The organism is Streptomyces sp. NPDC059895 (assembly GCF_042731035.1).
Taxonomy (GTDB): Bacteria; Actinomycetota; Actinomycetes; order Streptomycetales; family Streptomycetaceae; genus Streptomyces.
Map to the genome: position 1 here is coordinate 56,869 of NZ_JBHWKO010000021.1, position 56,605 is coordinate 113,473.

Annotated in this window: 50 protein-coding genes, 1 tRNA gene and 2 pseudogenes (2 of these 53 running past the window's edge); 22 read left to right on the top strand and 31 right to left on the bottom strand. The window is 72.6% G+C overall.

Features of this window, described 5'->3' with window-relative positions:
* Positions 1–351, bottom strand: the 5' portion of a protein-coding gene (locus ACFV9M_RS23570) for an SsgA family sporulation/cell division regulator (protein ID WP_385067623.1). 9 nt of this gene lie to the left of the window's left edge; 351 of the gene's 360 nt are visible here — the first part of the coding sequence; it begins with the start codon at positions 349–351; its stop codon lies beyond the left edge, outside the window.
* Positions 352–546: 195 nt separating this feature from the next.
* Between ACFV9M_RS23570 and ACFV9M_RS23575 the strand changes: the two genes are divergently transcribed.
* From ACFV9M_RS23575 to ACFV9M_RS23600, 6 genes are all read left to right on the top strand, one after another.
* A complete protein-coding gene (locus ACFV9M_RS23575) occupies positions 547–1,605 on the top strand; it encodes an energy-coupling factor ABC transporter permease (protein WP_385067625.1) in 1,059 nt (352 codons plus the stop codon).
* A gap of 1 nt (position 1,606) precedes the next feature.
* Positions 1,607–2,368: a cobalt ECF transporter T component CbiQ gene (gene cbiQ / locus ACFV9M_RS23580; protein WP_385067628.1), complete on the top strand. Its 762-nt coding sequence runs from the start codon at positions 1,607–1,609 to the stop codon at positions 2,366–2,368.
* Positions 2,356–3,132, top strand: a complete 777-nt coding sequence (locus ACFV9M_RS23585; protein ID WP_385067631.1) for an energy-coupling factor ABC transporter ATP-binding protein — start codon at positions 2,356–2,358, stop codon at positions 3,130–3,132. Before cbiQ ends, ACFV9M_RS23585 begins: the two co-directional genes overlap by 13 nt.
* A complete protein-coding gene (locus ACFV9M_RS23590) occupies positions 3,129–3,590 on the top strand; it encodes a MarR family winged helix-turn-helix transcriptional regulator (protein ID WP_385067633.1) in 462 nt (153 codons plus the stop codon). The genes ACFV9M_RS23585 and ACFV9M_RS23590 overlap by 4 nt, the downstream gene beginning before the upstream one ends.
* A 240-nt stretch (positions 3,591–3,830) precedes the next feature.
* Positions 3,831–4,277 carry an organic hydroperoxide resistance protein gene (locus ACFV9M_RS23595; RefSeq protein ID WP_385067635.1) on the top strand — a complete coding sequence of 149 codons (447 nt, stop codon included), beginning with the start codon at positions 3,831–3,833 and terminating at the stop codon, positions 4,275–4,277.
* 83 nt (positions 4,278–4,360) lie between these two features.
* The gene (locus tag ACFV9M_RS23600) at positions 4,361–5,530 is read left to right on the top strand and encodes a serine hydrolase domain-containing protein (RefSeq protein ID WP_385067638.1); all 1,170 of its coding nucleotides are present in this window, start codon (positions 4,361–4,363) and stop codon (positions 5,528–5,530) included.
* 104 nt (positions 5,531–5,634) lie between these two features.
* Here ACFV9M_RS23600 and ACFV9M_RS23605 read toward each other — a convergent pair whose 3' ends face one another.
* The 8 genes from ACFV9M_RS23605 to ACFV9M_RS23640 all read right to left on the bottom strand — a co-directional run bounded on the left by ACFV9M_RS23605 (position 5,635) and on the right by ACFV9M_RS23640 (position 12,475).
* On the bottom strand, positions 5,635–5,910 hold the full coding sequence (locus ACFV9M_RS23605; protein WP_385067641.1) for a DUF1876 domain-containing protein: 276 nt from the start codon (positions 5,908–5,910) through the stop codon (positions 5,635–5,637).
* A gap of 68 nt (positions 5,911–5,978) precedes the next feature.
* Positions 5,979–6,827 carry an arylamine N-acetyltransferase gene (locus ACFV9M_RS23610; RefSeq protein WP_385067642.1) on the bottom strand — a complete coding sequence of 283 codons (849 nt, stop codon included), beginning with the start codon at positions 6,825–6,827 and terminating at the stop codon, positions 5,979–5,981.
* A gap of 90 nt (positions 6,828–6,917) precedes the next feature.
* Positions 6,918–9,509, bottom strand: coding sequence for a DUF6185 family protein (locus ACFV9M_RS23615; protein ID WP_385067644.1), 2,592 nt, complete (start codon positions 9,507–9,509; stop codon positions 6,918–6,920).
* Entirely contained in the window at positions 9,491–9,871 is a 381-nt protein-coding gene (locus ACFV9M_RS23620) for a hypothetical protein (RefSeq protein ID WP_385067646.1), read from the bottom strand. The genes ACFV9M_RS23615 and ACFV9M_RS23620 overlap by 19 nt, the downstream gene beginning before the upstream one ends.
* A 132-nt stretch (positions 9,872–10,003) precedes the next feature.
* Positions 10,004–10,849 (bottom strand): EamA family transporter, encoded by an 846-nt coding sequence (locus tag ACFV9M_RS23625; RefSeq protein ID WP_385067648.1) that lies wholly within the window; start codon positions 10,847–10,849, stop codon positions 10,004–10,006.
* Positions 10,846–11,337: a YbaK/EbsC family protein gene (locus ACFV9M_RS23630; protein WP_385067650.1), complete on the bottom strand. Its 492-nt coding sequence runs from the start codon at positions 11,335–11,337 to the stop codon at positions 10,846–10,848. Before ACFV9M_RS23630 ends, ACFV9M_RS23625 begins: the two co-directional genes overlap by 4 nt.
* 41 nt (positions 11,338–11,378) lie before the next feature.
* On the bottom strand, positions 11,379–11,633 hold the full coding sequence (locus tag ACFV9M_RS23635; protein WP_385067653.1) for a DUF397 domain-containing protein: 255 nt from the start codon (positions 11,631–11,633) through the stop codon (positions 11,379–11,381).
* Positions 11,630–12,475: a Scr1 family TA system antitoxin-like transcriptional regulator gene (locus tag ACFV9M_RS23640; RefSeq protein WP_385067656.1), complete on the bottom strand. Its 846-nt coding sequence runs from the start codon at positions 12,473–12,475 to the stop codon at positions 11,630–11,632. Before ACFV9M_RS23640 ends, ACFV9M_RS23635 begins: the two co-directional genes overlap by 4 nt.
* Before the next feature lie 139 nt (positions 12,476–12,614).
* Here ACFV9M_RS23640 and ACFV9M_RS23645 point away from each other — a divergent pair, with 139 nt between their 5' ends.
* Positions 12,615–13,061 carry an ATP-binding protein gene (locus tag ACFV9M_RS23645; protein ID WP_385067658.1) on the top strand — a complete coding sequence of 149 codons (447 nt, stop codon included), beginning with the start codon at positions 12,615–12,617 and terminating at the stop codon, positions 13,059–13,061.
* A gap of 55 nt (positions 13,062–13,116) precedes the next feature.
* On the opposite strand, the gene ACFV9M_RS23650 is transcribed toward ACFV9M_RS23645, so the two are convergent.
* From ACFV9M_RS23650 to ACFV9M_RS23660, 3 genes are all read right to left on the bottom strand, one after another.
* On the bottom strand, positions 13,117–13,743 hold the full coding sequence (locus ACFV9M_RS23650) for a lamin tail domain-containing protein (protein ID WP_385067661.1): 627 nt from the start codon (positions 13,741–13,743) through the stop codon (positions 13,117–13,119).
* Between the two features lie 321 nt (positions 13,744–14,064).
* Positions 14,065–16,272, bottom strand: a complete 2,208-nt coding sequence (locus tag ACFV9M_RS23655) for an MMPL family transporter (protein WP_385067664.1) — start codon at positions 16,270–16,272, stop codon at positions 14,065–14,067.
* Positions 16,273–16,435: 163 nt separating this feature from the next.
* A complete protein-coding gene (locus ACFV9M_RS23660; protein WP_385067666.1) occupies positions 16,436–17,038 on the bottom strand; it encodes a TetR/AcrR family transcriptional regulator in 603 nt (200 codons plus the stop codon).
* A gap of 155 nt (positions 17,039–17,193) precedes the next feature.
* On the opposite strand from ACFV9M_RS23660, the gene ACFV9M_RS23665 reads away from it, so the two are divergent.
* The gene (locus ACFV9M_RS23665) at positions 17,194–20,454 is read left to right on the top strand and encodes a S41 family peptidase (protein ID WP_385067668.1); all 3,261 of its coding nucleotides are present in this window, start codon (positions 17,194–17,196) and stop codon (positions 20,452–20,454) included.
* A gap of 92 nt (positions 20,455–20,546) precedes the next feature.
* Here the strand turns inward: ACFV9M_RS23665 and ACFV9M_RS23670 are convergent, their stop codons facing one another.
* From ACFV9M_RS23670 to ACFV9M_RS23685, 4 genes are all read right to left on the bottom strand, one after another.
* On the bottom strand, positions 20,547–20,792 hold the full coding sequence (locus ACFV9M_RS23670) for a hypothetical protein (RefSeq protein ID WP_385067670.1): 246 nt from the start codon (positions 20,790–20,792) through the stop codon (positions 20,547–20,549).
* 88 nt (positions 20,793–20,880) lie between these two features.
* Positions 20,881–21,765 carry an SDR family oxidoreductase gene (locus ACFV9M_RS23675; RefSeq protein ID WP_385067673.1) on the bottom strand — a complete coding sequence of 295 codons (885 nt, stop codon included), beginning with the start codon at positions 21,763–21,765 and terminating at the stop codon, positions 20,881–20,883.
* Positions 21,762–22,727 carry an alpha/beta fold hydrolase gene (locus ACFV9M_RS23680; RefSeq protein ID WP_385067676.1) on the bottom strand — a complete coding sequence of 322 codons (966 nt, stop codon included), beginning with the start codon at positions 22,725–22,727 and terminating at the stop codon, positions 21,762–21,764. Before ACFV9M_RS23680 ends, ACFV9M_RS23675 begins: the two co-directional genes overlap by 4 nt.
* Positions 22,724–24,223 carry a flavin-containing monooxygenase gene (locus ACFV9M_RS23685; protein WP_385067679.1) on the bottom strand — a complete coding sequence of 500 codons (1,500 nt, stop codon included), beginning with the start codon at positions 24,221–24,223 and terminating at the stop codon, positions 22,724–22,726. The genes ACFV9M_RS23680 and ACFV9M_RS23685 overlap by 4 nt, the downstream gene beginning before the upstream one ends.
* Positions 24,224–24,400: 177 nt before the next feature.
* Here ACFV9M_RS23685 and ACFV9M_RS23690 point away from each other — a divergent pair, with 177 nt between their 5' ends.
* Entirely contained in the window at positions 24,401–25,081 is a 681-nt protein-coding gene (locus ACFV9M_RS23690) for a MerR family transcriptional regulator (RefSeq protein WP_385067681.1), read from the top strand.
* On the opposite strand, the gene ACFV9M_RS23695 is transcribed toward ACFV9M_RS23690, so the two are convergent.
* Positions 25,069–25,872, bottom strand: a complete 804-nt coding sequence (locus ACFV9M_RS23695; RefSeq protein WP_385067684.1) for an exodeoxyribonuclease III — start codon at positions 25,870–25,872, stop codon at positions 25,069–25,071. The two genes, ACFV9M_RS23690 and ACFV9M_RS23695, sit on opposite strands and share 13 nt — an antisense overlap.
* Positions 25,873–25,953: 81 nt before the next feature.
* Here ACFV9M_RS23695 and ACFV9M_RS23700 point away from each other — a divergent pair, with 81 nt between their 5' ends.
* The gene (locus ACFV9M_RS23700) at positions 25,954–26,454 is read left to right on the top strand and encodes a GNAT family N-acetyltransferase (protein ID WP_385067686.1); all 501 of its coding nucleotides are present in this window, start codon (positions 25,954–25,956) and stop codon (positions 26,452–26,454) included.
* Here ACFV9M_RS23700 and ACFV9M_RS23705 read toward each other — a convergent pair.
* Both ACFV9M_RS23705 and ACFV9M_RS23710 read right to left on the bottom strand, forming a co-directional pair.
* Positions 26,444–27,112: a response regulator gene (locus ACFV9M_RS23705; protein WP_385067688.1), complete on the bottom strand. Its 669-nt coding sequence runs from the start codon at positions 27,110–27,112 to the stop codon at positions 26,444–26,446. The genes ACFV9M_RS23700 and ACFV9M_RS23705 overlap by 11 nt on opposite strands.
* A 224-nt stretch (positions 27,113–27,336) precedes the next feature.
* Positions 27,337–28,629 (bottom strand): annotated as a pseudogene (locus ACFV9M_RS23710) (sensor histidine kinase); the annotation flags it as partial.
* A gap of 167 nt (positions 28,630–28,796) precedes the next feature.
* Here ACFV9M_RS23710 and ACFV9M_RS23715 point away from each other — a divergent pair.
* Together ACFV9M_RS23715 and ACFV9M_RS23720 are read left to right on the top strand one after the other, a co-directional pair.
* Positions 28,797–29,522 (top strand): annotated as a pseudogene (locus tag ACFV9M_RS23715) (ABC transporter ATP-binding protein); the annotation flags it as partial.
* 218 nt (positions 29,523–29,740) lie between these two features.
* On the top strand, positions 29,741–32,143 hold the full coding sequence (locus tag ACFV9M_RS23720) for an FtsX-like permease family protein (protein ID WP_385067691.1): 2,403 nt from the start codon (positions 29,741–29,743) through the stop codon (positions 32,141–32,143).
* A gap of 189 nt (positions 32,144–32,332) precedes the next feature.
* Here ACFV9M_RS23720 and ACFV9M_RS23725 read toward each other — a convergent pair.
* From ACFV9M_RS23725 to galU, 7 genes are all read right to left on the bottom strand, one after another.
* Positions 32,333–32,406: transfer RNA gene (locus ACFV9M_RS23725), tRNA-Ala, on the bottom strand.
* Positions 32,407–32,492: 86 nt separating this feature from the next.
* A complete protein-coding gene (gene glpR, locus ACFV9M_RS23730; RefSeq protein ID WP_385067693.1) occupies positions 32,493–33,905 on the bottom strand; it encodes a gephyrin-like molybdotransferase receptor GlpR in 1,413 nt (470 codons plus the stop codon).
* A gap of 182 nt (positions 33,906–34,087) precedes the next feature.
* A complete protein-coding gene (locus tag ACFV9M_RS23735; protein ID WP_385067739.1) occupies positions 34,088–34,780 on the bottom strand; it encodes a GNAT family N-acetyltransferase in 693 nt (230 codons plus the stop codon).
* A complete protein-coding gene (locus ACFV9M_RS23740; protein ID WP_385067695.1) occupies positions 34,777–35,310 on the bottom strand; it encodes a molybdenum cofactor biosynthesis protein B in 534 nt (177 codons plus the stop codon). The genes ACFV9M_RS23735 and ACFV9M_RS23740 overlap by 4 nt, the downstream gene beginning before the upstream one ends.
* Positions 35,307–35,786, bottom strand: coding sequence for a cyclic pyranopterin monophosphate synthase MoaC (gene moaC, locus ACFV9M_RS23745; protein WP_385067697.1), 480 nt, complete (start codon positions 35,784–35,786; stop codon positions 35,307–35,309). The genes ACFV9M_RS23740 and moaC overlap by 4 nt, the downstream gene beginning before the upstream one ends.
* Before the next feature lie 239 nt (positions 35,787–36,025).
* Positions 36,026–37,351, bottom strand: coding sequence for a gephyrin-like molybdotransferase Glp (gene glp, locus ACFV9M_RS23750; RefSeq protein ID WP_385067700.1), 1,326 nt, complete (start codon positions 37,349–37,351; stop codon positions 36,026–36,028).
* Positions 37,348–38,259 (bottom strand): UTP--glucose-1-phosphate uridylyltransferase GalU, encoded by a 912-nt coding sequence (galU, locus tag ACFV9M_RS23755; protein ID WP_385067703.1) that lies wholly within the window; start codon positions 38,257–38,259, stop codon positions 37,348–37,350. The genes glp and galU overlap by 4 nt, the downstream gene beginning before the upstream one ends.
* A 131-nt stretch (positions 38,260–38,390) precedes the next feature.
* On the opposite strand from galU, the gene ACFV9M_RS23760 reads away from it, so the two are divergent.
* Positions 38,391–38,966: a 5-formyltetrahydrofolate cyclo-ligase gene (locus ACFV9M_RS23760; RefSeq protein ID WP_385067705.1), complete on the top strand. Its 576-nt coding sequence runs from the start codon at positions 38,391–38,393 to the stop codon at positions 38,964–38,966.
* A gap of 160 nt (positions 38,967–39,126) precedes the next feature.
* On the opposite strand, the gene ACFV9M_RS23765 is transcribed toward ACFV9M_RS23760, so the two are convergent.
* Complete coding sequence (locus tag ACFV9M_RS23765) at positions 39,127–41,994, bottom strand: penicillin acylase family protein (protein WP_385067707.1); 2,868 nt, start codon at positions 41,992–41,994, stop codon at positions 39,127–39,129.
* 224 nt (positions 41,995–42,218) lie between these two features.
* Here ACFV9M_RS23765 and ACFV9M_RS23770 point away from each other — a divergent pair, with 224 nt between their 5' ends.
* The 6 genes from ACFV9M_RS23770 to mscL all read left to right on the top strand — a co-directional run bounded on the left by ACFV9M_RS23770 (position 42,219) and on the right by mscL (position 48,459).
* Complete coding sequence (locus tag ACFV9M_RS23770; protein ID WP_385067710.1) at positions 42,219–43,763, top strand: potassium/proton antiporter; 1,545 nt, start codon at positions 42,219–42,221, stop codon at positions 43,761–43,763.
* A 423-nt stretch (positions 43,764–44,186) separates the two neighbouring features.
* Entirely contained in the window at positions 44,187–45,479 is a 1,293-nt protein-coding gene (locus ACFV9M_RS23775; protein WP_385067712.1) for an MFS transporter, read from the top strand.
* Positions 45,480–45,546: 67 nt separating this feature from the next.
* Positions 45,547–45,855 carry an FmdB family zinc ribbon protein gene (locus ACFV9M_RS23780; protein ID WP_385067715.1) on the top strand — a complete coding sequence of 103 codons (309 nt, stop codon included), beginning with the start codon at positions 45,547–45,549 and terminating at the stop codon, positions 45,853–45,855.
* A gap of 105 nt (positions 45,856–45,960) precedes the next feature.
* Positions 45,961–46,794 carry an S-methyl-5'-thioadenosine phosphorylase gene (locus tag ACFV9M_RS23785; protein WP_385102520.1) on the top strand — a complete coding sequence of 278 codons (834 nt, stop codon included), beginning with the start codon at positions 45,961–45,963 and terminating at the stop codon, positions 46,792–46,794.
* Between the two features lie 387 nt (positions 46,795–47,181).
* On the top strand, positions 47,182–47,847 hold the full coding sequence (locus tag ACFV9M_RS23790; RefSeq protein WP_385067721.1) for an RcpC/CpaB family pilus assembly protein: 666 nt from the start codon (positions 47,182–47,184) through the stop codon (positions 47,845–47,847).
* 138 nt (positions 47,848–47,985) lie between these two features.
* Positions 47,986–48,459 (top strand): large conductance mechanosensitive channel protein MscL, encoded by a 474-nt coding sequence (gene mscL, locus ACFV9M_RS23795; protein ID WP_385067723.1) that lies wholly within the window; start codon positions 47,986–47,988, stop codon positions 48,457–48,459.
* A gap of 106 nt (positions 48,460–48,565) precedes the next feature.
* On the opposite strand, the gene ACFV9M_RS23800 is transcribed toward mscL, so the two are convergent.
* Positions 48,566–48,745 (bottom strand): hypothetical protein, encoded by a 180-nt coding sequence (locus tag ACFV9M_RS23800; RefSeq protein WP_385067741.1) that lies wholly within the window; start codon positions 48,743–48,745, stop codon positions 48,566–48,568.
* A 212-nt stretch (positions 48,746–48,957) separates the two neighbouring features.
* Here ACFV9M_RS23800 and ACFV9M_RS23805 point away from each other — a divergent pair, with 212 nt between their 5' ends.
* From ACFV9M_RS23805 to ACFV9M_RS23815, 3 genes are all read left to right on the top strand, one after another.
* Positions 48,958–50,208: a low temperature requirement protein A gene (locus tag ACFV9M_RS23805; protein ID WP_385067726.1), complete on the top strand. Its 1,251-nt coding sequence runs from the start codon at positions 48,958–48,960 to the stop codon at positions 50,206–50,208.
* An 89-nt stretch (positions 50,209–50,297) separates the two neighbouring features.
* The gene (locus tag ACFV9M_RS23810) at positions 50,298–51,332 is read left to right on the top strand and encodes a P1 family peptidase (protein ID WP_385067729.1); all 1,035 of its coding nucleotides are present in this window, start codon (positions 50,298–50,300) and stop codon (positions 51,330–51,332) included.
* 457 nt (positions 51,333–51,789) lie between these two features.
* Entirely contained in the window at positions 51,790–52,536 is a 747-nt protein-coding gene (locus ACFV9M_RS23815) for a DUF6227 family protein (RefSeq protein WP_385067732.1), read from the top strand.
* 106 nt (positions 52,537–52,642) lie between these two features.
* Here ACFV9M_RS23815 and ACFV9M_RS23820 read toward each other — a convergent pair whose 3' ends face one another.
* The 3 genes from ACFV9M_RS23820 to pfkB form a co-directional block, all read right to left on the bottom strand.
* Positions 52,643–52,828 carry a hypothetical protein gene (locus tag ACFV9M_RS23820; RefSeq protein WP_385067735.1) on the bottom strand — a complete coding sequence of 62 codons (186 nt, stop codon included), beginning with the start codon at positions 52,826–52,828 and terminating at the stop codon, positions 52,643–52,645.
* Between the two features lie 450 nt (positions 52,829–53,278).
* The gene (locus ACFV9M_RS23825) at positions 53,279–55,645 is read right to left on the bottom strand and encodes a fructose-specific PTS transporter subunit EIIC (RefSeq protein WP_385077774.1); all 2,367 of its coding nucleotides are present in this window, start codon (positions 55,643–55,645) and stop codon (positions 53,279–53,281) included.
* A gap of 190 nt (positions 55,646–55,835) precedes the next feature.
* On the bottom strand, positions 55,836–56,605 hold the 3' portion of the coding sequence (pfkB, locus tag ACFV9M_RS23830) for a 1-phosphofructokinase (RefSeq protein ID WP_385077772.1). It continues 178 nt past the right edge of the window; the window shows 770 of its 948 coding nt (coding positions 179–948); its start codon lies beyond the right edge, outside the window — the gene reads right to left on this strand; the stop codon is at positions 55,836–55,838.

Sequence of the window (56,605 nt, forward strand, 5' to 3'; positions counted from 1 at the left end):
GCCGACCGGCTGGGCCGTCGCCGTGTACGTGCGGCGCAGGAAGCGCAGCAGGGTCTTGGAGTCGAACTGGACCACCGAGACGCCCTGCGTGGAGTGGAACTCGACCACGGCCTGGACCCGGCCGCACGGCCACACGCGGACCTCTCCGCTGCCCGCGGGGGCGGACAGGCCCTGTTCGAGGAGGGCGCGGGCGACGGTCCACTCGTGCCGGCCCGGCAGGCCGACGCGGACGGAGCGGGGGTCGTCGTCGGGGTCGTAGCGCAGGACCACGGGGACGGCGGACCGCTCCTCCTCGATCAGGTCCGCGTCGGTGACGATGTGGGCTCGCGCGTACTGTTCGACTGCAGACATCTGACGGCCCCTTCACCCTGAGTGACCTGTGCGGAGGCTGTGCGTCCGCCGCCTCTCCAATGTCGCACATTTCCCGGCGCCCGCCCGCCGGCGCCGCAACATCTCACATGTGCGATACACGTACTTGTGCGAGAAGCCGTCGAACAAGTCACTCGCTCTTGCAACCCGTTCGCATCAAGCCACTATCATCGAACGGTGCACGTACCTGACGGATTCATCAACGCCCCCACCTCGGCCGTGACCGGCGTCGTCGCCGCGGGCGCCATCGCCGTGAGCCTGCGCGGCGCGCGCCGTGAGCTCGACGAGCGGACCGCGCCGCTGGCCGGCCTGGTGGCCGCGTTCATCTTCGCCGTGCAGATGCTGAACTTCCCCGTCGCGGCGGGAACCAGCGGCCATCTGCTCGGCGGCGCGCTCGCCGCGATACTCGTGGGCCCCTACACAGGGGTCCTGTGCGTGTCCGTGGTCCTGCTGATGCAGGGCATCCTCTTCGCCGACGGCGGACTGACCGCGCTCGGCGTGAACATCACCGACATGGCGATCGTGACGACGGTGGTGGCGTACGCCGTCTTCCGGGGCCTGGTGAAGGTGCTGCCGCGCGGCCGGGGCGCGATCACCGCCGCGTCCTTCGTCGCCGCGCTGCTCTCCGTGCCGGCCGCCGCCCTCGCCTTCACCCTCCTCTACTGGATCGGCGGCACCACCGACATCGCGATCGGCAAGGTGGCCACCGCGATGGTCGGCGTGCACGTGCTGATCGGCATCGGTGAGGCCGCGATCACCGCGCTGACGGTGGGCGCCGTCGTCGCCGTCCGCCCGGACCTGGTGTACGGGGCGCGCGGGCTGGGGCAGAAGCTCCAGTTGCGGGTGAACGGCGAACTCGTGGACGTGCCCCCCGCCGAGGAGGCGCCCGCGGCGCCCGCCCCGGCGCGCACCTCCCGGCGCACGCTGTGGGTGTCCGGTCTGGTCGCCTCCCTCGTGCTGGCCGGTTTCGTCAGCTTCTACGCGTCCGCGAACCCCGACGGCCTGGAGAAGGTCGCCGCCGACCAGGGCATCGACCAGAAGGTCGAGGAGCACGCCGTCGCCGACTCCCCGCTCGCCGACTACGGCGTCAAGGACGTCGACAACGCCCGTCTGTCCGGCGGTCTCGCGGGCGTGATCGGCGTCGGCGTGACCGTCGTCGCGGGCAGCGCGGTGTTCTGGGCGGTGCGCAGGCGCCGTACCGCGGACGCCGCTCCGGTGAGCACGGAGAGCGTCTGAGATGGGCGCGGGACACGCGCACCGGCTCTACCGGCACGGGCACTCGCCCGTGCACGCCCTGCCGCCGCACACCAAGCTCGCCGCCGCCCTCGCCTTCGTGGTGGTCGTGGTGTCGACGCCGCGGGAGGCGATGTGGGCGTTCGGCCTGTACGCGGTCCTGCTCGCCGTGGTCGCGTTCCGCGCGCGCGTGCCGGCCGGTTTCCTGCTGAGGCGGCTGCTGGTGGAGGTGCCGTTCGTCGCGTTCGCGGTGCTGATGCCGTTCGTGGCGGAGGGCGAGCGGGTGGAGGTCCTGGGCCTGTCGCTCAGTGTCAACGGCCTGTGGGGCGCCTGGAACGTGCTCGCCAAGGGCACCCTGGGCGTCGCCGCGTCGGTGCTGCTGGCCGCCACCACCGAACTGCGCGAACTCCTCCTCGGCCTGCAACGGCTGAAGCTGCCGCCCCTGCTGGTGCAGATCGCGTCCTTCATGATCCGCTACGGCGACGTCATCACCGACGAGATGCGGCGCATGCGGATCGCGCGGGAGTCGCGCGGGTTCGAGGCGCGGGGCGTACGGCACTGGGGGGTGCTCGCGAAGTCGGCGGGCGCCCTGTTCATCCGCTCCTACGAGCGCGGGGAGCGCGTGCACCTGGCGATGGTCAGCCGCGGGTACGCCGGGAGCATGCCGGTGATCGACGAGGTGACCGCCTCGCGCGCGCAGTGGTCGTACGCACTGACCCTGCCGTTCGCCGCCCTCGTCGTGTGCGTGGTGGGATGGGCCCTGTGACTGCTGCTGCGACACCCCCGCCCTCGCTGGAAGTGGCCGGTCTGGCCTTCGCCTATCCCGACGGCCACCAGGCCCTGTTCGGCGTGGACTTCTCCGTCGCGCGCGGCGAGCGGGTGGCGCTGCTCGGACCGAACGGCGCCGGCAAGACGACCCTCGTGCTCCACCTCAACGGCATCCTCACCGGCGGCACCGGCACGGTGACCGTCGCCGGGCTGGCGGTCGGCAAGCGGCACATGGCCGAGATCCGGCGCAAGGTCGGCATCGTCTTCCAGGACCCGGACGACCAGCTGTTCATGCCGACCGTGCGGGAGGACGTGGCGTTCGGTCCGGCGGCGGCCGGGCTCAAGGGCGCCGAGCTGGAGGAACGCGTGGACCGGGCGCTCGCGCGGGTCGGCATGTCCGGCTTCCAGGACCGCCCGCCGCACCACCTGTCCTTCGGCCAGCGCCGCCGGGTCGCCGTGGCGACGGTCCTGGCGATGGAGCCGGAGATCCTCGTCCTGGACGAGCCGTCCTCCAACCTCGACCCCGCCTCCCGCCGGGAGCTCGCCGACATCCTGCGCTCCCTGGACGTCACCGTCCTCATGGTCACGCACGACCTGCCGTACGCCCTCGAACTGTGCCCGCGGTCGCTGATCCTCAGCGAGGGCGTGATCGCGGCGGACGGCCCGACCGGCGGGCTGCTCTCCGACGAGGAGCTGATGCGCGCCCACCGTCTGGAGCTGCCGTTCGGGTTCGACCCGCGGTCCGTGACAATGGGCGCGTGACGAACCAGGAGACCGAGGGCTCGCTGCTTCTCGACGACCAGCTGTGCTTCGCGTTGTACGCGGCGCAGCGCGCGGTGACGTCCGCCTACCGCCCGCTCCTGGAGGAGCTCGGCCTCACGTATCCGCAGTACCTGGTGCTGCTGGTGCTGTGGGAGCGCGGGGAGACCACGGTCAAGGAGCTGGCCGCGGCCCTGCGGCTGGACTACGGCACGGTGTCGCCGCTGCTGAAGCGGCTGGAGGGCGCGGGGCTGGTGCGCCGGGAGCGCGCGGCGCGCGACGAGCGTTCGGTGCTGGTCGCGTGCACCGGGCGCGGGGAGGAGCTCCGGGAGCGCGCGGCCCGCGTGCCGGGCGCCCTGAGCGCGGCGACGGGGCTCGGGGCGGCGGAGGCGGCGCGGTTGCGCGCGGAGGTGTGGGCGCTCGCGGAGCGCGCGGAGGCCGCCGCGCAGCGCTTGCGCTGATCCCTCGATCCCTCGATCCCTCGATCCCTCCGTCACTCCGATCCCTCCGTCACTCCGATCCCGCTGTTCCCGCTGATCCCGCTGATTCCGGGTTACCCAGGGTCGTACCCCCAGGTGACGACTGCCGACTTACCAGCCAGTACCTTGTGCACGATGTATTTGTGCGCACCACGTATCTCCGCGCACCCCGTATCTCCGCGCGCCACACACCGGTGCGCCCTGTCCCGGGGAAGGCCTGCCATGACCGACGGCACCGCAGTCGACACCCGTCCGACGAAGATCGTGTACGTCGCCGAGGCCACCGCGCACGGCGGCCGCGACGGCTTCGTCACCAGCCAGGACGGGCAGATCGGCCTGAAGGTGGCCATGCCGCCGGAGCTGGGCGGCGACGGCAACGGCACCAACCCGGAGCAGCTGTTCGCGGCCGGCTACAGCTCCTGCTTCCACAACGCGCTGATCCTGGTGGGGAACCGGGCGGGATACGACCTCACCGGCTCCACGGTCGCCGCGAAGGTCGGCATCGGCCCGAACACGAGCCACGGCTACGGCCTGGCGGTCGCCCTCAGCGTCTCGCTGCCCGTCCTGGACGCCGACCTCGCCGCCCGGCTGGTGGACGCGGCGCACGAGGTGTGCCCGTACTCGAACGCGACGCGCGGCAACATCGACGTGACGATTCTCCTCGGCTGAGCCGGGCAAACAGTCGCAGGAATCCCAGGCCTGGGGCAAACGTTCCCCCCAGAGTCGAAGGCGAGTCGAGAGGACGTGCGGGCGTGGTCGTGAACGGTGCGGTGGCCGAGGGCTTCGAGCCGGTCAGGGAGGCGTTCGTCCGGAACTTCGAGGCGCTCGGCGACCGGGGCGCGGCGGTGGCCGTCTACCGGGACGGGCGGCGGGTCGTCGACCTGTGGGGCGGCACCCGGGACGTGACCGGCGGGGCGCCCTGGGAGCGGGGCACCGCGCAGGTCGTGCGGTCCGCGACGAAGGGTGTCGCCGCCGCCGTACTCCTGCTGCTCTGGCAGCGGGGCGAGCTGGACCTCGACGCGCCCGTGGGGGCGTACTGGCCCGAATACAAGACGGCGGGCAAGGAGCGGACCCTCGTGCGGGACCTGCTCGCGCACCGGGCGGGCGTCCCCGTCCTGGACCGGCCGCTGACGCCCGCCGAGGCCGCCGATCCGGATGTCGGCGCGGCCGCGGTCGCGGCGCAGGCGCCGGCGTGGGAGCCGGGCGCGGACCACGGGTACCACGCGCAGACGTACAGCTGGCTGACGGGCGAGCTGGTGCGGCGGGTGACCGGGCGGGCGATCGGCGCGTGGATCGCCGACGAGATCGCCGGGCCGGCCGGCGCCGACCTGTGGCTCGGGCTGCCGGCGGAGCGGGCCGCGCGCGTGGGACGCGTCGGGCAGGTCGAGGCGCCCGCGCAGGCCGGGGCGCTGCGGACCCGGCCCAAGCGGGCCGTCGCCGACGCCTACGCCGACCCCGCCTCCCTCACCCGGCGCGCCTTCGCCGCGATCACCCCGATGCCCGACGAGAACGACCCCGCCTACCGGGCCGCCGCACTGCCCGCCTCCAACGGCATCGCCACCGCGGACGGCCTGGCCCGCTTCTACGCCTCGCTGATCGGCGCGCCGGAGGGCGGCACCCGGCTCTTCACGCCGGAGACGGCGGAGGCGGCGCGCACGGAGCGTTCGGCGGGCCCCGACCGCGTCCTGGTCGTCGGCACCCGCTTCGGCCTCGGCTACATGCTGCACGGCGCCGCGTCCCCGCTGCTGTCCCCCGCCTCCTTCGGCCACCCCGGCCGCGGCGGGGCGCTCGGCTTCGCCGACCCCGAGTCGGGCATCGCCTTCGGGTACGTCACCAACGGGTTCCGGTCGAGCGTGACGGCGGACGCGCGGGCGCAGGCGCTGGTGCGAGCGGTGCGGGAAGCGCTGCTTCAGCGCGGCTGACGGCGGTCGCGGCCGCGCATGGCCGCGGATGTGGGCGTGAGGAGTGGGCGTGGTGTGGGCGGCCCGCCCCTACGTCCGGCGGGGCGCGGGCCGCCCGGTGCGGCTCACACGTGGATCGGGTGGGACGTACGGCCCGACGCCTCGTCGATCTCGGTGTGGGCCTTGGTCAAGAGCTGCATGGCCAGCTCGTTCAGGGCGCGGGCGCCCGCGATCTCCTCGCCGACGCGGGGCTGGTTGGCGTCGATGCTGTGACGGCTGGCGTGCCCCTGGGCCTTGACCTCGCTCCCGTCCGGCAGCCGCACCATCGCGACCGCGCGCGTGTGCTGGTCGTCCTCCTGGAACTCCATGTCGACGTGCCAGCCCACCGTGGTCTTCATCATCAGGATCACCTCCGGAACATCTGCTTCCAGGGTGCGCCTCCCGGCGGTCCGCCGCACCCACGCGCGGCTCAGCCCAGCAGCGTCGTGCCCTCCGGTACGGCGATCCGGAACTCCTCCTCCAGCACGCGCCGCACCTCCGCCTCCTCGGTGAGCTCCCGCTCGGTGACGGTGCCGTCGGCGCGGGTCTCGGTGAGGCGGGTGCCGTCGAGGAGGAGGTGGCGGCCGGCGGTGACGCGCTGGGCGTAGGGGCGTCGGCTGAACGGGGAGCGCGGGCTGGTGGCGACGTACCAGTTGGCCACCTCGAAGTCGGGGCGCTCGAAGGGGTCGACGGTGAAGACGTACTGGGGCCGCCAGCCGCCTGTCAGCGACGCTCCCTCCCCGTGCATCTCCAGCACCCACATTTCCAGCGGCCCGCGGTGCGGGGCGTGGACCAGCCGGTGCCGGCGCCCGGCGGCGTCGAAGGCGGTGTCCGGAACCAGGGGGACCGGTTCGAGGAGGGCGCCCGGGGCGCCGAAGCCGACGTCGGCGAGGTACGGCCGAGGGTCGCCGGGGGCCTGAACGAGGAGCGCCATGTGCGTGCGCGGCCGGTCCTCGAACCGTTCCGCGCCGACGACCACCCGCGCCCCGAGCCGGGTCACGGCGAACCCCAGCGCCTCCAGGACGCCTGCGAACAGGGTGTTGTGCTCGTAGCAGTAGCCGCCGCGCCCGCCGCGCACCAGCTTGGCGACCAGATCGGCGGTCGCGAGGGAGGGGGCGGTCCCGCGGACGGGGTCGAGGTTCTCGAACGGTATGGAGTGGGCGTGCGCCAGATGGACACCCCGCAGCGTGCCCACGTCGGCCCGCCGCTCCCCCTCCCAACCGATCCGGTGGAAGTAGGCGTCGAGGTCGTCGGGGGTGAGCTGCGTCGTCCGGGGCATGGCGTCACGGTAGTCAGGGGGGTCGCCCGGGTCCCGGGGCGGGCCGGCGTCGGCCGTGACCGGGACCGCGAGGGCCGTTCCGGTCGGCGGTCACTGGAGGTCGATCGCCTGCCAGATGACCGCCGCTGCCGCCAACTGTGTGAGCAGCCAGGCGAACTGCCCGGAAAGGCCGTGCATCTGGTAGATCGATCTCAGCAGGCTGAAGCGTTTGGTCCAGTAAGGCCGTTCACGACGGAACGTGTCGGTGTCCATCCACATGCTCGTCAGGGTCAGCACCATGAGCATCAGGATGGCGCTCAGGATCTGCACGCCCACTTCTTGGAGACCGTCGGCGTGGGTGAGCGCGGCAAGGACCATGATGGGCAGGAACCAGGCGACGAACAGGTTCAGGGCCCGCATGGGGCCGCGCTCTCCAGGCAGTACACGCCACAGGGCGCCGAGAACAAGTCCCGCACCGGCGAACGAGATCTCTCGCGTAAGGAACATCCCGATCACATCGGGGATACCGGTGAGCTGGTCGAGGGTGAAGGACCTGTGCTTACCTCCCCTCAGGAGCTGGTACCAGGCGGTCACCGCGCTGGGAAGAATGCCGAAGACGGCGGCCCAGCGCGCGGCATTGAGGGCGTTCGCCCACCAACGCGGCTGCGGTCCCCAGCTGAGGGCGACGTCGACAACGGACACGGGGTCCGGTAGGCAGCTGTGGCGACACCCGACCGGCTGCCAGTGGTGCAGCGAGTCGAGTTGTTCCTCCAGGTCACTTCTCTCGGTTCCCTCTGCGCCCGCGTGGTTGAGGAGGTGGAGCCGGAGGAGCAGATCGCGGCAGCGGCGGGAGTCCTCCATCAGCTGATCGTGCTTTGCCGCATCACTCAGTTCCGCTACGACGCAAGGCGCCTCCGCTTTCCGGTCCACCCGGCTCAGTACCGACCAGCGGCGCCCCACTTTCACCACGACGTAGAGCGCGACCATGTTCAGCGGCAGCCAGAGGCCGTACACCGCCGCCACCCTTCCCGGGACGGTGATTCCTCTCATCGCCACGACGATGGCGAAGACGGCGGTCACCAAAAGGAGATCCACTCTCTCCGGCCCCAGGGACGTCTCCGGTCCGGTCCTGTTCTTGCTGTGAAGGAGCGCCACAAGCGCTATTCCGGCCAGCATCCACGTGTAGGCGTATATCCACTGTGGTCCCAAGAACGCGAAACGCGCGAGTTGCTGACTCAGGGCACCTCTGTAACCGATACCGAGGAGAGAACTGGCGTCCCCCATCCAGTCGGCGCGTTCCCATCTCACATGGAAGGAGAGCACACAGCACGCCACCACCACGGCCGATACGACGGCCAGGGTGGCCCCGACCACGACGGCACGGCGAAGGAGATACGCGGCCTGGGTTCCCTCCGAAGACTCGGGGTGCTCGGGTTCGCCTGCGCTCGGGTTTTCTCCTTCACCTGCGAAATCGCCGAACTTTCCTTCTCGTGCGAAACGCCACGCCCAGGCAGCGATCGCGGCCAGCCACAGCCACAGCATGCAGAAGTCGAGGAGGGCCAGTCCGGCAATGCCGGTGACCGGCGGCCGGGCTTTCGGCATCAGATCATCCGGGAGGCCCAGGAGGTGGGGGGCGAGGATCACCAACAGACCGGTCGCCGCCGCTGCCCCCGCGGAAGTGACGACCACCATCTTGCGGTTCCTCAATCCCGTGTCGGGGTCGTCGGAGCCCTGTCTCAACGGGAGCCACGGCCGCGCGGTGAGCACCAGGGTGAAACCCGACACGATGCCGATGAACGCGCGCCAAGGGTTCACGCCGGAAGACGGGCGGAGCAGCAACAGCAACGTCAGGCCGAGGGCCGCACTCACCCCCGCCCACTGCAGAACTGTTTTGGCCAGATCGATCTTCCTGCGGAGAGGCCATGCCGACGCGGCGATCACGGCCGAGGCGCAGAACCACCAGGAGGTGACGCCCAGAGAGCGGATCCAGGAAGCGCTGCCCTCCGCGGCATGAATCCGTGGCGGTGTCAGGTCGACGTAGATCGCCTTTCCGGATTCCGGCTTGTATCCGCTCCACACCCTGCTGTCGTTTTCGGTGATCGACACTTCGGGCGCCTCGGGTGCGTCACTGATCTGCAGGCCGCCCGGACGGATCTCGATCCGCTGCCACGAGGATTTGAGCAGAGCATTCGGTGGGTGAAGGGTCACTTTCCAGCCCGCGGGTCCGGCCTCGACCGTCCAAGGGCCCACTTCGAACATTCCGGCGGAGCGGATGAGATTCCATGATTCATACGTGACGACGACCGCGCCTTTGTGCGTGACCGGTTGGTCGTCGGTCGATCGCCATTCCGGGTGCCACACGTTGAGGTTGATTTTCCGCGATGCGCTCTGCCCGAGCAAAAGGCAGCGCAGGGCACGGCGGTAATCGGGCGCGTCCGGGCTGAGTATCAGGTCGTCCACTTCGCCGCCGCTTCGGTTCGGCACCTCGATGGTGGTGACCTGTGACACCTCGACGAACTCGGGGCGCTTCTGGCTGAAGGAGATCTCGGTGGCGACTTTCGCCTTCTGCGGTTCCCTGATCGTCCGGCATTTGCGCGCGTCGACGGCGTGCGCCTGGACCGGCGACACCGCCCAGCACCCGAGCAGGGCGACGGCGAGCAGAAGCAACCGCCACGCGGCGGACGTCATTTCCGGGGCGGGCATCCGCTGTAGGGGTCGCACAGCAGGACGACCTCGTAGGGTTCACCGGGGGACTCGACGCGTCGCGAGTGATCGACACCCGGGAGGAACCGCCACTGGGTGGGCTTGCCGTGCCTGGTCCGGTTCGCCTTCTCCACGCGGGTGTGGAGGGTACGCGTCGCCGCGTCGGTCGTCTCGGTCAGGATCTCGCCCTCGTCGAGAGGGAAGTGGTCGTGCAGCAGGCACAGGCCGAAGCGGTCGAGGTTGCCGTGCCTTTCCAGGACGGCGACCAGCTCCTGGACGAATGCCGCGTCCTGCGGTCCGAGAGGTCGGGCCTCCTCGAACCGCGGAAGGCTCGGCCTCGGGGTCTCCTCGTGGGTGCTCATCACTACCTCCACCAATCACCGAGTGGATTCACAACGTCACCCTAAGTGCCCACCATCAGCCCTGCCACTCGTCCGTTCGAGACCGGCCCCGAAGCGAGTGCCGAGGAGGCAGGCACGCACCCGGCCCTGCCCTCACCCCGCGTGCAGCATCAGCCCGATCCCGAGGACCAGCAGTCCCGCGGCGGCGATACGCGGCGCGCCGAACCTCTCCTTGAAGAACACGGCACCGATGGCCGAGCCGACGATGATCGACGACTCGCGGAGGGCCGCGATCGGGGCGAGTTCGGCGCGGGTCTGTGCCCACAGGACGAGGGCGTAGGCGGCGACGGACAGGGCGGCGCCGAGCAGGCCGAGGGTGGCGAAGGGCCGCAGGACGGTCCAGGTCTCCCGCCGCCGGCGGGTGACGGCGTACGCCGGGAGGACGGTCCCCTGGACGGCCATCAGCCAGGCGATGTAGCCGAGGGAGGACCCGGAGGCGCGTACACCCAGGCCGTCCACGACCGTGTACGCGGCGATGGAGAGGCCGGTCGCGAGCGCCGCGCCGATCGCCGCCCAGTCGGGCCGCCGCCCGCGCAGCCCCCACAGCGCGACGCCCGTCAGCCCCGCGCAGGACAGCGCGATCCCGGCGGCCGCCCAGCCGTCCGGCACCTCGTGCGCGAAGACGGCGGCGAGGACCGTCACGACGAGCGGCGCGGACCCGCGCGCGATCGGGTACGCCTGCCCGAAGTCCCCCAGCCGGAACGACCGCATCAGCAGCGCGTAGTACGCGATATGGATCGCGGCGGAGCAGAGGAGGTACGGCCACGCTGCCGCCGCGGGGACAACTGTGAACGGCATCAGTGCGAGGCCGATGAGGAGGCCGCCGCCCGAGATGAGGGCGAAGCCGGTGAGCTTGTCGGTGATGCGGTGGGCGATCGCGTTCCACGCGGCGTGCGTGACGGCGGCGAGCAGGACCGCCGCCGTGACCAGCGGGGTCACGCAGTGCGCTCGCGCACGTCCACGAGCGTCGCGCCGGCACGTTCGACCAGCTCGGCGGGGGCCATGGGGAACACCGTGTGCGGGGTGCCCGCGGCGGCCCACACGACGTCGTGCGCGAGGAGCCCGCGATCCGCGAGGACACGCGTGCGCGTACGGTGCCCGAACGGCGGCACGCCCCCGATCGCGTACCCGGTCGTCTCCCGTACGACGCCGGCGTCGGCCCGCGTCACCTTCTCGGCGCCGAGCTCCTTCCGCACGAGGCCGACGTCGACCCGCGAGGCCCCGTCCATCAGCACCAGCACCGGCACCCCGTCCGCCGCGAAGATCAGCGACTTGCAGATCTGACTGAGGTCGCACCCGATCGCGGCGGCGGCCTCGGCGGCCGTACGCGTCGCGTCCGGGAAGCGCCGGATACGGGGGTGCAGGTCACCGAGCCCCAGGGCATCCAGGGCTTCGGCGAAACGGGGGTGAGCTCCAGTCGTCGTCATGCGCGCACGGTAGCGGTGCGTGCACGGGACATGCGACCCGGTTATCCGTGGGCGGTGGCGTGCCGGAGGAAGTCCGTCCAGGCGGCGGGGGCGACGGCGAGTATGCCGTGGGCGGGACTCTTGGAGTCACGGATGTGGATGGTGGCGGGAGCCGTGGCCACTTCGACGCAGTCATGGCCGTTGCTGCTGTCGCTGTAGCTGCTCTTGAACCAGTCCAGGGCGACCTCGACGCAGTCGCCAGGCTCGTTGCTGCTGCTGTAGCTGCTCTTGAACCAGTGGAGTTCCGCGTTGCTCATAGTCTCCCCAGCGCTTGCTCGATGAAGGCCAGTGACTCCCTTGGTGTGAGAGCCTGCGCCCGGATCATCCCATAGCGCAACTCCAGGATCCGAAGGTCTTTTGGGTCTGACACCGGGCGACCGTTGAACGCACCCTCAGAGCGGCCAACAGCCGTCCCATCCGCGAACTTCAGCACCTCGATCAGGCCAGGAATGCCGGCGTGCTCCTCACGGTCAGTCGGCATGACCTGAAGCGACACGTTTCGCAAGTTCCCTACTTGAAGGAGGCTTTCGAGCTGTCGCCGCAGCACCGCCCTACCGCCGAGAGGACGTTCCAACGTCACCTGCTCCTGGATGAAGCTGAGGGCAGGTGCAGGCTGCTTCTCGAAGATCGATTTGCGGGCCGTGCGGGCAGCCACCTCCTGCTCGACAATGCCCCGGAGTAGAGAAGGCTGCCGCATGTCAAACAGTGCGGTCGCATACTCCGGCGTCTGCAACAGTCCATGGATGTTGTGGTTGCTGTAGAGGAGCATTTCGACCGCTCGCGCCTCCAAATCGGCCAGCTCCCGCACCTTTTTGGGGTACCGAGCTCTTCGCATGTCCTCTTTGAATGCCTTCAGCACTCCCCGCGCTCCCAGCGCCTCATCCGCCTTGTCCAGGAACTCAGGCCGAGGGATTCGGTCACCGCGCTCGATCTTGCGGATCATGTCCTCGCCGTACCGGAGCGTGCCCGCCAAATCGACGACCCTTATATCCGCCGCCTCCCGATACAGCTTGACCAGTCGCCCCACGGTCTCCACGACCGGCGCGATCTCGTCCCCGGGCTGTACATCCCACCCAGCCTCGTCCGCAGCTTCGTTCAAGCTCACCCACCTCCAACGCGCAGTCGTACCCGGACGACACCGAGACAGCTGAGACAGCACAGGACAGAGCTGGGACAGTCCCGCTACGCACAGGCATCGCCACTCACTCAAGCAAGTCCGATCCACCACGCTGAGTCACATGAATCACGAGACGCGTGTCCCTGAAATCAATCTCACCTCCCCCTCCCGCCACTTCACCGTCCTCCTGTCCCCCACCCCCCGCGCCGCCCGTCTGGCCCGCCTGCTGACGACGGAGCAGCTCCGGGAGTGGGGGCTGCCGTTGGACACCGCGCCGCAGATCGTGGCCGAGCTGGCGACGAACGCGGCGACGCACGGGCGGGTCCCGGGGCGGGACTTCCGGCTGACCCTGAACGCCGTCGCGGACACCCTCCGCATCGAGGTCACGGACGCCCGGGGCGACCGGCTCCCCCGGCCGGGCCGCCCGGACGGGGACGCGGAGGGCGGCCGGGGGCTGCTCCTCGTGGACGCCCTCGCGGACCGCTGGGGCGTCGTACCGGGACCGTTGCCGCGCAAGACGGTGTGGGCGGAGGTGAGAGTGGGGGGCACCAGGGCGGGACATGCGTGAGCGGCGCGCCCGGCCCGAGGGGTGGGCCGAACGCGCCGCCGGTCACGCAATGCCGTCAGAAACGGTCCCCGCCGTGGTGACGGCCACCGTCGTGCCGGTCCCCGTGCTGACGGCCACCGCCATGGTGACGGCCCTCGTCGTGCCGGTCCCCGTGCTGACGGCCCCCGTCGTGACGGCCCCCGTGGTGGCGGTCGCCGTCCTGGCGGTCCCGGTCCCACGACACCTCGTCCACGACGCGGTCACGCTCGTTGCGCAGCGTCGCGGTGTCGGAGTCGTTGGCCCAGACGTGGCGGCCGCGGTCCTGGTACAGGTCGGTGCGGGTGTCGCGGCCCTCGCCGGTGTGGACGCGGACGGTGGCGCGGGCGGCGAGGCGGTAGCGGTCGAAGGTGTAGGTGTCGCCGTCCTCGTCGGACAGGGTCCAGCCGTCGAGGTTCACCTCACGGCGGGTGGTGTTGGTCAGTTCCACCCACTCCTTGTTGAGGGAGCGGTTGGCGCGGGTGTCGTGGCCCGGCGCGTCGTACTGCACGTCGCTGATCTCCACCTTCGGCCGGTCGGCGCGCGGCTGGCCGGCGGCGGACGCCGGGACCGCCACGGCGCCGATCACTGCGGCGGCCGCGAGCGAGGCGACCGCCAGACGACGGGTCGAAACGGGGGACACGGAGGACACGGGGGAAACGAGCACGGGGTCTCCTCGGGAGGTGCGATGGCGGCCGGGTTCGGCCGCGGCACCGGCATCGGACCACCTGACACTCCCGGAACGCCCGATCCACACCTCCCGTTACAGATCGTTCACATATCAGTGACGGTCACCTGTAATGTCCATCTATGCAGTGAATGACCAAAACCATCTGTTCAACAGCCCCGTCCGACCCCGTCGCGGCCACCCCTTCACCCGAACGTGGGTGACAGCCACGCCGGAAGAAGAAGCCGGACACGAAGAAGCCGGTGAGGGCGCCCCGTCCCCACGGAACCCTCACCGGCGGTCTTCACGTCGCCCGACGCGCTACGCCCGGGCGAACTCCCGGTCGGCGTCGTCGTCGTGGGCGCGCAGGCCCTCGCCCTCGACGTCGACGTTGGGCAGGGCGCGGTCCAGCCACTTCGGCAGCCACCAGGCCTTCTTGCCGAGGAGGGCGAGGACGGCGGGCACGATGGCCATGCGGACGACGAAGGCGTCGAAGAAGACGGCGATCGCGAGGCCGAAGCCGATCATCTTGACCATCGACTCGGAGGAGCCGATGAAGCCGGCGAACACCGCCATCATGATCACCGCGGCGGCGGTGACGACCCGCGCGCCGTGCCGGAAGCCGGTCACCACGGCCTGGCCGGGGGCCTCGCCGTGGACGTACGCCTCGCGCATGCGGGTCACGAGGAAGACCTCGTAGTCCATCGCGAGTCCGAAGACCACGCCGACCATGAAGATCGGCATCATCGACATGACCGGGCCGGTCTCCTCGACGCCCATCAGGCCCGCGAACCAGCCCCACTGGAAGACCGCGACGACGGCGCCGAGGGCCGCCATGACGGAGAGCAGGAAGCCGAGGGCCGCCTTCAGCGGGACGAGGATCGAGCGGAAGACCACGATGAGGAGGAGGAAGGCCAGGCCGACCACCAGCACGAGGTACGGGACGAGGGCGTCGTTGAGCTTCTGGGAGACGTCGATGTTCATCGCCGTCGAGCCGGTGACGAGGATCTCCGCGCCGGTGTCGGCCTTGATGTCCGTGCCCTTGCCGCGGATGGCGTGGACCAGGTCCTCGGTGGTGACGGAGGACGGCTTGGCGTCGGGGATGACCGTGATGGTCGCCGTGTCGCCGGCCTCGTTGGGGGTGGCCGGGGTGACGGTGACGACGTTCCTCAGGCCCTTGATCTCGTCGCCGACGTCGGAGAACACGGCCTGCGGGTCGTCGCTGCCCTTGGCGTCGACGACGACCATCAGCGGGCCGTTGAAGCCGGCGCCGAAGCCCTCGGAGAGGAGGTCGTAGGCCCGGCGCTGGGTGGTGGAGGTGGGCTGGGAGCCGTCGTCGCCCAGGCCCAGTTCCAGCGAGGACACCGGGACGGCCGCCGCACCGAGGCCGATCACGCCCAGGAGGAGGACGGCGACCGGGCGGCGGACGACGAAGCTCGCCCAGCGGGTGCCCATGTTGGGCTTGGCCGCCTTCTCGGCGGACTTGGCGCGGCCGCCGCCGAGGAGCTTGCCCTTCTCGCCGGCCGGGCGGACCTTGCGGCCCGCGTAGCCGAGCAGCGCGGGGATCAGGGTGAGGGCGATCAGGACGGCGATGGCCACCGTGCCCGCCGCCGCGATGCCCATCTTCGTCAGCATCGGGATGTTGACGACGGAGAGGCCGACGAGGGCGATGACGACGGTCAGGCCGGCGAAGACGACCGCGGAGCCGGCGGTGCCGGCGGCGCGGCCGGCCGCCTCCTCGCGGGCGCGGCCCTCGGCCAGTTCGGCGCGGTAGCGGGAGACGATGAACAAGGCGTAGTCGATGCCGACGGCGAGGCCGATCATCATCGCCAGGGTGGAGGTGGTGGAGCCGAGGTCGAGGGTGCTGGCGAGCGCGGTGATCGAGGAGACGCCGATGCCGACGCCGATGAGCGCGGTCAGCAGGGGCATGCCCGCCGAGATCAGCGAGCCGAAGGTGATGACGAGGACGACGGCGGCGACGGCGATGCCGATGATCTCGGTGGCGCCGGTCTCGGGCGTCGTCTGGAGCGCGTCACCGCCGATCTCGACGGTCAGGCCGGCGTCCCGGGCGTTCTCGGCGGCGTCCTCCAGCGCCTCGCGGGAGGAGTCCTCCAGCTCCATGCCGGATACGTCGTACTTCACGGAGGCGTAGGCGATCGTGCCGTCCTCGCTGACGGCCTTGGCCTGGAAGGGGTCGGCGACGGAGGCGACCTCGGAGCCGTCGGACAGCTCCTTGACGGTCTTCTCGACGGTGGCCTTGTGGGCGGCGTCCGTCATCTTCTCGCCGTCGGGGGCCTGGAAGACGACCCGGGCGGTGGCGCCGTCGGCGCTCATCCCGGGGAAGCGCTGTTCCAGCAGGTCGAAAGCTTTCTGCGCTTCGGTGCCGGGGATGGAGAAGGAGGTGCTGCCGGCGGCGGGCGCGGAGGCGGCGCCGACACCGGCGAGCGTCAGCAGCGCCACCCAGATCAGGGCGAAGAAGTGCCGTCGCCGGAAGGCGAGTCGGCCCAGCTTGTAGAGGAACGTGGCCACGGAGGCGTACTCCCGGTCAGGTCGTGGGGTGTGGGGGCCCGGGTTTCGGCATGGGCCCCGAGGGCAGGGGTGACCAACCCGGCGTGGAGGCAGGGGTGATCGGCCCGACGACGTGAGCGGTGGCGTCAGGAAGGGCGGACCGCGGGGACGGTCAGGAGGAGGGTCAGGAGGAGACGGGCACGCCGAGGGCGGGGAGGACCACGGCGTCGACGTACGCGGTGAGGAAGGCCAGGGTCGGCGGCTGGTCGTCGAGCAGGGCCCGGGTGGCGAAGCCGCCGACCATCATGTGCAGCAGGAAGTCCAGCGCGGGGCAGTCGGGGCGGACCTCGCCCCGGTCGACGGCCCGCCGGATCACCCGGTGGAATCCGGACAGCTCCGGTTCGATGAGCTGGGCCCGGAACGCCTGGCGCAGATCGGGGTTGTTGTGCATCGCCATGGCGATGCCCCGCATCAGCGCCGAGTTCCGCTCGATGGTGCAGTCGTCCTCCAGCCGCAGCAGGGCGTGCAGGTCGCCCCGGAGCGAGCCGGTGTCAATCTCGTCACCGTGGTCGGGCTTGCTGTGTCTGATGGCCCTCGCGACCAGCTCGGCCTTGCCGCCCCACTGGCGGTAGAGCGTGGCCTTGCTGGACCGGGTGCGGGCGGCGACGGCGTCCATGGTGAGGGCGTCGTAGCCGACCTCGCGGAGCAGGTCGAGCACGGCCGCGTACAGCTCGGCCTCGCGCTCGGGGGTGATCCGACTGCGACGCGGGGTGGCGACCTCAGTCATGGCAATCCCTCCGGCTCCAGCACTGTCCCGTGATGCGTACACCATGAAGATACCCTGAGGAAAAGCGAAACGAAACGGTTTCGTACGTGTGCTGGCTCACGTCCGTGAAGGACACATAAGTTGCCCGGCCCCTTTGACAGGAAAAGCATGGACAGGTGACCTATCTGCGCCTGCCGCACCTCAGCGGTGACCTGCTGTGCTTCGTGTCCGAGGACGACCTCTGGCTCGCCCCGCTCGACGGACCCGGCCGCGCCTGGCGGCTCACCGTCGACCGCGCCAAGGCCGGCCACCCCCGCTTCTCCCCCGACGGCCGCCACATCGCGTACACGAGCTGGCGGGGCCTCGTCCCCGAGATCCACCTGGTGCCGGTGGACGGCGGACCGGGACGGCGGCTGACGTACTGGGGCAGCCCGGACACCCAGGTGTGCGGCTGGACACCCCCCGACCAGGACGGGAACGCCGACATCCTCGCCGTCGCCTCCCACGGCGAGCCCTTCTCCCACTTCACCTGGGCCCACAAGGTCTCCCCCGACGGCGACCCCGGCCGCCGCCTCCCCTGGGGCCCCGCCTCCGACATCCAGGTCGCCGACCTCGACGGCGAACGGCGGACCCTGCTCCTCACCGGCACCCCGCCGCACGAACCGGCCGCCTGGAAGCGCTACCGCGGCGGCGCCACGGGCCGGCTCTGGCTGCACGGGCAGCGGCTGCTCGCCGACCTCGGCGGCCACCTCCACTCCCCCATGTTCGTCGGCGGCCGCATCGCGTTCCTCTCCGACCACGAGGGCACCGGCAACCTCTACTCCTGCGCCCACGACGGCTCCGACCTGCGCCGGCACACCGACCACGACGCCTTCTACGCCCGGCACGCCTCCAGCGACGGCACGCGGGTGGTGTACCAGTGCGCCGGTGACCTGTGGATCGTCGAGGACCTGTCCGAGGGCGCCGAGCCGCGCCGGCTCGACGTACGGCTGAGCGGGCCGCGCGCCGGGCAGCGGCCGTACCAGATCCCGGCCGCCCTCCACGTCGACGGGATCTCGGTGGACGAGACCGGGCGGGCCAGCGCCGTCGTCGTCCGCGGCAGCCTGTACTGGCTGACGCACCGGGACGGCCCCGCCCGGACCATCACCGACACCCCCGGAGTACGGGTGCGGCTGCCGGAGATGCTCGGCCCGGCCGGCCAGGTCGCCTATGTCACGGACGCCGAGGGCGAGGACGCCGTCGAGATCGCCTCCCTGCCGCGCGCCACCGGCGACCGCGCGCCGCGGCGGCTGGCCTCCGGGGAACTCGGGCGGGTGCTGGAACTGGTGGCCGACCCCGAGGGCGAGCGGCTCGCGATCGCCTCGCACGACGGACGGCTGCTGCTGCTCGACGCGAGCGAGGGGTCCAACGGGGAGGTCACGGAGCTGATCCGCTCGATCAACGGGCCCGTGCGGGACCTGGCGTTCTCCCCCGACGGCAGCTGGCTGACCTGGTCCCATCCCGGGATCGGACGCTCCCTGCGGCAGATCAAGTTGGCCCGGATCTCCGGGCTCGGCACGGGCGACCGGCTGATCGTCGACGTCACCAACGGCCGGTTCGAGGACGAGAACCCCGTCTTCACCCGGGACGGCCGCTACCTCGCCTTCCTCTCCTGGCGCGGCTTCGACCCCGTCTACGACGTGCACACCGGGGACCTGTCGTTCCCGCTGGGCTGCCGCCCCTACCTGGTGCCCCTGTCCTCCGCGACGCCCTCCCCCTTCGCGCTGAACCCCGAGGGGCGGCCCGCGGCCGGGGGACTGGACCCGCTGGAGGACGACGAGGGCGCCGACGGGGCGGTGACCGTCGAGGTCGAGGGGCTGGCGAACCGGGTGACACCGTTCCCGGTGGCCGCCTCCAAGTACTCGGCGCTGTGCCCGGTCGCCGGCGGCGGCCTGGTGTGGCTGCGCTGGCCGATCTCCGGCGCGCTCGGCGAGACCTTCGTCAACCCGGACGACACCAGCGGGCGCCCCACCCTGGAGTTCTTCAACATCAGCAAGGCGAAGAAGTCCGAACTCGTCGGCCACCTCGACTTCTTCGCGGTCAGCGGGGACGGCAGCCGACTGGTCGTCGCCGACGAGGGCGACCTGCGGGCCGTGCCCTCCACCGAGTCCGGCGACCTCGACTCCACCGTCTGGATCGACCTGCGCCGCATCATGCACGAGGTCGACCCGGGCGCCGAGTGGCGGCAGGCGTACGCGGAGGCCGGCCGGCTGATCCGCGCCTACTTCTGGGACCCCGGGATGTGCGGGATCGACTGGGACGCGGTACTGGAGCAGTACCGGCCGCTGGTCGACCGGGTCGCCTCCCCCGACGAGTTCGCGGACCTGCTGCGCGAGGTGCTCGGCGAACTGGGCACCTCGCACGCCTACGTCACCCCCGCCCGCCGCAACGAGGGCCCGCTCCACTACCAGCGCCGGCAGGGCCTGCTCGGCGCCAACTTCGTCCACCGGGACGGCGGCTGGACGGTCAAACGGATCCTGCCCGGCGACTCCTCCGACTCCAAGGCACGTTCGCCGCTGGCCGGCACCGGCATCCGGGAGGGGGCGGTGCTCACCCACGTGGACGGGCGGCCGGTGGACCCGGTGGCCGGGCCCTACCCGCTCCTCGCCCAGGCCGGCGGGACCACGGTCGAGCTCACCTTCACCCCGGCGGAGGGCGAGGCGGGCCGCGCGCGCCGCGTCGCCGTCGTCCCCCTCGTCGACGAACGGCCGCTGCGCTACCAGGACTGGGTCGCCAAACGCCGCGCCGTGGTCCGCGAACTGAGCGGCGGCCACTGCGGCTACCTGCACATCCCCGACATGGGCGGCTCCGGCTGGGCCCAGTTCAACCGCGACCTGCGCATGGAGGTCTCCCGGCCCGCGCTGATCGTGGACGTGCGCGGCAACGCCGGCGGGCACATCAGCGAACTGGTCGTGGAGAAGCTGACGCGCCGGATCCTCGGCTGGGACCTCACCCGCGACGCCCAGCCGGTGTCGTACGCCTCCAACGCGCCCCGGGGACCGGTCGTCGCGCTCGCCGACGAGGCCACCTCCTCCGACGGCGACATGATCACCGCCGCCTTCAAGCTGCTGAGGCTGGGCCCGGTCGTCGGCCAGCGGACCTGGGGCGGAGTCGTCGGCATGACCGGACGGCACCGGCTCGGCGACGGCACCGTCATCACCGTCCCGATGAACGCCGCCTGGTTCGACGCCTACGGCTGGTCCGTGGAGAACCACGGTGTCGCCCCCGACGTGGAGGCGCTGCGCACCCCGCTGGACTGGGCGGAGGGCCGCTACGCCCAACTCGACGACGCGGTACGCCTCGCCCTGGACCTGCTGCGGAACGAGCCCCCGGCCTCCCCGCCGGACCACTCGGACGTCCCGAACCGCTCCCGCCCCGAACTCCCGCCGCGCGCCTGACGAACGGCCGGCCCTTCGCGGAAGAAACCGCGGGGTGCCCTCCCGGCGAGACCGGAAGGGCACCCCACATTCACCGGCCGAGCCGAGCCCGACTACACGTCGTACTCGGCGTCCAGTCGGTCCTCGTCCTCGCGCTCGCGCTCACGACGGATGCGCTCCTGCTCGTGCTCGGGCCGCGTCCGCTCGTGCTCGGGCCGGGTGCGCCCGTGCTCGGGCTGCTCACCGCGCTCCGGACGGCGGCCGCGCTGCTGGGCCTGCTCCTTGGCCTGACCCACCTTCTGCTTGGCCTGGTCCTGCCACTGCTCGGCCTGCTCCTGGAACTTGTCCTTCATACCCATGTGGGTTCACTCCCGTTGAGGGTGAGGGAATCGGCCCTTGATCGGGCCTCGACCAGATTCACACGCAGGGAGGAACCGCGCATTTCGATCAACTACGCTGCGTAGTCCGGGCCTCCTCGTCCGCCGCCCCACCCGCGCCGACGAGCCCCGTGCGCATCCCCTGGAGCCTCGGCGCGAACCGCCTCATCTCCCGTTGCCCCACCGTCCCGATGAGCGCCGGGAGATACCCGCGCACCCCCTGCATCCCGCGCAGCCACCACTGCCCGTACACATGGGCGGCGCGCCGCTCGATCCCGGCGACGAGCCGGTCCACGGCCGGGCCCAGCGGGTACGTCTTGTTGGACGGCCACGGCAGCCGCTGCCTCAACTCCCGCATCACCTCGTCCTGATCGGCGCCGCGCACCATGTCGGTGTCGGTCCACGACAGGTAACCGATGCCGACGCGTACGCCCTTGTAGCCGACCTCGGCGCGCAGACTGTGCGCGTACGCCTCCACACCCGACTTGGACGCGCAGTACGCGGACATCATCGGCGCCGGGGTGATCGCCGCGAGCGAGGCGATCTGGAACAGGTAGCCGCGGCTCTCCGTCAGCAGCGGCAGGAAGGCGCGGGCGGTGACGGCCGAGCCCACCAGGTTGACCTCGATGACCCGGCGCCAGGACTCCGGGTCGGAGTCGGCGAACGGACCGCCGGTGGCGACACCCGCGTTGGCGACCACGACGTCCACCCTGCCGAAACGCTCCTTCACCTCCTGGGCGACCCGGCTCATCGCCTCGTGGTCGGTGACGTCGGCGTACCAGTGGGCGCTGTCGCCGTGCAGCCGCTCCGCGACCTGCTTGAGGGCGTCCGGCTCCAGGCCGACCAGCGCGATCCGCGCGCCGCGCGCGGAGAGCTTGCGGGCGAGGAGTTCGCCGACGCCGCGGGCGGCGCCGGTGACGACGACGACCTGTCCTTCGAGGCTGACCCTGCTCATGCGCCCTCCTTGAGCTGCGGTGCGTGGGTGGTGACGAGGTCCCGGATCGTCGCGGTCACCAGGTCGGGTGCCTCGACCGGGGTCATGTGGCCGATGCCGGGCAGTTCTCTCAGACCGGCGCAGTCCGGGAGCGCGTCGGCGATCCGGCGGGCGTGCACCGGCGGGGTCAGGCGGTCGGCCGTGCCCACGATCACCGCCGTCGGCACCGTCAACTCCCGCACGGCGTGGTCGAGATCGAGCAGGTCGAGGACGTGCGACCAGGAGTGGCGCACGGCGCGCGGGCAGGCGTGCACGATCCGGGCGCACGCGTCGACCAGGTGCGGGGCCGAACCGGCGCCCATCGTGGCGTACTTGAGGATCCGGCGGGCGACGGGGGTGACCGGGCCGAGCGGCGCCCTCGATCCGAGGACGCGTCCGGTCAGCCAGGTCCGCAGCCGGCCGGGGCGCAGGGGCAGCACGGTCGACTCGGCCACCAGCCGCGAACTGCCCGTGCTGCACAGCAGGGCGGCCGCCGCGTGCTCGCGGAAGGCGGGCCGGCCGGACGCCGCCATGATCGTCATCCCGCCCATCGAGTGTCCGGCGACGACCGCCTTCTCGCCCGGGGCGAGGGTGGCGGTGAGGACGGCCTCCAGGTCGTCGGCGAGGGCCTCGGTGCTGCACGCCGGGCTCGCCGGGGTGCGGCCGTGGCCGCGCTGGTCGTAGACGACGACCTTGTGGTCGGCGGCCAGGGACTCGACCTGGGCCGCCCAGAAGGCCGTCGAGCAGGTCCAGCCGTGGGCGAGGACGACGGCGGGCGCGGTGTCGGGGCCGTACACCTCCACGTGCAGCGAGGCACCGTCGGCGGAGACGGCGGTCAGCTCCCTCGGGGCGCGGACGACGCCCGTACGCCGGCCCGCGCGGTGGCCCGTGCCCGCGACCGCGTCACGGCGGGCGCCCATGCCTGCCTCGCGGCGGGCGCTCACGCCGTCGCCTCCGCCTTCTTCACGGCGGGCACGCGCAGGACCTCGTACTCGGCGAGGTCCACCCGCCGCGTCGCCCGGCGGAAGTCGGCCGTCGTGCCCGGCCAGATGGTGGTGTTGCGGCCGTTCGCGTCGAGGTACCAGCTGGTGCAGCCGCCCGTGTTCCAGACGGTGCGCTTCATCCGCTCCTGGACGCGGTGGTTCCAGGCCCGCACGGCGCCGGGGCGGGCGTCGAGGGCGGCGCGGCCGCCGAGGACGGTCAGCTGGCGGAGGTAGTCGGCCAGGTAGTTCAGCTGGGACTCGATCATGAGGATCATCGAGGAGTTCCCGAGGCCGGTGTTGGGCCCGATGATCGACATCCAGTTGGGGAAGCCGGCCGCGGAGGTGCCGCGCAGGGCCTCCATGCCGTCCTTCCAGGACTCCGCGAGGGTCCGCCCGTCGGCGCCGACGACCCGCTCGGCGATCGGCATGTCGGTGACGTGGAAGCCGGTGCCGAAGACGATCGCGTCGACCTCGGCCCGGCTGCCGTCGGCGGCGACGAGGGTGGAGCCGCGGACCTCGCGCAGCCCGCTCGCGACGACGTCCACGTTCGGGCGGGTGAGCGCCGGATAGTACGTGCTCGACAGCAGGATCCGCTTGCAGCCGATGCGGTAGTCCGGGGTGAGTTTGGCGCGCAGGGCCGGGTCCTTGACGGCGCGGGCCATGTTGCGCTTGGCGAGCTGCTCGACGAAGCCGAGTTCGTTCGGGTGCTTGGTGAAGGCCTGCACCTGGAGTTCGCGGATGCCCCACAGCAGGCCGCGGCGGGCCTGCGTGGTGACCGGCAGCCGCTGGTGCACCCAGCGCTCGGCGCGGCTGATGGGCCGGTCCATGCGGGGCATCACCCAGGGCGGGGTGCGCTGGAAGAGGGTGAGGCGGCCGACCTCCGGCTGGATGGCGGGCACGATCTGGATGGCCGAGGCGCCCGTGCCGACCATGGCGACGCGCTTGCCGGCGAGGTCGTAGTCGTGGTCCCAGCGGGCCGAGTGGAAGACCTTGCCGGGGAAGGAGTCCAGGCCCGGGATGTCCGGGATCTTCGGGTCGGACAGCGGCCCGGTCGCGGAGACGACGACGTCGGCGGAGAGCGGTCCGCTCGCCGTCTCGATGTCCCAGCACAGCCGCTCCGTGTTCCAGGTCATGCGCATGACCTCGGAGTCGAAGCGGAGATGGGGGCGCAGGCCGAAGGTGTCGGCGACGTGCTCCAGGTAGGCGCGGATGTGCTCCTGGCCGGAGAAGGTGCGCGGCCAGTCGGGGTTGGGCGCGAAGGAGAAGGAGTACAGGTGCGAGGGCACGTCGCAGGCGCACCCCGGGTAGCTGTTGTCCCGCCAGGTGCCGCCGACACTGCCGGCGCGTTCGAGGACGACGAAGTCGGTGATCCCCTCACGTCGCAGCCGCACCGCGGCCCCCAGTCCGCCGAACCCCGACCCGATCACCGCCACCCGCACATGCTCGTGCTCGGTCATCCCGACGCCTCCCTGCTCCGCGACCCTGCGTATCTGCCGATCCGCCCAACGCTGCTGCCGCCGCTGACGCGACTCTGCCAGTGAACACTGGCGCAATGGGAGCGTAGAGCAGCTCCGTACTGATGGGTAGGGGGCATGCGGAGGAAAGTTACCGTCGGTACGTCATAGGCTTCCGGCGTGGCGGACAAGCGGGAATACCGGACGGAGGAGCTGGCCGAGGCGGCCGGCATCACGGTGCGCACCCTGCGCTTCTACCGCGAACGGGGCCTGCTCGCGCCACCCCGCCGCGAGGGCCGCATCGCCTGGTACGACGACCACCACCTCGCCCGCCTGCGCACGGTCGCCGCCCTGCTGGAGCGCGGCCACACCCTCACCGGCATAGCGGAACTCGCCGAGGCCTTCGACCACGGCCGCGACGTCGCCGACCTGCTCGGCGTCGGCACCCCCACCGAGGAGGAGCCGGTCCGCCTCACCCCCGAGGAACTCGCCGCCCGCTTCGAGGGCCAGGTCACCCCCGACAACCTCGCCGCCGCCCTCGACCTCGGCTACCTGGGCACCGACGGCGACGAGATCGTCCACATCAGCCGCCGCCTGCTGGACGTCTCCACCGCCCTGGTCCGCGAGGGCATCCCGCTCGCCGACGTCCTGGCCGCCGGCGCCCGCGTCCGCGCACACGCCGACGCCCTCGCCGACCTCTTCGCCGACCTGGTCCTCCGCCACGCCGCCGAGGACGACCTGCCCCGCCTGCGCCCGCTGGCCCGCAGCGTGGTGGAGGCGGAACTGTCGCTGGCCCTGGACCGCAGACTCGGGCACGGCCGCGAGGACCTGAAGCCCCTGCCGCGGGATCAGAGGTCGTAGACGACGGTCACCGGCGCGTGGTCCGACCAGCGCTCGGCGTGCGTGGCCGCCCGCTCGACGGAGCCCTTGACGGCCTTGGCCGCGAGGCCGGGCGTGGAGACGTGGTAGTCGATGCGCCACCCTGCGCCGTTGTCAAAGGCCCGCCCCCGATACGACCACCACGTGTACGGGCCCGTCGCGTCCGGGTGCAGGGCGCGGACCACGTCCACGTAGCCGCCCGCCTCCGGGGTGAGCACCTGCGTCAGCCACTCGCGCTCCTCCGGCAGGAAGCCGGAGCTCTTCTGGTTGGCGCGCCAGTTCTTCAGGTCGGCCTGCTGGTGGGCGATGTTCCAGTCGCCGCACACCAGGACCTCGCGGCCGTCGGCGGCGGCGCGTTCGCGCAGTTCCTTGAGGTGGGCGAGGAACTCGGACATGAAGCGGACCTTCTCGTCCTGGCGGTCGGTGCCGACCTCGCCGGAGGGGAGGTAGAGGGAGGCGACCGTGACGCCGGGGAGGTCGGCCTCGACGTAGCGGCCGGAGGTGTCGAACTCCGACGAGCCGAAGCCGACCCGGACCGCGTCCGGCTCACGGCGGCTGTAGAGGGAGACGCCGGCGCGGCCCTTGGCGGCGGCGGGGGCGTGGGTGACGTGCCAGCCCTCGGGGGCGCGGACCTCCTCGGGCAGTTGCTGCGGCTCGGCGCGCACCTCCTGGAGGCACAGCACGTCGGCGGAGGTCCCGGCGAGCCACTCCACGAAGCCCTTCTTCGCGGCGGCGCGCAGCCCATTCACGTTCACGGAGGTCACGGTCAGCACCCGGGCACGATACCTGCACACTGTACGAGGTCCAGTTTTTGTCCACCACCCATTGACCTGCATGGATGTACCGTGAGCCGCATGTCTATACGTCGCGTTTCCTTCGACCACCCCGACGCCGTCAAGCTGAACGACGAGGTCCAGGCCGAGTACCACGAGCGGTACGGCGACGGCGGCGACGCCACGGTCCTGGAGCCGGCCGATTTTCATCCGCCCCGGGGCGTGTACTTCATCGCGTACGACGAGCGGGAGCGGCCCGTCGCCACCGGCGGCTGGCGCAGCCAGGACGCGAACGGCGAGGGCAACCAGGACGGGGACGCCGAGCTCAAGCGGATGTTCGTGATCAGGGAGATGCGCGGCCGGGGGCTGGCCCGGCGGATCCTCACCGCGCTGGAGGAGGACGCGCGGGCCGCGGGGCGCCGGCGGATGGTGCTGGAGACCGGCACCGAGCAGCCGGAGGCCATCGCGCTGTACACGACCAGCGGCTACGAGCCGTGCACCAAGTTCGGCTACTACCGGTTCCACGAGTCGAGCCGCTGCTACGCCAAGCCCCTCGCCCCGGTCGTGACGCCTAACTCCTGAGGTAGGCCAGGACCGCGAGGACCCTGCGGTGGGTGTCCTCCGCAGGGGGGAGGTCCAGCTTGGTGAGGATGCCGCCGATGTGCTTGCCCACGGCCGCCTCCGAGACGACCAGCGCCCGCGCTATCGCGCCGTTGGACTTCCCCTCCGCGACCAGCGCCAGGACCTCCCGTTCGCGCGGGGTGAGCCGGGACAGCGGGTCGCGGCGGCGGCGCAGGAGCCGGCGGACGACCTCCGGGTCGACCACCGTGCCGCCGGACGCCACCTCGGCGAGCGCGTCCACGAACTCCTCGACGTGGCCCACGCGGTCCTTGAGGAGGTAGCCGACGCCGGTGCCGTCCCCGGAGTCGAGGAGTTCGGCGGCGTAGGCGCGCTGCACGTACTGGCTGAGGACGAGGACGGGCAGGCCGGGGTGGTCGGCGCGCAGGCGGACCGCCGCGTGCAGGCCCTCGTCCTGGAAGGCGGGCGGCATGCGGACGTCGGTGACGACGATGTCGGGGGCGTGCCGGCCGACCGCCGCGGGCAGGGCTTCCGCGTCCCCGACCGCCGCGACGACCCGGTGGCCGAAGCGCGCGAGCAGGGCCGTCAGGCCGTCGCGCAGCAGGACACTGTCCTCGGCGAGGACTACGCGCAGGCCGTTTCCCCCGCCGGCCCGGGGCACCGCGGGTCCGTGTCCTTCGGGTCCGTGTCCTTCGGGTCCGTGTCCTTCGGGTCCGTGTCCTTCGGGTCCGTGTCCTTCGGGTCCGTGTTCTTCGGGGCGGGCGCCGTCTTCGGGCCGGTTTCCGTCAGGCCGGTTTCCGTCAGGCCGGTTTCCGTCAGGCCGGTTTCCGTCAGGCCGGTTTCCGTCAGGCCGGTGTTCGTCGGGTCGGTGTCCGTCAGGCCGGTGTCCGTCGGCTCGCAAGGGATCTCCACACGCAGCAGGGTCGGTCCGCCCGGCGGGCTGGTCAGCGACAGTCTTCCATCGAGCACCGACACCCGGTCGGCGAGTCCGGTGAGGCCGGTGCCGCGCGTGGCGTCGGCGCCGCCCCGGCCGTCGTCGGCCAGTTCCAGGACGAGCCGGCCGTCCCGGTGCCCCCCGCGCAGCCGGACGCGGCTCGCCCCGCTGTGCCGGGCCACGTTGGCGAGCGCCTCGCGGACCACGAAGTAGGCGGCGGTCTCGACGGGGTCGGGGAGGCGGCGCGCGAGGTCGAACTCCAGGTCCACGGGGACGGGCGAGCGGTCGGCGGCGTCGGCCACGGCGGCTCCGAGGCCGTAGTCGGCGAGGACCTTCGGATGGATGCCGTGGATCAGCTCGCGCAGTTCGGCCAGGGCGGCGCCGGCCTCCTCGTGGGCCTTGGCGAGCCGGGCGGCGAGGGGACCGCCGGGCGGGGCGTCGAGACGGGCCAGGCCGAGGGTCATGGTCAGGGCGACGAGGCGTTGCTGGGCGCCGTCGTGCAGGTCGCGTTCGATACGGCGGCGCTCCGTCTCGAAGGCGTCGACGAGGCGGGCGCGGGAGCGGGCGAGTTCGACGACCCGGGCGGACGGGTCGCCGTCGCGCGGGGCGAGGAGCAGCCGGGTCAGGGCGGCCCGGGCGGCGGCCGCGACGCCGAGGACGTAGGCGCCGGCGGCCAGCAGCAGCACGCCGAGGGCGGCCGCGAGGAAGGCGGTCGGCCCGTCGGTGACCATCCACACCTTGAGCACCTTCGTCTCACGGCCCTCGCCGACCGTCGCCAGCAGGACCGGTGTCGCGGTCAGCGACAGGGGCAGGGCCGCGGCCACGGTGAGCAGGAGGGCCTCGACCGGCCAGAGCAGGCACGCGGTGAGGAGGGTGTGGCCGAGGGCGCGCCAGGTGGCGCGTTCGCGCAGGCGGGTGGTGAGCCAGCTGCGCAGGCCGGGGGCGGGGGGCTCGGCGTGCGGGCCGGGGGCCTCGTCCCCGTCCACCAGTCGCAGGCGGCGGCGTTCCAGGGCGGCGACGGGCAGTCCGGCGAGGGCGAGGGCCGCGAGGAGGGGCAGTCCGACCAGGGCGACCGCCAGGACCCCTCCCACGGCCGCCCACATCACCAGGCCCACCAGCACCGCCGCCCCGGCCACCGCGCCGCTCAGCAGGTAGGCGGCGGCCCGCCAGGGCCACGGCGACAGCAGGTAGCGCGGGTGGGAGAGGGCCTGCCGGACGGAGACCGGTGCGGTTCGGGGGGCCATGCGGATCACCGTAGAGGCCGGGGGCGGGGGCGGGCCATCCGTTCAGGGGGAGGTCCGGGGGTATGCCTGGCCCTACCCCGGGTCTCGTCCCTGCCCCAGAGACCGGGACCGTCGCCCCGCGGTTTCGTGGTGCCCCTGACACCGAACCCCGGGGAGCAGGGACCGAGATGACCGACCAAGCCGTCCGACTGACCGCCGTCCGCCGCCGCTACGGACCGAAGGCCGCCCGGGTGACCGCGCTCGACGACGTCACCCTCGCGCTGCCCCGCGGCTCCTTCACCGCCGTCATGGGGCCGTCGGGGTCGGGCAAGTCGACGCTGTTGCAGTGTGCCGCGGGACTGGAACGGACCGACTCGGGGTCGGTGCGGATCGGCGGGACCGAGCTGACCGGGCTGAGCGAGCGGCGGCTGACGCTGTTGCGGCGGCAGCGGATCGGGTTCGTGTTCCAGGCGTTCAACCTGCTGCCCGCGCTGACCGCCGAGCAGAACGTGGCCCTGCCCCTGCGGCTGGCCGGCCGGCGCCCGGCGAAGGCGCGGGTGCGGGAGGCGCTGCGGCAGGTCGGGCTCGCGGACCGGGCCCGCCACCGGCCGGCCGAGCTGTCCGGCGGGCAGCAGCAGCGGGTCGCGCTGGCCCGCGCGCTGATCACCCGGCCCGAGGTGCTGTTCGCTGACGAGCCGACCGGCGCGCTCGACCCGGCGGCCGGCCGCCAGGTGCTGACCCTGCTGCGCGGCATGGCCGACACGGAGGGCCGGACGGTGGTGATGGTCACCCACGACCCGGTCGCCGCGTCGTACGCGGACCGGGTGGTGTTCCTGGTCGACGGCCGTGTACACGGCGAACTCACCGGGGTGGTGGACGCGGAGACGATCGCGGCGCGGATGGCGGGGCTGGAAGGCGGACGACCGGAGACCTGCCGCCCGGACGCGCGACACCTGAGCGCACCCCAGCTGAGCGCACCTCAGCTGAGCGCACCTCAGCTGAGCGCAACCCATCTGAGCGCAACCCATCTGAGCACACGTCACCCGAGCACACGTCACACGAGCGCACGTCAGTTGAGTGCACCTCACCTGAGCACTGCTCAGCCGGGGACCGCCGGGACGGAGGGTGCCCCGTGCTGAGTGTCGCGGTGCGTACGCTGCGCGCCCGGTGGGCCGCGTTCGTCGGAAGTGCCGTCGCCCTCGCGGTGGGGGTGGGGCTGCTCGTCGTGATGGGGCAGGCGTTGGCGGCGGCCGCTCAGGCGCCGGTGCGGGCGCCGGAGCGGTTCGCGGTGGCGCCGGTGGTGGTGCGGGGGCAGGACGCGGTGCGCGTGGCGACGCCGATCGGGGTGCGGACGTCCCGGTTGGCGCACCCGCGGGCGGTGCCCGCCCCGGTCGTCGCCGCGTTGCGGGCGCTCGGGCCGGTCACCGAGGACCGGTCCTTCCCGGTGCGGGTGACGGGCGGCCCCGGCACACTGGTCGGTCATCCCTGGTCGACGGCGCGTTTCGCCCCGTACGAGCTGAGCGCGGGGCGGGCGCCCCGGGCGGACGACGAGGTCGTGATCACCGGTGACTGGGCCGGTGTGGGCGACCGGCTGAGCGACGGGACCCTGGTCGTGGGGACGGTGCGGGGGCTCGGGTTCGAGAACGCCGTGTTCTGCACGGACGCCCGGGCCGCTCGCCTGGCGCCGCGGTCGCGGCAGTTGGTGGTGCGGGCGGACCCCGCCGCCGTACGGGCCGTCGTCGACGGCTCCGGGGCGCGGGTGCTCACCGGGGACGACAGGCGGCTCGCCGACGCCCGTCCCGAGCGGGACGAGGAGGCCCTCACCGCGCTGAACGCCCTGTTCGGGACGGCGGGCGGGGTGACCGCGTTCGTGTCGGTGTTCGTCGTGGCCTCCGCCTTCGCCTTCGCGGTCGAGCGGCGGCGCCGGGAGTTCGGGCTGCTGCGCACGGCGGGCGCCACCCCGGGCCAGGTGCGCCGGACGGTGCTCGCGGAGGCGTCGCTGGTCGGCGTGGTCGCCTCGGCGGCGGGCTGTGTGCTCGGCGGGTACGCGGCGCCGCTGCTGGGCGGGGTCGTCGTCGACGGCGGGCTCGCGCCGGACTGGTACGCGATCGGCGGCCGTACCTGGCCGTACCCCGTCGCCTTCCTCACCGGTGTGGTGGTGGCCCTGTCCGGCGCGGCCGTGGCGGCCTGGCGGGCCGGACGGACGGCGCCGGCGCAGGTGTTGCGGGAGGCGTCCGCGGACGGGCGGGCGCTGCCGTGGGGGCGGCGGGTGTGCGGGGCGGCGCTGCTGGTGACGGCCCTCGCGAGTCTGGCGTACGCGCTGGCCGCCGACCCGGCGGACCTGCTGCACCGCAAGACGTACATCAGCCGGCCCATGCTGCTCATCACGGCGGTCGCGGTGCTCGCGCCGGTGCTGGTACGGCCGTTGGTGCCGCGGCTGCCGGGCACGACCGGGCTGCTGGTGCGGGCGAACGCCGTCGCCGGGGTCCGGCGCACCGCCGCCGTCGCGGCGCCCGTACTGGTGACCGTGGCCCTCGCGGGCTCGCTGCTGGGCACCACGGCCACGCTGGACGAGGCCCGGGCGGTGGAGGCCGGGGAGCGGACGCGGGCGGACTTCGTGGTCACCCCGGCCGACGGAACCTCGCTGGACGGCACGGCACTTGACCGGCTGCGGCGGGTGCCCGGCACCGTCGTGTCGGCGTCCTCCGCGACCGCCGTCCACACCCTGGAGGACGGGGTCGCGCTGGTGCGGTCCGAGGCGCGGGCCGTGGATCCGGCGCTGCTCACCGGGACCGTGGGGCTGCCGGTGACGGCCGGGCGGGTCGCGGACCTCGACGACGGGTCGATCGTGGTGAACGAGGAGTGGGCCGAGCACCGGGTGGGGCGGCGGGTGCGGGTGTGGCTGGGCGACGGAACGGCGAGGACGCTGCGGATCGTCGCCGTCCTGGCCATCGGGACGGGGGACAACGGGGTGTACGTCAGCGCGGCGAACGCGGGCGGGGCCGGCGTGGACCGGGTCGACGTGCGGGTGCGGGCGGGCGGCGACGCGGCGCGGGTCGCGGCCGGGCTGCGGGCGGTGGACGGGGTGCGGGTGGCGAGCCGGGCGGAGTGGGTGGCGGCCGCCCGCCCGGAGACCGACCGGACGGCCCGGCTCGGGATGCTGCTGGTGCTGGGCATCGCCCTCCTCTACGCCGGCCTCTCCCTCGCCAACACCCTGGTCATGGCCCGCGCCGAGCGCGCCCGGGAGGTGGCGGTGCTGCGGCTGGCCGGGGCGACCGGCGGGCAGGTGCTGTGGTGTGCGGCGGCCGAGGCGCTGACCGTCGTCGCGGTGGGCGCGGTGCTGGGGCTGCTGGTGACGCTCGTCGGCCTGGCCGGGACGGTCGGGGCGCTGGCGCTGCTGTCGGCGCCGGTGACGGTCGTGGTGCCGTGGGCGGCGCTGGGGTGGACGGCGGGGGCGTGTGCGGTGCTGGCGGTCGTCTCCGCCGTGGTGCCGACGGCTTTCGCCCTGCGACACCCGTCGGGAACGCCCACCTGAGGCTCACCGCACCGGGATCCGCCCGGGCCCCGCCCCATGCCTCGCGGAACGGCCCTACGCTCACCGCGACTTCCGTACCGGCGCGTCCGCACCAGGACGCCCGTCGGCGGAGGTGCCTGCCGGCGGAGAGGAGAAACCGGCATGGCAAGGGGCCCGTTCCTGTTTCCAGGAACGGGCCCCTATGCTGCGTGGACCTGAGGGGATTTGAACCCCTGGCCCCCTCGATGCGAACGAGGTGCGCTACCGGACTGCGCCACAGGCCCTTGCAACGAGTGAAACTCTAGCACCCCGGTCGGGCTGCTTGGAAATCCGTTCGCGGGCCCGACCAGCGGCCCCGTCGCGGCGGAGGTCACTCGTTGGCGGCCCGGGGCCGTTCGCCGTCCTCGTACTGGTCGAACAGCGGCGTACGGCCCCGCTCGCGGGAGCGGCGGGCCGAGGCGGCGCGGCGCGCGTCGCTGCGTTCGTCGCCGTCGGCCCTGGCCGCGTCCCCGGGCTCCCCGGCGGCCGGGTCGGCGCCGGCGTCGGCGTCCCGTGGCCCGTCCGCCGCCTCGTGCTCCGGTGCCACGGCGCTGGAGCGGGCCGAGCTCCACGCGTCGGGCGCCCCGAGGTCGACCCCGGCCGTGGCCCGTGGCGCGACCGGCGCGGTCACGTACGTCGGCAGCGGCACGGGCACCGGGTCCCAGCTCTCGCCGTGGCCCGGGCGCCGCTGCCGTTCGCGCTGCTGGTCGACCCACTCCGCGTGGTCGGTCTGCTCGACGAGCGCCCTGCGGTCGGCGGCGAGGGCGAGCAGTCCCGGGTCGGTCTCCGGCTCGGGGTCCTCGTGCGGCTCCTCTGCGGCGGCGTCGAGGCCGTCGTCGGCCGGCGCGGTGGCGCCGGCGGGGGTCCGGCGGCGCGGCTGGCGCTCCCGCAGCCGCTGCGCGGCGGCCTCGGCCTGCTTTCGGTCCATCTGGAAGGCGAAGCGGCGGCGCTCCTGGGAGCGCAGGTACGCGATGTACGCGCTGAGCAGGACGGCGGGCACCCCGGGTGCCCACAGGAACGCGAGCCCTCCGACGGCGGCGACGATCGCGCCCAGCGTGAACGCGAGGAAGAGCATCACCGTGGTGCGCCTGCGGCGCGCGAGCACCTTCGAGCGCTGGGCACGCGCGGCGGCCGCCTTCGCGGACGCCGGCGTGGGGGCGGAGACGAAGGCGGGGGCGGTCGCGGACGCCGGTGCGGGGGGTGTGCGCCGGGCGTCGGGCACGCGCGGGTGCGCGGGCGCGGGCGCGGCGGCCGGTTCGTGGACGGCCTGGGCCGCCGCTTCGCGTCCCCGTTCGCGCACCGGTTCGCGTCCCGGTTCGCGTCCCGGTTCGCGTCCCGGTTCCCGCACAGGTTCGCGCACCGGTTCGTGCACTGATTCCCGCACCGGTTCGCGCGTCGGATCCGGGCGCTCCTGCACCCGTTCCTGGTCGCGCTCCCGTTCCTGGACCGTCGCCGTGGCCTGGGGGCGGGTCGGAGGCATGGCGAAGGCCCGGACGTCCACCGAGTCGGTGGCGGCGTCCGGCGCGTCGGCGTCGGGCTCCCCCTCCTCGGCGGAGCGCGCCCGCAGGTCCTTGGCGTACCGGCGCTCCATCCCCGCCCGTCCGGACAGCAACCGGATGGCGGTGCTGAAGCGTTCCGTCGGACGGGCCTCATTCAGCTCGTCCTGCCTACGGAGCCACATCGGCACCAAGTAGGCGGCCCAGGCCCCGACAATGACTGCGTAGATGAGGCCGCTGCTGCTCACGCCTCACACGGTAGAGGGGTTTGCGTGAGGCCATCCGCCAATTGGGCCGGTGTGTCGCACGATCTGGCTGATATTTCGAGCTTTTTTTGCGACCGGTCCGATCGACGGGAGCCCGAACCGGGAATTCCGGAACCCCGGAACGTCGCCGGACGATCAACACTCCGTCATTATCGAACGTTTATTCAATTTATCGGGCCGCTGTGATGACCGGGGGCGTGACCGGGGGCGTGACCGGGGGTGTTCTGCGGGTCGCGCGGAGCGTTCCGGGAGCGTGTGTGCCGCCAGCGGCTCAGCAGGCCCTCGGGCACTTCCTCCGCCGTGAGCGCGAAGACGAGGTGGTCGCGCCAGGCCCCGTCGATGTGGAGATAACGCGGTCGCAGCCCCTCCTCACGGAATCCGAGTTTCTCCACGACCCGGCGGCTGGGCCCGTTCTCGGGCCGAATGCAGACCTCTACGCGGTGCAGGCCGACGCTCCGGAAACAGTGGTCCACGGCGAGCGCCACGGCCGTCGGCATCACCCCGCGGCCGGCCACGGCCTCGTCCACCCAGTAGCCGACGTGCCCGGAGCACATCGAGCCCCAGGTGATCCCGGCGACCGTCAACTGCCCGACCAGCCGCCCCTGGTACTCGATGACGAACGGCAGCATGCGGCCCGCGTTCGCCTCGGAGCGCAGGTGCCGGACCATCTGGCGGTAGGTGGGGCGGTGCGCGATCGGCCCGCTCGGCGCGGGCGGCGGGATGGTCGCCTCCCAGGGGCGCAGCCAGTCCCGGTTGCGCCGGTTGACCTCGCGCCACGCCCGCTGGTCGCGCAGCTTTATCGGCCGCAGGACGATGTCGCCCTCCGCGAGTTCGACGGGCCAGGACGGGCTGTTCAGCTCGCACCCCCAGAACTGGCGCCGGGTCTGCGGTGGTCACCGCCGCGAAGCTGGTCGACGGCGTGCCCCAGCAGGGGCTCCAGGACGGCCAGCCCGTCCTTCACCCCGCCGGTCGACCCCGGCAGGTTGACGATCAGGGTGCGGCCCGCCACCCCGGCCAGGCCCCGGGAGAGCGCGGCGGTCGGCACCTTGTCCCGGCCGAACGCCCGGATGGCCTCGGCGATGCCCGGCACCTCGTGGTCGATCACCCGGCGGGTGGCCTCCGGGGTGCGGTCGGTCGGCGAGATACCGGTGCCGCCGGTGGTGACGACGACGTCGTAACCGTCGGCCACGGCGGCCCGCAGGGCGGCCTCGACGGGGTCGCCGTCCGGCACGACGCGGGGGCCGTCGACCGCGAACCCGTAGCGCGCCAGCCCGTCGGCGATCAGCGGGCCGCCCCGGTCCTCGTAGACACCGGCGGCGGCCCGGTTGGAGGCCGTCACGACCAGCGCACGGTACGGTGCTCCGCCTCCCGAGGCGTCCTGTGTCATGACCGGCTCCAGTCGCCCGACTTGCCGCCCGTCTTCTCCTCCACGCGCACGTCCGTGATGACCGCCTTCTTGTCGACCGCCTTCACCATGTCGATCACGGTGAGCGCGGCGACGGAGACCGCGGTGAGCGCCTCCATCTCGACTCCCGTGCGGTCCGTCGTCCTCACGGTGGCGACGATCTCCACGGCGTCGTCCGCGACCGACAGGTCCAGTTTCACACCGGACACGGCCAGGGGGTGGCACAGCGGAATCAGGTCGGGGGTGCGTTTGGCGCCCATGATGCCCGCGATCCGCGCGGTCGCCAGGGCGTCGCCCTTGGGGACCCCCTCGCCGCGCAGCAGCTCGACCACGCGGGGCGAGACGAGGACGCGTCCGCTGGCGCGCGCGGTGCGCGCGGTCACGTCCTTGCCGGATACGTCGACCATGCGGGCCGCGCCCGCCTCGTCGATGTGCGTCAGTCGGTCCTGCCTGCTCATGCCTGCTCGCGCTCCCGGTCCGGGCCCGGCGCGGTGCGGCGCTCGGGCCTGTTGTGCGCGACACGGTACCCCCAAGCGGAGGCGTCGAGCGGACCAGGCCCGTCCCGCGGACGGGCAGGCACGGGCACGGACACGCGCGGGGGCGGACGCGAACGGGGGCCGACGCACACGGGGGGCGGGGCCGGGCACGCGCGCGGGGACGGGCACGCACACGGGGGGACGGGCACGCGCGCGGCGGCTCAGCCGAGCAGGACGACCTCGACCTCGGTGCCCGGCTCCACGGACTCCACGTCCTCGGGGACGACGACCAGCGCGTCGGCGTGCGCGAGGGCGGCGACCAGGTGCGATCCGGAGCCGCCGACCGGGCGGACGGTGCCGTCGGCGTACCGGGCGCGCAGGTACTGTCTGCGTCCCTTCGGCGAGGTCAGCGCCTTGTCCGCGGTGAGCGTCGCGCGCGTGGTGGGCCGGTGGACGTCGTCCAGCCCCATCATGGTGCGGATCGCGGGCCGCACGAACAGCTCGAAGGAGACGTACGACGACACGGGGTTGCCGGGCAGTGCCAGCAGCGGGGTGTGGTCGGGGCCGATGGAGCCGAAGCCCTGGGGCTTGCCGGGCTGCATGGCCAGCTTGCGGAACTCGATGCCGCTGCCCGCCTCGTCCTCGTCGCCCACGTGCGACAGCGCTTCCTTGACGACGTCGTAGGCGCCGACGCTGACGCCGCCCGTGGTGACGAGCAGGTCGGCGCGGACCAGCTGGTCCTCGATGGTGGAGCGCAGGGTGTCGGCGTCGTCGGCGACCGCGCCGACCCGGTAGGCGAGGGCGCCGGCGTCCCGCGCGGCCGCGGTGAGGGCGAAGCTGTTGGAGTCGTAGATCTGGCCGCTGCCCAGTTCCTCGCCGGGCTGGACGAGCTCGCTGCCGGTGGACAGCACGACCACGCGCGGGCGGGGGCGTACGCGGACCGTGCCGCGGCCGATGGCGGCGAGCAGGGCGATCTGCGGAGGCCCGAGGACGGTGCCCGCCTCCAGGGCGCGGTCGCCGGCCTTCACGTCGCTGCCCTGCGCGCGCACGTGCGCGCGTGCCGCGGCGGGGCGGTACACGCAGACGTGGCCCGTGGCCTGGTCGGGGGCGAGGCTGCGGGCGCGCATCCCGTCGACGGGGCCCTCGCCGAGACCGCCGTCGGTCCATTCCACGGGGACGACGGTCTCGGCGCCCTTCGGCAGGGGGGCGCCGGTCATGATCCGGGCGGCCTGTCCGGGCCCCACCTGGAGCAGATCGGCGGCCTGGCCCGCCGCGACGTCCCCGACGACCTCCAGGGCCGCCGGGAACTCCTCGCTCGCGCCCGCGACGTCCGCGACCCGCACCGCGTACCCGTCCATGGAGCTGTTGTCGAAGGGCGGCAGCGAGACCGGCACCGTGACGTCCTCGACCAGGACACAGCCCTGGGCGTCGGGCAGTTGCAGCTCGATGGGCTCCAGGGGGCGGACGGTGGCGAGGATGTCCTCCAGGTGCTCGTCCACCGACCACAGGTGGTCCTGGCCGACGGGGCGGGGCGCGGCGGTGCTCAACGTTGCTGCATCTCCTCGGTGACGTAACGGCGAAGCCAGGACCGGAAGTCCGGACCCAGATCTTCACGTTCGCACGCGAGTCTGACAATGGCACGCAGATAGTCGCCGCGGTCGCCGGTGTCGTAGCGGCGGCCCTTGAAGCAGACGCCGTGCACCGGGCCGCCGACCTTCTCGTCCTGCGCGAGCTGCTGGAGGGCGTCGGTGAGCTGGATCTCGCCGCCCCGGCCGGGCTCGGTCTGGCGCAGGACGCCGAAGACGCTCGGGTCGAGGACGTAGCGTCCGATGATGGCGTAGTTGGACGGGGCGTCCGCCGGGTCCGGCTTCTCCACCAGCCCGGTCACCTTGACCACGTCGCCGTCGGTGGTGCCCTCCACGGCCGCGCAGCCGTAGAGGTGGATCTGCTCGGGGGCGACCTCCATGAGCGCGACGACGCTGCCGCCGTGCTGCTCCTGAACCTCGATCATCCGCCGCAGCAGGGGGTCGCGCGGGTCGATCAGGTCGTCGCCGAGCAGGACGGCGAACGGCTCCTGCCCGACGTGCGGGGCCGCGCACAGGACCGCGTGGCCGAGGCCCCTGGGGTCGCCCTGGCGCACGTAGTGCATGGTCGCGAGGTCGCTGGACTGCTGGACCTTGGCGAGGCGCTGGGCATCGCCCTTCTTCTCCAGCGCGGACTCGAGTTCGTAGTTGCGGTCGAAGTGGTCCTCGAGGGGGCGCTTGTTGCGGCCCGTGACCATGAGGACGTCGTCGAGGCCGGCGGAGACGGCCTCCTCGACCACGTACTGGATCGCGGGCTTGTCCACGACCGGCAGCATCTCCTTGGGAGTGGCCTTGGTCGCCGGCAGGAAGCGGGTGCCGAGTCCGGCCGCTGGGATGACAGCCTTGCTGATCCTGGGGTGCGACTGAGTCATGTCGGAACCTTATCCGGTGGGTTTGAGAGGAATCTGTAGCTCCGGTTAACTCATGATCATATGAGTGGATTGCAATGGTGCGGGAGCGACACATGAGCCATCTCAAAGACGGACCAGAGTCTGACAAACATATGTTGCGGCGAGAGCTCCTCGCAGTGAGAAACAGATTGACGACCGATGACGTACGGGAGGCGGGCGCCGCGCTGGCCGAGCACGCCATGGAGCTGCCGGAGTTGGCCCGCGCGCGGACGGTCGCGGCGTACGTCTCCGTGGGGAGCGAGCCCGGAACGCTCGCGCTGCTGGACGCGCTGCACGCCCGGGGCGTGCGCGTCCTGCTCCCCGCGCTGATGCCCGGCAACGATCTCGACTGGGGCGCCTACACCGGTGAGGGCTCCCTCGCGCGGGTGCAGCACGGCGGGCGGATGGCCCTCTTCGAACCCGTCGGCGAGCGTCTGGGACCCGACGCCGTGGCGGACGCCGACGTGGTGCTGCTGCCGGGCCTCGCGGTCGACGGACGCGGCATGCGCCTGGGGCGCGGCGGCGGCTCGTACGACCGGGTGCTGGCCCGGCTGGAACGCGCCGGTGCCCGTCCCGCCCTGGTGGTGCTCCTGTACGACACCGAGGTCATCGGGCACGTCCCCGAGGAGGCGCACGACCGTCCGGTGCACGCCGTGGTGACGCCCTCGCGGGTGCGCCGCCTCACCTGAGACCTGATCGCCGCCCGTCCCGGCACGACCGCACGGGCACGACCGGACGGACAGGCCGCACGGGTACGACCGCACGGGTACGGAAAAGGGCCCTCCACGCGCGCGTGGAGGGCCCTTTTCCGGCCGATCAGCCGTGGCTCACGGCTTGCTCACGGCTTGCTCACGGCTTGAGGACGAGGGTGTCGCTGGTGCTCTTGTCGACCGCCTTCGCCGAGAAGGACCAGTCGAGCAGTTCGCCGTTGGCCCACATGGCCGTCTGATCGGTGTAGTGGGCGCTGAAGGCGTGCCCGGAGGCACCGGTGAGGTTGATCCACTTCGACTTGTCCAGGTCGTCGAGGTTGACCACCATCCGCATCGACGGCACCCATACGACGTCGTAGCCGCCGGCGGCGTTCCAGCCGGTGGCGTCGACCGCCGCCTCGCCGCCGCCGAGCTTCCACGGGCCGCGGTTGAGGATGTACTGGAGGAAGCCGGGGCCGCTGGTGCCCAGGGTCTGGTTCTTCAGGAACAGGCGGTGCAGCCGGCCCCAGCTCCAGGTGTCGATGTCCTTGCCGAGCTTGGCGGTCAGCTCCCAGCGGGCGTCGATCATGGCCCGCGCGAACAGGTCGTCGCGGTTGTGGTCGGCGCCGGGGCGGGTGCCCGACGCGGGCGTCGTCCACCAGTCGCTGTCCTGCTTCTCCATGAGGTTGCGCACGACCTCGAACCAGCGGTCGCCGCCGTCCGGCTGCGCCTGGTCGCCTTCGCGCTGACCGCACTCGCGGACCTTGCCGGTCTCGTCGACGGGCCCGGTGGTGTTGACCGGTTCGACCCACAGGCACTGGCCCTCGACCCGCAGTTCCTTGGGCAGCTTGTTGCCGAAGGCCAGCTTGAGGATGTTGCGCCACACCGCGTTGAAGTAGGCGGCCGCGGCCGAGTCGGCGTCCTGGGTGTAGTCCCAGCCGCGCAGCAGGTCCTGCGCCTCGCGGACGTCCGGGTCGTCCAGGTTGAGCTTCAGCAGCACGGGGACCAGCAGCCGCGCGATCTGGTTGTCGCTGTCCAGCTGCATCTGGCGCATGTCGTCCGTGGAGATCTTGCCGCCGCCCTTGATCTTCAGCTTGATCAGGTCGGTGATGCGCTGGCTGCGGGTGCCGTAGCCCCAGTCCGTGGTGAGCGTGTAAGGGTAGTCGTCCGGGTCGACCACGGCCTGGTTGGCGGTGACGATGTAGCCGCGCTCGGGGTCGTACTCGTAGGGCAGCTCGTCGAAGTCGATGTAGCCGGTCCACTTGTACGAGGAGTCCCAGCCCGGGGACGGGATCGAGCCGTCCTGGCCCTTGGCCCGCGTGGGGATTTTGCCGGGCAGCTGGTAGCCGATGTGGTCGTCGGTGTCCGCGTAGATCAGGTTCTGCGACGGCACGTCGAAGTCCTCGGCGGCGGCGCGGAAGTCGTCCCAGTCGGCCGCCTTGTTCATGGCGAAGACGGCGTCCATGGTGTTGCCCGCCTCCAGGGCGGTCCACTTCAGGGCCACGGCGTAGCCGTCACCGCGGTCGGGGGCGGCCTCGTCCTCGTCGACGGTCGCCTTCTTGCCGACCTTGACGAGCTCGTCGTCGCGGTCGGACAGCAGGGGCATCCCGTCGGCGGTCTGCCGGACGACGATCTTCTTGGAGGTGCCGCCGGCGACCTTGATGGTCTCCTCACGGGTGGTGAAGGGCCGCACCTTGTCGTCGTAGACGTAGCCGTCGCCGGAGAGCTTCTCCAGGTAGAGGTCGGTGACGTCGACGCCGGAGTTGGTCATGCCCCAGGAGATGTTCTCGTTGTGGCCGATTATCACGCCGGGCATGCCCGCGAAGGTGTAGCCGGTGACGTCGTACTGGCAGGTGCTGGAGACGGTGCGGCAGTGCAGGCCCATCTGGTACCAGACGGACGGCAGGGACGCCGACAGGTGCGGGTCGTTGGCCAGCAGCGGCTTGCCGGTGATCGTGTGGTCCCCGCCGACGACCCAGGAGTTCGAGCCGATGCCGTTGCCGTTCACGCCGACGGCCTCGGGCAGGTCGTCCAGGACGTCGTAGAGGCCCGAGAGCTGGCTCTGCAGGGCCGAGCCCTCGGTGTCCGAGGAGGTGTCCGAGGCCGTGTCCGTGGAGGTGTCCGAGGAGGTGTCCGCGGCGGTCGAGGTGTCCGAGGTGCCGGAGGTGTCGCCCGTGGTGCCCTCGGTGGCGTCCTGCGCCGCGTCCGTGGAGGAGTCGTCGGAGCCGCTCGTGGCCCCGCTCTGCTCGAACGCGCCGGTCAGTTCGTCGTACTGCCCCTCCTGGACGATCGCCTGATTGCGGTCGTACGGGTACTCCGGGTACAGCTCGGCGATCTGCTGCGGGCCCAGCCGGCTGGTCAGCAGGGCGCGGTCGATCTCGTCCTGCATGTTGCCGCGCAGGTCCCAGGCCATCGCCTTCAGCCAGGAGACGGAGTCGACCGGCGTCCACTGCGCGGGCTTGTAGTCGTTGGTGAACCCGAGGGCCACGTACTCCAGGGAGATGTCCTCGGCGCCCTTGCCCGCGAGGTAGGCGTTGACCCCCTTGGCGTAGGCCTGGAGGTACTTCTTCGTCTCGGACGACAGCGTCTTGTCGTACTCCTCCTCGGCGACCCGGTCCCAGCCGAGGGTGCGCAGGAAGGCGTCGTTGTCGACCTGGCTCTTGCCGAACATCTCCGACAGGCGCCCGGACGTCATGTGCCGGCGCACGTCCATCTCGTAGAACCGGTCCTGCGCCTGGACGTAGCCCTGCGCCATGAACAGGTCCTCGTCGGAGGACGCGTAGATCTGCGGGATGCCGTAGCCGTCCCGCTTCACGTCGACCGGCCCGGAGAGGCCGTCGAGCGTGATCGAACCGGTGGTCTGGGGGAAGGAGGCGCGCACGGTACTGATGGACCAGTAGCCGCCGTACGCGATGCCGCCGATGAGGGCCAGCACCAGCACGAGCACGATCAGACGGGCTTTGCGCCCCTTCTTCCTGCCGGACTTGCCGGGCTTGTCACCCGTTGTGGCGGTGGTGTTGGGGGGCATCGCTGTCCTTGCTGTCCTAACGCGAGCGGCAGGTCGGGCTGTGACTATGAATGTGCGCTGGAGCAACCATAGGCGCAGGGGTCCGCGCCACTTGACGCGGAGTCGGCAACGGGGACGGAAGAACGTTCGATCACACCCTGGTCTGCGTCAAGAAATCGTCAAGAGTTAGGTAAGGTAACGAAGTAGTTGGGTCCGGAGCGCGTCGCTTCGTGTCCGATGTACCTGTGCACCCACGCGCGTGCCGCGCGTGCCAGGAAAGGGAACCGCCGCTGACTGTCCACCACCTCAACCAGCTCCTGCTCGTCTGCTCAGTCGTCCTGCTCGTCGCCGTCGCAGCGGTCCGGATCTCCTCGCGCAGCGGGCTCCCCAGCCTGCTCGTGTACCTGGGCATCGGCGTCCTCATGGGCCAGGACGGCCTCGGCAACATCCACTTCGACAACGCCGAACTCACCCAGATCATCGGCTACGCGGCCCTGGTCGTGATCCTCGCCGAGGGTGGTCTGGGGACGACGTGGAAGGAGGTGAGACCGGCCCTCACGGCCGCTTCCGCGCTGGCGCTCGTCGGTGTCGCGGTGAGCGTCGGGGTCACGGCGGCGGGCGCGCACTACCTGACCGGGCTGGAGTGGCGGCAGGCGTTCATCATCGGAGCGGTGGTGTCCTCGACGGACGCGGCGGCGGTCTTCTCCGTCCTGCGCAGGATCCCGCTGCCCACGCGCGTGACGGGCATGCTGGAGGCCGAGTCGGGCTTCAACGACGCCCCGGTGGTCATCCTGGTCGTGGCCTTCTCCGCGGCGGGTCCCGTCGAGCACTGGTACGTGCTGGTCGGCGAGATAGCGCTGGAACTGCTCATCGGCGCCGCCATCGGCCTCGCCGTGGGCTGGGCCGGCTCCTGGGGCCTGCGCCACGTCGCCCTGCCCGCCTCCGGCCTCTACCCGATCGCCGTCATGGCGATCGCGGTCACGGCGTACGCGGCGGGCGCGCTGGCACACGGCAGCGGCTTCCTGGGCGTGTACCTCGCCTCGATGGTCATGGGCAACGCCAAGCTGCCGCACTGGCCCGCCACGCGCGGCTTCGCCGAGGGCCTCGGCTGGATCGCCCAGATCGGCATGTTCGTCATCCTCGGCCTGCTGGTCACCCCGCACGAGCTGGGCGACGACGTGTGGCCGGCGCTCGTCATCGGCCTGGTGCTGACCATGGTGGCGCGCCCGCTGAGCGTCGTGCTGTGCCTCACGCCGTTCCGGGTGCCGTGGCAGGAGCAGACACTGATGTCCTGGGCCGGGCTGCGCGGTGCCGTGCCCATCATCCTGGCCACCATCCCCATGGTGGAGGGCGTCGACGCCAGCCGCCGCATCTTCAACATCGTCTTCGTCCTGGTCGTCGTCTACACCCTGGTCCAGGGACCGACGCTGCCCTGGCTGGCCCGCAAGCTGCATCTGGGCGAGGAGGCCGAGGCGGCCGACCTCGGCATCGAGTCGGCGCCCCTGGAGCGGCTGCGCGGACATCTGCTGTCGGTGGTGATCCCCAAGGGCTCCCGGATGCACGGCGTCGAGGTCAACGAGCTGCGGCTGCCCGCCGGGGCCGCCGTCACCCTCGTCGTGCGCGACGGCACCTCGTTCGTACCGCTGCCGACGACGGTGCTGCGGCGCGGCGACGAACTCCTCGTCGTCGCCACCGACCCCGTCCGGGACGCGGCCGAACGCCGCCTGCGCGCGGTCGGACACGGCGGCAAGCTGGCCGGCTGGCTGGGGACGAACCGCGGCGAGCGATGAGCGGCCAGCGGCGAGCGGCCAGCGGCCAGCGGCGAGCGATGCAGCCAGCGGCGAGCGATGAGCGGCGGGATGCGGACTGAGGACTGCGGACAGCGGACTGCGGACTGCGGACAGCGGACTGCGGACTGCGGACTGCGGACTGCGACTACGTCAAGAGCGGATTTCGCACTGCGCACACCACCGCTGATTCGGAGGCGGCGGGTGTCGTGGTGCTCGTCTTCACAGGTATGACGGACGGTGATCCCTGTACCATGAAGGCGCACCTTGATCGAACCAACTCTGCCTGACGCAGAGCTGGCGCGACCGTATGGCGGCCGGGACGCTTCCCGCAGTGGGCGCCGGTATCTACCGCGTACGCGCAAGAGGACAGCTCTCGGCGCCCCCCGCACGGGCGCGCTACCAGGCGGCAGAAAGGCACGGGCCGTGGCATCCACGGTCACCTCCGAGCCGTCGAAGCACTCGCCGGCCTCCGCCCGCCCGGGATACGGACAGCTGCTGCGCACCCGCGGCGCCTGGACGTTCCTGCTCCCCGGCTTCGCGGCACGCCAGCCGTTCGCGATGCTCACCCTCTCCATCGTGCTGCTCGTGCAGCACACCACCGGCTCGTACGGTGCCGCGGGCGCCGCCGCGGCCGTCACCGGCGTCTCCATGGCGCTGTGCGCGCCGTACGGCGGCCGCCTCGCCGACCGCTACGGGCAGCGCGCGGTACTGGTCCCCGGTGTCGTCGTGCACGCCCTGTCGGGGCTGACCCTGACGGTCCTCGCCCTGGCCCACGCGCCCCTGTGGGCGCTGTTCGCCGCGGCCGTGCCCACGGGCGCCTCGGTCCCGCAGATCGGGCCCATGGTGCGCGCCCGCTGGGGCGCGCAGCTGAAGGGTTCGCCCCTGATGACCACCGCGGCGGCCTTCGAGTCCGTCACGGACGAGTTCACCTTCGTCGTCGGCCCGCTGCTGGCGACCGCCCTGTGCACCGCCGTGAACCCGGCCGCGGGCCTGGTGACCGAGGCCTCGCTGACCCTGCTCGGCGGTCTGCTGTTCGCGGCCGGCAAGGGCACCCAGCCTCCGGCCGCCGCCGACGGGCACGCGCGCGTGGAGCACACCTCCGCGCTGCGGGTCCCCGGAGTGCGCGTGCTGGCCGTGACCTTCCTCGGGATCGGTTCCGTCTTCGGCGGCATGCAGGTGTCGCTGGCCGCGTTCACCGAGTCGATCGGCGAGCCCGGCCTGAACGGCGTCCTGTACGGCACGTTCGCCGCCGGCAACATGCTCTCCGGCCTGGTCTGCGGCGCCGTCGCCTGGAAGGCCGCCCCGCACCACCGCCTCGTCGTCGGCTACGCGGCGCTGGCCCTGACCGCCTCCGGGCTGTGGGCCGCGCACTCGGTGCTCGTCCTGGCCGGCCTCGGCTTCCTGGTCGGCATGTGCATCGCGCCCTCGCTGATCACCGGCTACACGCTGGTCGAGGGCCTGGTCCCGGCCGGGGCGCGCACCGAGGCGTTCACCTGGCTGACCGGCGCGGTGGCGCTCGGCCAGGCGGCGGCCGTCACGGTCGCCGGACAGCTGGAGGACCGCCTCTGGGCCGGCGCCGGATTCCTGGTGCCGATGGGCGGCACCGTGCTGGCCCTGGCCACCCTCGCGGCCCTGCGCTCCCGGCTCGTGGGACGCCCCGGGGGACGTACCGTCGCACGTGGCGTCGGTCACCGCGTGCCGGTGGCAGTGGACTGACGCTCGGGAATACGTCAGTATGGATCGTCGTTAGCACTCATCGAGTGAGAGTGCCAGGAGGAAGACAGTGCCGACGTACCAGTACCAGTGCACCGAGTGCGGCGAGGGCCTCGAGGCGGTGCAGAAGTTCACCGACGACGCCCTGACCGAGTGCCCCAACTGCGGTGGCCGCCTCAAGAAGGTGTTCTCCGCGGTCGGCATCGTCTTCAAGGGCTCCGGCTTCTACCGCAACGACAGCCGCGGCTCCTCGTCGAGCAGCTCGCCGGCGTCGTCCAAGCCGTCGACGTCCTCGTCCTCCTCGGACGCGAAGCCGTCGTCCTCCTCGGAGTCCAAGTCGACGAGCGCCGGCACGTCCGCCGGGACCTCCGCCGCCTAGGCACCGAACCTCGTCACCAGGACCCGGCCGTCGTACGACGGCCGGGTCCTCGACGTTCCCGGAGCCGGGAACAGCGCGTGTTCGATTCCGGCTACTGTGCTCGTCATGGTGAACGCAGAGATCGGCGTAATCGGCGGTTCGGGCTTCTACTCGTTCCTCGACGACGTGACCGAGATGCAGGTGGAGACCCCCTACGGACCGCCCAGCGACTCCCTCTTCCTCGGCGAGATCGCCGGCCGGCGGGTCGCCTTCCTGCCCCGCCACGGACGCGGCCACCATCTGCCGCCCCACCGGATCAACTACCGGGCCAACCTGTGGGCCCTGCGCTCGGTCGGCGTGCGCCAGGTCCTCGGCCCCTGCGCGGTGGGCGGCCTGCGCCCCGAGTACGGTCCCGGCACGCTGCTCGTGCCCGACCAGTTCGCCGACCGCACGAGGTCGCGGGCGGGGACGTACTTCGACGGGCTGCCGCTGCCCGACGGCTCGATGCCGAACGTGGTGCACGTGTCGCTGGCCGACCCCTACTGCCCCGCCGGGCGCTCGGCGGCGCTGAAGGCTGCGCGCGGACGGGACTGGGAGCCGGTGGACGGCGGGACGCTCGTCGTGATCGAGGGACCGCGGTTCTCGACCCGCGCCGAATCGCTGTGGCACCAGGCCCAGGGCTGGTCCGTGGTGGGCATGACGGGCCATCCGGAGGCCGCGCTCGCCCGTGAACTGGAGCTCTGCTACACGTCGTTGACCCTGGTCACCGACCTGGACGCGGGCGCCGAGACCGGCGAGGGCGTCTCCCACGAGGAAGTGCTGCGGGTGTTCGCGGCGAACGTGGACCGGCTGCGGGGCGTCCTCTTCGACGCGGTGGCCGCACTGCCCACCACGGACGAACGGGACTGCCTGTGCGCGAACGCCCTGGGCGGGATGGATCCGGGCTTCTCGCTGCCGTAGAGCGGGTGGGGGGCGGCTGGCGGGGAGCGGGTGGGGAACTGGCCGGCGGGGGTCGGCTGTGCGGTCGGCTGGCGGGGAGCGGGGCGGTCGGCGTCGGGCGGTCGGCGTCGGACGGTCGGCGTCGGACGGTCGGCGTCGGACGGTCGGCCTCGGGCGGTCGGCCTCGGGCGGTCGGCGTCGGACGGTCGGCGTGGGCGGCCGACTGGGGCGGCCCGCGTAGGGCGACGGAACGGAACTTCCCGTTCGGGTGAGGAAGTTTTGCACAGTCCGCCGGTGGTCCACCGGCCCCGGCGGGCGGCGCGGCGAGGGCCCATGGTGGTGCGGGAGCGGATCCCGATCCCTCGTCCGATGCTCGTCCGATTCCTCGCCGCAGGTGGTGACCCGACCATGTCCCTCTCCTCTTCTCCCTCCGCTCCGTGCCCGCCGGGCGCGGAGGCCCCCGCCACGTGCGAGGTGCCGCAGTTCGCCCCCGTGCGCGTGCGCGGCGGGCGGTACCGGCTGCGGAGGATCGTCGGCAGCCGCCGGCGCGCCCTGGCGCTCGGCCTCGCCGCCACCGCCGCGGCGCTCGTGGCGGCGGTCCCGGGAGACGCCCACGACCGGGCGCGCGGGCATCCGGACCGGGACGCGCCCGCCCGCGCACGGTCGTCGACGGGCGCTCTCCAGTCGCCGGCGGACGATTCCCTGCCGTCGGCGGACGGTCCCGTAGGGCGTCGGCCCGCCGGCGAGGTCGTCGAGGCGCCGGTGCGGATCTCCGACGCGGCCACCGTACGGCTGTTGCGCCCCGGTGACCGGGTCGACGTCATCGCCACCGAGCGGACGGCGACGGCCGGCGGGGCCCGGGTGGAGGCCCGGGTGGTCGCGCGCAGGGCGCTCGTGACGAGGGTGCCGGAGCCGGACGCCGCCGACGGCTCAGCGGCCGGTCCCGGTGTCGGTGCCGGTGTCGTCGATGGGGGCGGCGGCGGTGCCCTGGTCGTGCTGTCGGTTCCCCGGCCGACCGCGGCACGCCTGGTGGGGGCGGGGGCGACGGCGGGTCTGGCGGTGACGTTGTGGTGAATCCGGTCGTGCGTGTGCTGTGCGGATCGCTGTCAAGTCCCTCGTTCGAGCGACCTCATTGGACAGAACGGCAACGCTCTGACGTAGGTTGCGGAGCGGTTTGTCTCACAACCCGTTCATGCGAGGAGTGTCCCCGAGGTGACCGAGAACAAGAAGGATCCGAGCGTCTGGCAGGGCTTCAAGGCCTTCCTGATGCGCGGGAACGTCGTCGATCTGGCAGTCGCGGTCGTGATCGGCGCGGCCTTCACGAACATCGTCAGCTCAGTGGTGAAGGGGATCATCAACCCGCTCGTCGGCGCGTTCGGCACCAAGAACCTGGACAGCTACAGCTCCTGTCTCAAGGGCCCCTGCACCGGCACGGGCGACGCGGCGACCGGCGTGCGGATCCTGTGGGGCTCCGTCCTCGGCGCCACGCTCACGTTCCTGATCACCGCCGCGGTCGTCTACTTCCTGATGGTGCTGCCCATGGCGAAGTACCTGGCGAGGCAGGAAGCGCGCAGGAAGGCCCGGGAGGGCGCGCACGAGGTCATCGAGGTGACCGAACTGGAGGTGCTCAAGGAGATCCGCGACGCGCTGGTCGCACAGCGGGGCTCGGGGCACAACCAGCCGTAGGGCTCGCCGCCCATCCGACCGCAGCGGCCCGGCCTGGGTTTCGACTTGGGGTTCAGCCGGGGGTTCAACCGGAGCCCCGGTGGTGGGGGCGGCGGTGGGCGCGGGTTCAGAGGTGGTGGGGCGGCTTCTCGTCGAGGAAGCGCTTGAGGTCGGCCGCGCTGTCCCCACCGGCCGCCGGACGCTCGCCCCACCCACGATCCGTGTCGTCCGAGGACTGCTGGTCCAGCGGGTCGTCGAAGATCAGCGCGGCCTTCGGCTCGCGCGGCTCGCGCGGCTCGCGCGGCATCCGTGGCTCCTGCGACTCCTGCGACTCAGCGGCGGGGGGCGTACTCATGCCTCAAGGGTACGGCCCCGAGAACACCCCGCCCGGGGCCGGCCCGGCCCCGGTCCAGCCCCCTCACCTGTCGCGGGCGATCCGCTTCCGCGCACCGTCTGACCTGGCAACTCCGTGCACGCTCCGACAAGAATTCCCCCCGGTTGTCTGCTGTGCTGGGACCCATGACGACCAGCTCTCCCCCACCGGCATCCCACTCCGGACCGCCCCACCACGCCAGACCCCTGCGCAGGCTGACCGCGCGCGGGCGCGCCGAAGCACACCGGGTGGCCTCGCCGCTCGAGCTGTTCTTCGACCTCTGCTTCGTCGTGGCAGTGGCCCAGGCGGGCTCCGAACTGGTGCACGCGATCGCGGAGTCCCACACGGGCGAGGGCATCGCCGACTACGCGATGGTGTTCTTCGCCATCTGGTGGGCCTGGATGAACTTCACCTGGTTCGCCTCGGCGTACGACAACGACGACGTCCTCTACCGGGTCGTCACCCTGGTCCAGATCTCCGGCGTGCTCGTCCTCGCGGCGGGCGTGTCCCGGGCGTTCGAGGGCCACGACTTCCTGGCCGTCTGGCTGGGCTACCTCATCATGCGGCTCGCCATGACCGCGCAGTGGCTGCGCGTCGCGCTGTCCGGCGAGGGCCCGGAGCGGACCCTGGCGCTGCGCTACGCCGGTGGCGTGGTCCTCTGCCAGATCGGCTGGCTGGGGCTGTTGCTGCTGCCGGAGACGGGCCGGCCCTGGCTGTTCCTCGGGATGGCCCTGCTGGAGATGTGCGTGCCGCTGTACGCCGAGAAGGACCATCCGACGGCCTGGCACCCTCACCACATCGCGGAGCGCTACGGACTCTTCACGATCATCGTGCTCGGCGAGACGATCGCCGCGGCCACGGTCGCCGTGAAGTCGGGCATCGACGAGAACCAGGCGCTGGGCGAGCTGCTGCCCGTCGCCGCGGGCGGCCTGCTGATCATCTTCGCCGCCTGGTGGATCTACTTCGTGGTGCCGATCCACGGTCATCTGCGCTCCAGCAGGGACGCGTTCGTGTGGGGCTACGGCCACTACGTCGTCTTCGCCTCGGCGGCCGCGATCGGCGCGGGCCTGGAGGTGATGGTCGAGCAGACGGTCGGCAAGGCCCACATCCCGACGCTCGCCGCCGCGTCCGCGGTGACCCTGCCGACGGCGCTCTACCTGCTCACCGTGTGGGCCCTGCACGCGCGCCACTTCAAGGTGGGCCTCGCCCAGCAGCTCGTCCTGCCGATCACCGCGCTCCTCGTCATCTGCTGCACCTTCCTCGGCGAGTGGGCGGTCCTCGCGGCCGGCCTGGTGTCGGCGCTGGCCGTGGCGGTCGGCACCGTGCTGACGGCACGTCGGGCGGCGCGCGGCAGCGCGCGGCGGGGCGCGTCCCCGGCTTCGGGCGCGGCGGTGTGACACCACCCGCCGGACGCGGCCCGCCGCGCGGGCGACGCCCCGCCCGCGCGGGACGGACCGCTTCCCGGCGGCTCGGCGAGACTGCTGCCATGACAGTTGACGCTCTGACGGACGTCCCCGGTCTGCGGGTGGGCCACGCGACACGCACCGGCGACGGTTGGCTCACCGGCACCACGGTCGTCCTCGCGCCCGAGGGCGGAGCCGTCGCCGCCGTGGACGTGCGCGGCGGCGGCCCCGGCACGAAGGAGACCGACGCCCTCGACCCGCGCAACGTGGTGCAGCGGGTCGACGCGATCGTGCTGACCGGCGGCAGCGCCTACGGGCTCGACGCGGCGTCCGGGGTGATGGCCTGGCTGGAGGAGCGGGGCCGTGGAGTGCCCGTCGGGCCGGACCCCGCGCATGTCGTGCCCGTGGTGCCCGCCGCCTGCGTCTTCGACCTGGGGCGCGGTGGCGACTTCCGGGCCCGACCGGACGCGGCCACCGGCCGGGCCGCGGTCGAGGCCGCCGCGGCGAGCGAGCCCGGCGCGCCCGTGCCGGAGGGCTGCGTGGGCGCCGGCACGGGCGCCGCGGTCGGGGATCTGAAGGGCGGGGTCGGCACCGCCGGTGTCGTGCTCGACTCGGGGATCACCGTGGCCGCGCTGGTGGTGGCCAACGCGCTGGGCTCGGCCATGGATCCCGACACGGGGGTGCTGTACGGGGAGCTGTTCCAGGGGCCGGGGAAGGTGGCCTACCCGGAGGCACACGTGCACGCCGCCGCGCGACTGCGCCTCGCGGAGAGCGCGGCGAAGAACGCCCCCGCTCCCCTCAACACGACACTGGCGGTGGTGGCCACCGACGCCGCCTTGACGAAGGCCCAGGCACAGAAGCTGGCGGGCACGGCACACGACGGCATCGCGCGCGCGGTACGGCCGGTGCACCTGCTTAACGACGGGGACACGGTCTTCGCCCTGGCCACGGGCGGACGCCCCCTCGTCCCCGAGCATCCGCTCGCGCTGAACGACGTCCTCGCGGCCGGCGCGGACGTGGTGACCCGGGCGATCGTGCGGGCGGTGAGATCGGCGGAATCGGTGCAGGCCGCAGGGGGGATGTGGCTGTCCTACGACGAGTTGTACGGGGGGCGGTAGCGGGAGGGGGAGCGGGGGGAGGGGGAGGGGGAGCGGGGCGGGGGGGGAGGGGGAGGGACGGGGCGAGGGGAGAGAGGGGAACGGGGCACTGGTCCGGCTCGGCCGCGGACACCGGACTCACCGAGCTCACCCGACTCGCCGAGCTCACCGGGCTCAGCGGGCTCACCGGGCTCACCGGGCTCACCGGGCTCGCCGGACGCGCCAGACGTGTCGGACGGAGCGCGGCGTGGGGCGAGTGGATCGTGAGGGGGGCGCATCCCGTCGGACTGCGCCCCCGTTTTCGGCGGAAGTCGCCTCTGACCGGCGGTTTCTGACAGATCATCGGACCGTGCGGGAACTTATCGCGCGGCTCCGGCGTTTTCCCGGCGTACGTTTTCTCGGTTCCCGGACATGATGTCCGGCCGAGGGGCTACGGTATGCACCCACAAGGTGACATGCAGCAACGCCGGGAGAAACCTTGAGCGTTCCGTACGAGACGGCAGCGCACGAACCAGCCGAGTCGCCCGAGACTCCGGAGGAGCACCTCGCGCGGCTCCTCGGTCGCGCCCTGAACTCGTTCGAGCTGCCCGACGACACGATAAGGCGGCTCGACTGCGCGCTCGCGCACGACAGCTCGCTGCACTCCGCGCACCACAGCGCGGGGCTGCACCGCGAGACGTACCGGCACACCTGGCTGCTGGCCGACGGCTCCGCGCTCACGCTGTGGGAACTCGTCCACAACCCCGAGCCGGGCAGCGAGCCGCAGCACGAGGTGTACGTCGACGAGGAGGAGGTACTGGCCGCCACCGCGCGGCTTCCGCTGCAACCGGAGACACCCGAGTTCGAGCTGCCGGTGCTGGTGCAGCTGTCGCCGATCCCCGCGCCCCGGCATGTGTACGTGCCGGACGATTCGGCGGACCACGCGCGGCGTCTGCTGCGCCGGGCGGAGAACACCGACCGGCCCGGCGCGGACACCGCCGCGCTGCTGAGGACGGCGTTCGCGCACCAGATCACGCAGGCCTTCGGGCGCCCGTGCCGCGCCGGGCGGATCGGTCTGGGCTTCGCGCTCTACGAGCACGCGTTCCTGCTCCGCGACGGCCGAGAGATCTCCCTCTGGGAGGTCGAGCACACGGCGACGCCCGACGGGCGGCACATGTGCGAGGTGTACCCGTCGGAGGCGGCGGCACGGGAGGCGATGGAGCGGCGGGCGGCGCAGGTCTCCTGACCCGCGCTCTCACGTCCCTGCCCGGGGCGCCCGGGGCGTTCGGGTCACTGCCCGTGTGCCCCCGGGCGCCACTCGCGCCCGCCGGCACCCATGCCGGTGCCGGTGCTCAGTGTCCGCTGTCGAGTCGTCGTACGAGGGCCGCGAAGGCGGCCTGCTCGGCCGGGGTCAGGGGCACGGCCTCCAGGGGCGGCCCGTTCCGGTGCTGACCCGGGAGGGCGGGGAGGGATCGGGAGGCACCCGGGGCGTCCGGCCGTGCGGGGCGCTCACCGAAGGCGGGGCGCAGATCCGTCACCCGGGCCTCCCTGCCTTCCGTGGCCTCTCCTGTCCCCCCGGACTCGCCTGTCCCCCCGGACTCGCCGGCCTCTCCGGCCTCTCGAGGAGGCGAGGTCTGCGCCTCTGTGCGCCGTGAGCGCCGCTCTGAACGGCGTACGTCCTCCCCCAGACCCGGCACGCCCGCGCCACGGCGGCCGCGGCGCAGGACGCGGGCCAGGCCGGCCAATCCTGCGGCGCAGGCCAGAACGAGAACGGCCGCGCGCGCCGGCCGGGGCATCGAGGGGTGCTCAGGCATGCCGAACAGTAGACATCAAGATCCGGATATTCGGCTCCGACCGTGATGTATCTCGCAGGTGGCGCAGGTCGCACCAATACCGCCGAGAGCGACGAGAGCGACGAGAGGACGAGCGGCCGGTCGCAGCCCCGGCCCGTGGGGGCTGCGACCGGCCGCTCCGGCGGCGGGCGCCCGCTACGCCGCCACCGGCTGCTTCTTCCCCGCCGCCGGGCCGGCCGGGCGGCTCTCCGTACCGGGGGCCGCGGCGTCGGCGACCGGCTTGCGCAGGCCCTTGAGGACGACGACCAGGGCCGCCGTCACGCACACGCCCGCCGCGATGGCGACCAGGTAGAGCAGCGGGTTGCCGATCAGCGGGACCACGAAGACGCCGCCGTGCGGGGCGCGCAGGGTCGCGCCGAAGGCCATCGACAGGGCGCCGGTGACCGCGCCGCCCGCCATCGAGGCGGGGATCACGCGGAACGGGTCGGCCGCGGCGAACGGGATCGCGCCCTCGGAGATGAAGGAGGCGCCCAGGACCCAGGCGGCCTTGCCGTTCTCGCGCTCGGTGCGGGTGAAGAGCTTGCCGCGCACGGTGGTGGCGAGGGCCATCGCCAGTGGCGGAACCATGCCGGCCGCCATGACCGCGGCCATGACCTTCATCGCGGAGTCGCTCGGGTCGGCGACGGCGATGCCGGCGGTGGCGAAGGCGTAGGCGACCTTGTTGACGGGGCCGCCGAGGTCGAAGCACATCATCAGGCCGAGCAGGGCGCCGAGGAGGACGGCGTTGGCGCCGGTGAGGCCGGCCAGCCAGTCGGTCATGGCCTTCTGCGCCGCGGCGATGGGCTTGCCGATGACGACGAACATCAGGAATCCGACGATCGCCGAGGAGATCAGCGGGATCACCACCACCGGCATGATGCCGCGCAGCACCGGCGGAATGCTGATCCTCTGGATCGCCATCACCACCGCTCCGGCGATCAGACCGGCCGCCAGACCGCCGAGGAAGCCGGCGTTGACGGTGAGCGAGATCGCGCCACCGACGAAGCCGGGCACCAGGCCGGGCCGGTCGGCCATGCCGTAGGCGATGTATCCGGCCAGGACCGGGACGAGGAAGCCGAAGGCGACGCCGCCGATCTGGAAGAGCAGGGCGCCCCAGCTGTCGGCCTGCGTCCACACGAAGTGGTCCATGACGGACGGCGCCTCGTTGATGTCGTAGCCGCCGATCGCGAAGCCGAGGGCGATGAGGAGACCGCCGGCGGCGACGAACGGGACCATGTAGCTGACACCGGACATCAGCCACTTGCGGAGCTTGGTGCCGTAGCCCTCGGTGGAGTCGCCGGCGCGTTCGACCGGGGTGCCCGCGCCTGCGGGAGCGCCCGACGTCACCTCGCCGCGCTCGGCCCTGCCGCGCACCTCGGCGATGAGTTCGGCGGGGCGGTTGATGCCGGCCTTCACCCCGACGTCGACGGTGGGCTTGCCGGCGAAGCGGTCCTTGTCGCGTACGGGGACGTCGTGGGCGAAGATCACGCCGTCCGCCGCCTCGATGACGGCCGGGTCGAGCCGGGCGAAGCCCGCCGAACCCTGGGTCTCCACGGCCACTTCGACGCCCGCCTCGCGCCCGGCGTTCTCCAGGGACTCGGCCGCCATGTAGGTGTGCGCGATACCGGTCGGGCAGGAGGTGACGGCGACGACACGGAAGGGACGCCGCTCGCCTTCGGCTCCCTCGGCGCCCACCCCTCCCTCGGCGGGTGCCGTCGGCGTCGCGGGGGTGGTGTCCGTGGCTGAAGTGGTGCCCGTGGCACCGTCGGCGGAGGCCGCCACCGGCGGCGCCACGGAGTCTGTGGTGGCCGCGGAGCCCGCCGGCCGCTCTGCGGGGGCCGCGGAGCCCGCCGGCCCCGGGGAGTCCGCGCCTTCCGAGGGTGCGGTGTCCGCGGCGGCCGGGCCGGCCTCGGCAGAGGCCCCGGCGGCGGCCGGGTCGGCCTCGGCAGAGGTCCCGGCGGCGGCCGGGCCGGCCCCGGCAGAGGTCCCGGCGGCAGCCGGGCCGGCCCCGGCAGAGGTCCCGGCGGCGGCCGGGCCGGCCCCGGCAGAGGTCCCGGCAGGGGCCCCGGCGGCCGTAGGGGCCTCCTCCCCGCGGATCAGTGCCGCCGCGGCCGCCGTGTCGTCCACCGCCCGCAGTGCGTCGGTGAACTCGGCGTTCATCAACTGCCTGGCGAGTGACGACAGGATCGTCAGGTGGGCGTCGTCGGCGCCGGCGGGAGCGGCGATCAGGAAGATCAGGTCGGCGGGGCCGTCCGGGGCGCCGAAGTCGACGCCGGCGGCGCTGCGCCCGAAGGCGAGCGTCGGCTCGGTGACGTGGGCGCTGCGGCAGTGCGGGATGCCGATGCCGCCGTCGAGGCCGGTCGGCATCTGCGCCTCGCGGGCGGCCACGTCGGCGAGGAAGCCCTCCAGGTCGGTCACCCGGCCCCGGGCCACCATGCGCTCCGCGAGGGAACGCGCCGCCGCTTCCTTGGTGTCGGCGGACAGGTCGAGGTCGACCAGATCCGCGGTGATCATGTCACTCATCGCGGGCTCCTTCGCACGCGTATCGCCCGGAGTGTGGGGTGGGCGGGGGAGGGAGAGGGGACGGAGGTGCAGCGGGGGGCTGCCGGAGCGGTGGGATCGAGGGAGGTGGTCAGCGCGCCGGGGAGCACGGGGGTGACAGGAGATGCCGGGGTCTCGGGGAGTACGGGGGGTTCGGGGCGCACGAGGGGTGTCATGACACCGGCTCCTTCAATTCGCGGTTCACCGGGACCCGGTCGGTGACGGTCACCGCCGCCGGGTCCAGGTCGGCCGGGGTCGGCATCACGCTGCCGGGCAACTGGACTGCGGCCGCGCCGTGCGCGACGGCGGAGGCGAGGGCCTCGGGGCCGCTGCCGCCGGCGACGAGGAACCCGGCGAGGGAGGCGTCGCCCGCCCCCACGTTGCTGCGGACGGTGTCGACGCGTGCGGAGGCGAACCAGGTACCGGCGTCCGAAACGAGGAGCTGTCCGTCGGCGCCCAGGCTCGCGAGCACGGCGCGCGCACCCATACCGCGCAGTTCCTCGGCCGCCTTCACCGCGTCCCCCACGGTCCTCAGGGGGCGCCCGACGGCCTCGGCGAGCTCCTCGGCGTTCGGCTTCACCACGTCGGGCCGCTCGGGCAGTGCCTCCAGCAGCGCACGCCCCGAAGTGTCCAGTGCGATGCGTGCGCCCCCGGCGTGCGCCCGCGCGACCACATCGGCGTACCAGGACGGCGCGAGCCCGCGCGGGAGACTTCCGCAGCACGCGATCCAGTCCGCGTCACGCGACTGCTCGCGCACCGTCTCCAGCAGCAGTTCCTGCTCGGCGGCGGTCAGTTCCGGCCCCGGCGCGTTGATCTTCGTGAGGACGCCGTCGGGTTCGGCGAGGGCGATGTTGGAGCGGGTGGCTCCGGCGACCGGCACCGGCGCGACCTCGATGCCCTGGGCGTCGAGCAGGTCGGCGACGAGTGCCCCCGGCGCACCGC

Coding starts and splice junctions, on each gene's coding strand:
- ACFV9M_RS23610 (WP_385067642.1), bottom strand. CDS start 6,827: ATGCCCCGGACGACGCAGCTCACCCCCGACGACCTCGACGCCTACTTC.
- ACFV9M_RS23765 (WP_385067707.1), bottom strand. CDS start 41,994: ATGCCCCCCAACACCACCGCCACAACGGGTGACAAGCCCGGCAAGTCC.
- ACFV9M_RS23615 (WP_385067644.1), bottom strand. CDS start 9,509: ATGCCCGCCCCGGAAATGACGTCCGCCGCGTGGCGGTTGCTTCTGCTC.
- ACFV9M_RS23675 (WP_385067673.1), bottom strand. CDS start 21,765: ATGAGCAGGGTCAGCCTCGAAGGACAGGTCGTCGTCGTCACCGGCGCC.
- ACFV9M_RS23740 (WP_385067695.1), bottom strand. CDS start 35,310: ATGACACAGGACGCCTCGGGAGGCGGAGCACCGTACCGTGCGCTGGTC.
- ACFV9M_RS23825 (WP_385077774.1), bottom strand. CDS start 55,645: ATGAGTGACATGATCACCGCGGATCTGGTCGACCTCGACCTGTCCGCC.
- ACFV9M_RS23805 (WP_385067726.1), top strand. CDS start 48,958: ATGACGACCAGCTCTCCCCCACCGGCATCCCACTCCGGACCGCCCCAC.
- ACFV9M_RS23670 (WP_385067670.1), bottom strand. CDS start 20,792: ATGGGTATGAAGGACAAGTTCCAGGAGCAGGCCGAGCAGTGGCAGGAC.
- ACFV9M_RS23760 (WP_385067705.1), top strand. CDS start 38,391: ATGTTGCGGCGAGAGCTCCTCGCAGTGAGAAACAGATTGACGACCGAT.
- cbiQ (WP_385067628.1), top strand. CDS start 1,607: ATGGGCGCGGGACACGCGCACCGGCTCTACCGGCACGGGCACTCGCCC.
- galU (WP_385067703.1), bottom strand. CDS start 38,259: ATGACTCAGTCGCACCCCAGGATCAGCAAGGCTGTCATCCCAGCGGCC.
- ACFV9M_RS23645 (WP_385067658.1), top strand. CDS start 12,615: ATGAATCACGAGACGCGTGTCCCTGAAATCAATCTCACCTCCCCCTCC.
- ACFV9M_RS23585 (WP_385067631.1), top strand. CDS start 2,356: ATGGGCCCTGTGACTGCTGCTGCGACACCCCCGCCCTCGCTGGAAGTG.
- ACFV9M_RS23660 (WP_385067666.1), bottom strand. CDS start 17,038: ATGACTGAGGTCGCCACCCCGCGTCGCAGTCGGATCACCCCCGAGCGC.
- moaC (WP_385067697.1), bottom strand. CDS start 35,786: ATGAGCAGGCAGGACCGACTGACGCACATCGACGAGGCGGGCGCGGCC.
- ACFV9M_RS23635 (WP_385067653.1), bottom strand. CDS start 11,633: ATGAGCAACGCGGAACTCCACTGGTTCAAGAGCAGCTACAGCAGCAGC.
- ACFV9M_RS23800 (WP_385067741.1), bottom strand. CDS start 48,745: ATGCCGCGCGAGCCGCGCGAGCCGCGCGAGCCGAAGGCCGCGCTGATC.
- ACFV9M_RS23810 (WP_385067729.1), top strand. CDS start 50,298: ATGACAGTTGACGCTCTGACGGACGTCCCCGGTCTGCGGGTGGGCCAC.
- ACFV9M_RS23790 (WP_385067721.1), top strand. CDS start 47,182: ATGTCCCTCTCCTCTTCTCCCTCCGCTCCGTGCCCGCCGGGCGCGGAG.
- ACFV9M_RS23605 (WP_385067641.1), bottom strand. CDS start 5,910: ATGATGAAGACCACGGTGGGCTGGCACGTCGACATGGAGTTCCAGGAG.
- ACFV9M_RS23620 (WP_385067646.1), bottom strand. CDS start 9,871: ATGAGCACCCACGAGGAGACCCCGAGGCCGAGCCTTCCGCGGTTCGAG.
- ACFV9M_RS23685 (WP_385067679.1), bottom strand. CDS start 24,223: ATGACCGAGCACGAGCATGTGCGGGTGGCGGTGATCGGGTCGGGGTTC.
- ACFV9M_RS23630 (WP_385067650.1), bottom strand. CDS start 11,337: ATGACGACGACTGGAGCTCACCCCCGTTTCGCCGAAGCCCTGGATGCC.
- ACFV9M_RS23700 (WP_385067686.1), top strand. CDS start 25,954: ATGTCTATACGTCGCGTTTCCTTCGACCACCCCGACGCCGTCAAGCTG.
- ACFV9M_RS23595 (WP_385067635.1), top strand. CDS start 3,831: ATGACCGACGGCACCGCAGTCGACACCCGTCCGACGAAGATCGTGTAC.
- ACFV9M_RS23785 (WP_385102520.1), top strand. CDS start 45,961: ATGGTGAACGCAGAGATCGGCGTAATCGGCGGTTCGGGCTTCTACTCG.